Below are 57671 nucleotides of genomic sequence, written 5' to 3' on the forward strand. Positions count from 1 at the left end.
GTAAGTCCATTTGCCGCCTTTTCAGCCGCTCTTGGAGGAACAGTAGGAGCCAATAACATCATTGGCGTTCCTTTAGCGATCTTTTATGGTGGTCCGGGAGCGTTATTTTGGATGTGGATGGTGTCGCTTATTGGCATGGGTACGATTTATACAGAAATTTTATTTGGTCAACAGTTTAAAGAGAAGAACAAGAAAGATGAATGGGTTGGCGGACCTTCTTACTATATGGATAGAGGGCTAAAGTGGCGAAAAATCGCTCGATTTTATTCTGTGATCTTGATGTTTCAAGTGTTAGCAAGTGTCATGGTGCAATCTAATGCGACAGCTTTATCATGGAATCATTACAGCTCGTTTCCCATTTGGATCATCGGTGTTTTGATGGCAGGGATTGTGGGGTTTTCATTATGGGGTGGCATTAATAGAATCACCTCAATTATGAAATACTTTGTACCAACAATGGTTTTTCTTTATGTCATCGGTACGTCTACCGTCATTTTTATCAATTATGATTTACTTATTCCCGTGTTTAAATCGATTTTTCAACACGCTTTCATCCCCTCTTCAGCGATGGGGTTGTTTCCGGGAGCGACTTTATTTGCCACACTTCGCTGGGGACTTGCTAGAGGACTATATTCAAGTGAAGCTGGATTAGGAACAGCGGCGATTGCCCATTCTTCTTCAGATGTTGAAGCCCCTGAAAAACAAGCGTATTGGGGAATCATTGCTGTTTTTTTTGATACGATAGTTATTTGTTCTTTAACAGGATTGGCCGTATTGACAAGCGGCGTTTGGATGAAGCAAGAGGAGAAACAATTAATCCATATGGTTTCAAACGCGTTTGCAACTGTTTTCCCAGAGTCCATTGCCAACATCACATTAGCCTGTTTGTTAACTTTATTCGTTTTCTCAACAGTGACTATTTTAATATTTTATGGGGAAAAACAGGCTGAATACCTAGGGAAAGAAAAGACGATACCTTATTTACGTATTGTCTATCTTGTTAGTATCATCATCGGTTCCATTTTAGCTATTGATTTACTGTGGGTACTATTAGACGTTTGTTTAGCTTTGTTAGTTGTTCCAAATATGTTTGCTTTATTAAGATTGTCCAAAAAAACTAACGTAAATGAATAAACAGTTCCACCATGTCTTTTCCTAATTTGAGGCTGAAAAATAATAGGAAGACACCTGCAGCTAACGTGACCATTTTTAATAATGTTTTATTGATCAAATTTTTAGCAAAATGGACCGTGAAAGCAACATTTAAATTCCATATGAAAATACCTAATATGATGCTTGTACTATAAATAATGAACGGATAAATGGAAGGTGTCTCGCTAGCAATCGTTGTCAAAGAAGAACCATAAATACTGAACCAAAAAATGAGATTGAAAGGGTTAAGCAAGGCAATAAAAAAGCCTGTCCAATAAGAGGACTTGTTGTTTTTATTCTCCATGTTGTAAGGTGACTTCGTAAGTGAATGAAAGATTGTTGATAAGCTCATTTTTAGTAAAAAGACAAACCCAAAAGAAGCGAGTATGAGTTTCACAGCTTCTATTTGTAAAAAAGGATAGACCCCGATAAAGATCAATAAAATAAAAAGGATGTCTGCACTCATTCCACCTAAGCCAATCAGCCATGAGGGCCAAAACCCATGGTTTATTCCACGTTTGATCATTTCTAGTTTAATAGGTCCGATCGGGGCGGCTAAGCCAATTCCGAGAAGACATGGCTCAATGATTAGTTCAAAAAAATTCATTATTATTCCACCTTTATGTGAGTAGCTTGTATTCTAATATATACTCATTGGACACGAGAGTTTGCTAAAAAGTTTTCATAAATCTTGTTTTCTAGTAATAAAAATTATAGAGTCAATCGTTTACTTGCTTAGGAAATATAATAAGAAGGTGTGATGTTGGTGTCAAAATTATTAAAAGCAACGGATATAACAGATGACTCTTATGTTCCGAACTGGGGATTGAACGTTTTTCAATCCTTTTCATCCGACATGTTAGATGAAGAACGCCTTTTTCCATGTTTTCTAGGAGTAGAAGGGTTGAAAAATGATTGGTTACGATTCACTTTTATTGATAGTCTTCAAACGGGAATGGATAAATTGGCGGAAGACTTAAGAACATATTTAAAGAGCTATAAACAAATTGGGCGATACACTTCTTTTGTTGCTTTTTTTAAACCTGAACCATTAAAAACGATAGAAGAATATGAAAAAGATTTTTGGCGTGTTTTGCAAAACCTTCATAAGTTAGATGATAAGCCTTGGCCCCAAGAGATCCCTGTAGACCCAGATAATCATATGTGGGAATTTTCCTTTCATGATCAACCGATGTTTGTAGTTTGTAATACGCCTGCACATAAAAAAAGGAAAAGTCGATATAGTAAAACCTTTATGATGACATTCCAACCAAGGTGGGTTTTTGAAGGGATCGACGAAAACACAGTAAAAGGGAGAAACATACAAAAAATTGTTCGTAATCGCTTAAAGCATTATGATGATGTGGCAGCCCACCCTGAATTAGGGTGGTATGGGAAAGAGAGTAATCTTGAGTGGAAGCAATATTATTTAAAGGATGATAATGAAAAATCAGCAGCGAAATGTCCGTTTCATGCAAGTAAACCATATCAAAGTATGAAGGAGTGACGGTTTATGAATCAAACAAGGTTTGAAAAGCAAGTAGGGGGGGCATTAGATGAGGTTGTTTATGAATTACTCCCAAAAGATAAAACAGGCTATGTAGAAGTTCAGTATGATACGCCTCACCAGGAGCATCCCTACCATACTCATCCAACAGATGAAATTCTACATATAATTGAAGGTGGGCTGTTTTTTACTGTAGATGATGAAACCATATATTGCGAAGAAGGAGATCGAATATACTTGCCTAAATACGTATGGCATGGATCAAAGGCGGGGGAAGAGGGTTGTACGTATATTATTGCGATTTTAAAATAGGAAGGAGTATGTATGGTGGATCGTCCAGTATTAGTAGTTGTTGACGTGCAAAAGGGATTTGATGATCCTAGATGGGGAAAACGGAATGGTTTAGAAGCAGAAGAGAATATGATTTCACTTATGGAGCATTGGCGTTTCGAAAAATTACCAATTATCCATATTCAGCATAGCTCTAAAGATAAGCATTCCCCCCTGTATCACGGGGGATGGGGTTACCCTTTTAAAGACGGATTTGAGCCAAGAGAAGGAGAGTACCATATTATTAAGCGAGTAAACAGCGCATTTATTGAAACCTCGTTAGATCAAGTTTTAAAGGAAAACCACTTAAATACCCTTGTAATCATCGGCTTCACCGTTCCTCACTGTATCTCCACTACGGCAAGAATGGCTGGAAACTTAGGTTATCAAACGTTTATTGTAGAAGATGCAACGGTTTCTTTTGAAAGAAAGGCTATAAATGATGAGTATTTTTCACCAGAACAAGTTCATTTAATGGAGCTGTCCATCCTTCATAATGAATTTGCCAATATTATTTCTACACACAGTGCTCTCATGCTAGGGAAAAGCTACTCTTTTTAATAAATTTTCTCTAGTATGTAACCCCTCTTAATTAAGTACGTCTATATGTATGACGGAAAAGATGGAGGTGAGTTAGATGAAAATTATTCTAAAGCTATTTATCGGATTGTCTATTTTAATGGTTTTTGTGGGTTGTAGTAATGATCAGTCAGAAGTAAGCGATGAAGCTCCTTATACAACCGAAGAAAGTCATAGCAAAGTAGTTGAGCATAAAGATGAGCAACTGACAAATGATCAAGAATTAGCCGAGAACAATGAAACTGTTAGTGAAAAAAAGATTATCTATAACGCATTTTTAGATGTTGAAATGAAAGATTATGAACAAACCATTCAAGAATTAAAAACAGAAGCGACTAACCTAGGTGGCTATGTTCTTAACGTGAATACGATAGAAAATGATAATGAACGAAGGAAAGAAGGAAACGTCACTTTCCGAATCCCTGAAGGGGAATTTCAATCGTTTTTAGAGATTGTCAAGGGGAAGAGTGTGAAAGTCAATCATCAATCAGAAAGTGCAACAGATGTAACGGAGGAATATGTAGACCTAGAGTCAAGACTAAAATCGAAACAAGCAGTCGAAAAACGGTTGAACGATTATTTACAAGAAGCAGAAAATGTTGAAGACTTACTTTCGATTTCGAAGGAGCTTGAACGAGTTCAACAAGAAATTGAACAATTGAAGGGCAGAATTCAATATTTAGAAAATCAAACGAGCTATGCTACGGTTGATCTTCGTGCAGTTGAAACAAAGGCTAATATACCAGGACAAGATGACTTAAATACGTGGGAACGAACAAAACAAACCTTCTTAGAAAGCATGAATAAATTATTAGCGTTCGCTTCAAATGTTGTCGTGTTTTTAGTTGGATATCTTCCAATCATTATTTTAATAACCGTTATCGGTATTGGAGGAGTTTGGATCTCCAAGTGGTGGATAAAAAAATCGAAATCAAGACAAAAGATGGACTAAAAGGGTTAGCAATGTAATCATAGAAGAAAGGAATAGTTGAACAAAAAATCGTTTCCACCTTTTTTTTATGATTACTCCTTCGTTTTCAATGGGTTTCATGAATGGTTTGTCCAATGTTATCTCTCCTTAATAGTAGCAACCTCTCTAAAAATATATACGAAAGGGGTGAGAATATGATTGAAATTGATGTTTTTATTAGTGCATATGTAGCTATGGCATTGTCAGTTTTATTACTAGTACTTATTATTTTACTTATATGGAAGAAGAAGTGGTTATCGTGGAAATCCGTTGGAATGGGTATCCTCATCTTTATTGTGTTTGCATTAGTATTAGAACAATTGTTACATATCTTTCTCATTGATCGAGATAGCGGTTTGTTGAAGTTTTCAAATAATCCTTATTTATTCGTATTGTATGGTTGTTTAGCTGCTGGAATATTTGAAGAGGTCGGCAGATATGTAGGATTTCGCTTTTTATTGAGAAAGAATAGGGAATTTGGAGACGGGCTGTCATATGGATTAGGTCATGGTGGAATAGAAGTAATTGTAGTAACGTTTCTAAGTTTAATTAGTTTAGTTATTATTTCTACCTTTATTAATCAAGGAATGTTTGATGCCCTCTTTAGTGAAAGTTTAACTGCTGATCAGTTAAACGACGTTAAAGACCAGTATCTCAATATGGAATGGTTTATGCCGTTAATCAGTTTTCTAGAAAGAATTCCAGCTCTAGCCCTTCATCTCTCTTTATCGTTACTTGTCCTTTTATCAGTAAAGAGGAAGAAGAAGTCTTTCCTTTTGTTAGCAATCGGCTTTCATGCGATCTTTAACTTTTTCCCAGGTCTTTACCAAGCAGACATTGTTCCACTTTGGTTTACAGAAGTAATTATATGGATATTTGGAATAGGTTGTTTTTGGTTTATTATCAAAAGTAGAAAATTGTTTGATGGTGAGACTGATCATTAACTTGGAAGACCTTTTCATGAAGATGATGAAAAGGTCTTTTAGAAGACAACTATTTTTCCCGCTCTCTTGTCTTTTTTTAAAACGCCCAGTTTCCGTTTCGGAAGATCGGTTCTAAAGTTCCATCTTCAAGTTCACCGTCGATATCCATATCAGCCGTTCCTACCATGAAATCAACGTGAGTTAAACTATCATTGAGACCTTTTTCAGCAAGCTGTTCTTTTGTCATCTTGACCCCATCTTTTAAACAAAATGGAAAGGCAGCACCTAATGCCAAATGGTTTGAGGCATTTTCATCAAATAACGTATTAAAAAATAAGATATTTGAATTAGAAATAGGAGAATCATGAGGCACGAGGGCAATTTCTCCTAAATAATGTGATCCTTCATCGGTATCTACAAGTGATTGTAAGATTTCTTCACCTTGCTTTGCCTTCGCAGCGATCACTCGACCGTTTTTAAATGTTAATTGGAATTCGTCAATAATATTTCCAGCATAGCTTAAAGGCTTTGAACTGCTAACGGTTCCATTTACTCCATACATGGATGGACTTGTGAAGACCTCTTCCGTAGGGATGTTTTTAATAAAACCATGTCCATGTTCATTTTTACTTTCTGCGGTTGTCCAAATGTGATCCTTCGGAAGTTCGATTGATAAATCAGTCCCTTTCGCCTTGTAGTGAAGGGCTTTATAACGCTTTGAATTCAAATATTCTTTCTTTTCTTGTAATGATTTTGAATGGTTTTCCCACGCTTTTACGGGGTCTTCTTCATGTGACCTTGTGGTAGAAAAAATGGCGTCCCATAAGAATGAAAGTCGTTGTTCCTTTGGTTCATTTGAAAACACTTTATTAGCCCAACCTTCAGTAGCCGCTGCCGCAATTGTCCAACTTATCTTTTCATTTTGCATATATTGACGGAAGGTTTCTAATTCTTTTCCTTTCGCTTTTTGAAAGGATGAGATTTTACTAGAATCAATCCCTTTTAAATAGTCAGGGTCAGATGATGTAATATGTAAATAGGCAGCTCCTTCTTTAGCCAGTTCTTCTTTTTCAAGAGCTTTGTAAGAAGGGAATTCGGTAAACGACGATGCTGGCGCTAGTTCAAATTTGATTCGGCTAGCTTGATCATCGTACCAGTCCAGTCGTACTTCTTTTGCCCCTCGCTCATACGCTTTCTTAACGACAAAGCGAACAAATTCGGGTGATTCAACAGGAGCATCGATAAATAGAGTTTGATCTTTTTGAATATTTAAGCCGACTGATACAATCAGCTCAGCATATTTCTCTAACTTTTGTTCAAATGAGGTCATAATAAACAGTCTCCTTTACTTATTTATGAAGGCAACTCTCTTAAAAGAAAGTTGCCCGTAAAATGGGTTTAGTTAAAACGCCCAGTTTCCGTTTCGGAAGACAGGTTCAATTGTACCGTCTTCATGCTCACCGTCAATGTCCATTTGATCGGAACCAATCATAAAATCAACGTGAACTAAGCTATTGTTTAACCCGTGCTCTTCTAATTGTTCTTTCGACATCGTTTTTCCGCCTTCAATACAGAAAGAGTAGGCAGAGCCAATCGCTAAATGATTTGAGGCATTCTCATCAAATAAGGTGTTGTAAAATAATATATTTGATTGGGATATAGGCGATTGATGTGGGACAAGCGCAACCTCCCCTAAAAATTTCGCTCCTTCATCAGCACTAACTAAATCTTTTAAAACATCCTCTCCAACTTCTGCTTTGAAGTCAACAATTTTACCTTCTTTAAAGGTGAGGGTAAAATTATCGATTACATTTCCAGCGTAACTAAGCGGTTTTGTATTCGTGACCGTCCCATTGACTCCATCTTTTTTAGGGACGGTGAACACTTCTTCTGTTGGCATGTTGGCAATAAAGTCAACCCCTTGTTCATTTGTGCTACCAACGCCAATCCAAAGGTGTCCTTTTGGCAATTCAATAGTTAAATCAGTTCCTGGTGCTTTATAGATTAAACGCTTATAGGATTTGTTATTTAAGTAATGTGCTTTTTCTTCCACAAGGTTTTTATGTACATCCCAAGCTTGATTAGGGTCTTCTTCCAGTACGCGAGTGGTTTTGAAAATCTCTTCCCATAAAAGGGCCGCTTGATCTTCTTTTGGTGCGTTTGGAAAGACTTTTTTTTGCCCATCCTTCTGACGCTGCAGCCATCACAAGCCAACTATTTTTGTCCGCTTGAATATTTTGACGATACTTTTCAAGTGCTTTTCCTGCCGCTTTATTGAAGTTGGCAATTTTTTCTGGATTTACTCCTTTGAGTAAGTCAGGGCTTGAAGAGATAATAGAGATGAAGGCAAGCTCCTTTCTCACTTAACTCCTCTTTTTCGACTGCTTTATATTTAGGAAAATGTGTAAACGATTCAACAGGGGCTAAATCATATTTTATTCTTATTGATTGATCATCGTACCAATCGATGTAAACGTGATCTGCTCCTTTTTCATACGCTTTTTTGGCGATAAGTCGAGCAATTTCTGGGCTTTCAACAGGTGCGCTAACAAATAACGTTTGATTTGGTTGCAGGTTCACCCCTTTCTCAACAACTAAATGTGCATATCTTTCTAGTTTTTCTTCAAATGTTGGCATTTTTTCTACTCCTTTAATCTAATGTTGATAGTACGTACCTATTTTATCACTTTGTCTTTTCTTGAGCGAATTTCACGAGTTTTTTCCTTGTAATATAATTATCGCTTTTTGAAATTTCACCTTTATTTTAATAAGGATTGAAATACAAGGTACCAGAAATAAACTCCCGTTTTTTTATTAAGTCTTCTTTATGATTTCATAGGCTTGTTCATCACAAATGACAAATAATTTTGCATTAACAGGAATGCTTTCATCTAATCGATTGACAATTGACAGGTCTTCATGATCTGAAATCAGTAAAGCTCCTTTTGAAGATAGTTCATCTTTCGCTTGTCGGTATGTTTTCCAGCCTTTATTTGGAATAGAATATAGATCATAACCCTTGTGGCTGGTGAGCTGACGTATAATTTCGCTTGAACCATTAAATAGCATCGAGCGAGCAGCTAGGTGTGCCGCCGTATCATTTGGTGTAATAAATTCATCTACATCAACATATTGAAAGGCTTGAAGATGACGAGTGTCTGATATTTCGCAAAGGGTATAAATCGTTTGGTTTTGTTTTCTGGCATATTCCTTTAAAGTAGAAGCAATTAACAATGTTTGACCATCAGCCTCAGATGTGCGTTTGCAATCTTCAGGTGAAAAAATCATCACCGATTTACAATTGACTACATTCGCATGACATAGTGTTTCATGGACAGATGGGTTTCCCTTAACGAATTCGACCCGCTCGTGAAAGATCGGTGTTTTTTCTAAAATTTCATCAATAATGACAATATGGATTGAAGGGAATGTTATTAAAAGCTCTTCTAAAGCAATCTGAGCTTTTTTAGTCCAATTGATTAAGATGATATGATTTTCGGTCGTTATCTTCATTTTGCCTTCCTCCTTCAATCGTTTACGATAGCTAAAAGCATCAATCGTTTTGCCAATAAAAATAGTCATGATCCCAATTCCTACTATGTATAAAAACATCGCAAAAATTTTACCTTCTATCGTCGTTGGTGATACATCTCCATATCCGACTGTCACAACTGTAGTCATCACCCACCAAAGTCCTTCGAAAGGAGTAGGAAAAGTATCAGGTTCAATAAAAGTGATCGCAAAGCTACTAATCATAATTAAGGAAATTGTCGCAAATAAAACCGTCCAATTGCTAGCTTTTATGGCTTTGTACCACATTTTTTTAAAAAAGATAATAAGGAGCCCCCCCTTGTTTAATGTGTCTAGTATGATACCTTGTCTCTGCATTGCTGAAATTTAAATGATAATAGATTCAATTAACACTGTATCATTATATCAATATTTTAAGAGGTTGTTCAAAGAGTGCCACAAACATTAACTCTATGTTAATTTTTAGGATGAGTAAATAAGCTTAAGTGACTGACGACTCATACTTGTGAACCTGATCCAACATTATATATGTTAAGTATATATAAAGTGTTTAATAGAATATAGGAAGAACTCCCGTCTCCATTCTCTTTTACGATCCAATTATTATCTGTAGACAGATTAAGAAAACCAGGGAAAGAGGAAGACAAAACAGTTTCTTGCATGGATCACCCATGGATCGCCAACGTGTACACCCATTCCACCAAACATATGCCCGAAAATAAACTCGACTTCGATGAACTTTCTGATACTAGAGGTAGCCTTTTTAAAGAGGGTATTTTTCGTGCTTCTTTCGATTGATTCACCCCATCAACAACAAGAATAATCATACCGTCTTTCTTTGAAATCGGAGCATTCTGGTGAACAAGTTGGGTCTATGTTTAAATCAGGTCTCCTAATTTCCAAACGTGAGATCTAAAAAAATGCACCATCGCAGTATAAGGTATTTTCCAATATTATTTTTAGTAAATTTTGATAACTTTGTTCCATGTTTTTCAATAAATGATATACTAGGGATAAGGTTGTGGGGTAAAGAATGTTAGAGGTGATGGAATGAACCAATATCGGGGAAGAATGATTGCCAGTTCAACCGTTATTGTGGTTGTCTGTTTATGGAATTTTATCTTTTATGTTATTTTAAAAAACCAGCCATATTGGAAGATCGATTTTCTCTTTACACTGGCAATTGTGATTATCGCATGGTGGCTAGGTATGTACTATGACCGATCGAAGCATTATTTGCAGCGAATCAAATTAAGTGAACAACGATTTCGGAAGTTATCCACCGAAATGAACCATGTCTTAACACATATTCAAGATGTCGTTTTTCAAACAGATTCAACAGGTAAAATATCCTATTTAAATCATGCATGGGAAAAACTTACGGGATACACAGTAAACGAAAGTACTCATAGTATAATTTATCATTTTATTCCTTTTGATAATAAGGAAGAAGTACAGAAAAAAATGAAAGAATGTGTAAAAAATAATGTTGAACATACTCGATTTGAAGTAAGCTATAAGAAAAAAGATGGTGGGAAATTTTGGGGTATGATTCATCTTACGTTTTATTATAATGAATATGGTGTATTTGAAGGGACAGTTGGGACGATAACCGATATTACCGAGCGTGTCTATGCAGAAGAAGAACTAATTGAAATGAATGAACATTTAGCCATCCAATCGCAAAAATTAGCTATTGCGGGTCAGTTAGCTGCAGGAATTGCACATGAAGTTAGAAATCCTCTCACATCAATTAATGGTTTTTTACAACTAATATATAGGGAAGGGAGAGAGGATAGACAATATTTTCAAATAATTTTTGATGAAATAAAAAGAATAGAAGTCGTACTTAGTGAATTACTCATGTTAGCAAAGCCTCAAGCAATATACTTTCAAGAAGTCAATGTAGTTGAGGTGGTCCAACAAGTAGTTACCTTTACACAGTCGAATGCGACTCTTCATAATATCAACATTGAATTTATAAACAAAGGAAATGATATTTATATATTATGTGATGAAAATCAACTTAAACAAGTATTTATTAATCTTATTAAAAATAGCATTGAAGCTATGAACAACGGTGGAAACATTTTGGTAACATCATATAGGAAGAATGGACAGGCTGTCATTACAATAGAAGATGAGGGAATGGGGATGACCGATGAACAAATAGAAAAATTAGGAGAACCTTTCTTTACAACAAAAGAAAAAGGTACAGGGCTAGGAATGACGGTATGTTTACGAATTATTAAAGATCACCAGGGGCAACTACATGTAAAAAGTGTTCCAGGAAAAGGTACGAAAATTTCTATTTCTATTCCTGTAACTGACTCGGTTTTAGTCAATCAGGATCGAATTATTGTTACATAATAAGAATGAGGCAGGTGCTTTGAACTTCCACTACAAGTAAAAGAAGCTTTAAGATGAAAGAGTTTTGTTCTAAAGTGAGAAAGCTACGATTTTATGAAAGGTAACCGCATCTTATGCCTGTCGTGGCTGATTGAGGCTATGACACTTTTCAACTTCTAGTTTTCTCCCTACTTTTTATCATGCACTATTAGTAAAAGGGTGTCTCACGTTACTTGAGTCACCCTTTTTTTAAGGTGGATGAACAAAAGAATATTCTTACAAATAGGAGATGACCTTCTCAAAAGAACATAAAGCTTCATTAATATGTTGGGGATCGTGTGTACTCATGACATTTACTCGCAGCATTTGGTGACCTGGCATTACCGCAGGGCTTATGACTGCATTTGTATAAACGCCAGCTTCTAGTAGTCGTTTCCATAGAGTAAAGGTTTTTTGATCGTCTTTCGTATATATGGGAATGATTGGAGTGGAACCATTAGGTACATCATATCCTAGCTGCTGTAAACCTTTGCGGATTTTTTGACCGTTCTCCTGAAGTTTAACAATTCGTTCTGGCTCATTCTCAATAATCGTTAATGCTTGCAAAGTAGCAGCAAGCGCTGAAGCTGGCATACTAGCACTGAACATGAAAGAAGGAGAATGATGTTTTAAATATTCAATGACATGCTTGGCACCAACAACAAATCCACCAATAGAAGCTAGACTTTTACTGAAAGTACCAGTAATAAGATCGATATGATCTTGGACTCCATAAAAGTGTGAAATTCCTTGTCCTTTCTCTCCGATTACTCCAACCCCATGGGCATCATCGACCATGATTGTGGCTTGATAGGTTTTAGCTAAGGATACAATTTCTTTAATAGAAGCAAGATCTCCTCCCATTGAAAAAACACCATCCGTAATAATGAATTTACCTGCTTTCCTAGGTGCTTGTTTTAAAAGTTTTTCAAGGTGCCGCATATCATTATGCTTATACCTAAAAACCTTTTTTGAGTAATAGATTCCTTTTGATATTAAAACACCTTGGACAATTGAATTATGATTATCTTTGTCCATATAGATATAATCTTCTTTTCCAATTAAAGGGACGATTGTTCCTTGATTAGACATAAAACCTGTGGTGAACAACAAACAAGCCTCTTTCTCGAAAAACTGAGCAAGCCGCCATTCTAATTCCTCGTGTAAGAGCAGATGTCCGTTCATTAATCGCGATCCAGAATTTGTCGTCCCATATTGGGAAATAGCATCTTGAGCTGCTTGCTGGACTCGTGGGTCCGTTGAAAGACCTAAATAATTGTTAGACCCCATCATAATAATTTTTTTGTTTCCCATTTTTACAAGTGGACCATTGTTTTCTTCCACACTTAAAAAATACGGGTACACGGCTTTCTTAACTTCTTCTAGCTCATTTGCAAAGGTTATTGTTTTGTCTAATAACATTTTTACCATCCCTTTCTAATTTAGCATCAACTTTAAACGAATCAGAAGAGAGAACTGAACGATCTTTATAAATTGACAAAATGGAATATCATTTTTCTACAAATAATAGGTTTATTTCATTATTCGACATAAAGGTAGGAAACCTTTTTTTTTCACAAAAAATACAAAAAAACATAATATTTGATTATTATGTAAACGTTTTCTTTATGTTGATTTGACATCTTTTCTTTTTGGATGAAAAATGAGGTGATAGAGCATTCTTAATGTTGCATATTAGGATAATTGGTCTAGCATAAAAAGACCGACAGTTTTCAGTTTCCATTTCTTTAATTGTGATAATTGTCACTGAATGTTCATGTTCAATCATTCACAATAAGTTTTTTTGTATTACAATAATATTAAATAAGGGGTTACGTTTGTAGAAGAATCATAAAATGATAATTTTTAAACTAAACAGAATGACAGAAAAGGAGTAGGTATAATGGCAGAATTGGATAGTGTCTTACTCAGTCGAATGCTGACTACGTTAACTTTAGCATTTCATATTATATTTGCGACAATCGGTGTAGGAGTACCCATTATGATCTCAATAGCTGAATTTATTGGGATAAAGAAAAACGATGAACATTATTTATTATTAGCAAGAAGGTGGGCAAGAGGCTTTGTTGTAACGGTTGCTGTTGGGGTTGTGACTGGAACGGTTATAGGTCTTCAGCTTGCTCTCCTTTGGCCAAGCTTCATGGAGCTGGCAGGACAAGTGATTAGCCTTCCATTGTTTATGGAAACTTTTGCGTTCTTTTTTGAAGCAATCTTCTTAGGAATTTATTTATATACATGGGATCGCTTTAAAAAGCCGATTTACCATTGGCTTATTTCTTTACCAGTTGTCATTGGTTCATCTTTATCAGCCTTTTTTATTACAACCGTAAATGCCTTTATGAATACACCCCAAGGTTTTTCAGTGGAAGATGGGATACTAGTTGGAATTGATCCGTTAGCTGCGATGTTTAATCCAGCAACTCCATCAAAAGTATTTCACGTTTTATCTTCGTCATTTATGACGTGTGCGTTTATTCTCGCCGCTATCTCAGCCTTTGTCTTATTAAAAGGAAGAGGAACGGACTACCATAAAAAAGCATTGAAGCTAACGCTTATCTCAGCCTTTATTTTTTCATTTTTCACTGCTTTAGCGGGGGATTTATCTGCGAAGTTTTTAGCGGAATACCAGCCTGAAAAATTAGCAGCGGCTGAGTGGCATTTTGAAACGGAAGAAGGAGCGGATTTAATTTTCTTTGGAACCTTGAATGAAGAGGGGGAAATTGAAAATGAAATTAGGTTTCCAAAATTACTTAGCTTTCTTGCTTTTAATGACTTCGATGCAGAGGTCATCGGATTAGACCAAATTCCAGATGATGAGGAACCTCCACTTATTGTTCATTATTTGTTTGATGTAATGGTGATGATTGGAATGTACGGGTTAGGTATTTCACTATTGGGATTAGTCTTAATGAAATTTAAACCAAAGTTCCTTTATAATAAAGTGGTTTTATGGTTAATTGTAGCAAGTGGCCCGTTAGCCATGATTGGCATTGAAGCAGGATGGTTCTATGCGGAAATTGGAAGACAACCATGGATTTTAAGAGGATTTATGAAAGTGGCAGAAGGAGCAACTACATCTACTCATTTGCCAATTATTTTTGGATTGTTTTTAGTCTTATATTTAATTTTAGGGGTTATTTGTGTAGTGGTGTTAAGGAAAATATTTAGGAATAATCCAGCCGAGGCAGAGTTAGAACGACGTTTTAAATAGAAGTTCATAGGGGGACGATTATCAAAATGTTCCCCGGATTTTTACACGTAGTGAAGATGAAAGGATGAAAGCAAAATGGATATACCTTTGATTGGAATAACGGTTTTATGGATCTTTTTATACGGGTATTTAATCGTGGCTTCCATTGATTTCGGAGCTGGATTTTTTGCCTTTCATGGAAAAATGACAAAGCAAGATCATATTATTAATGACTTAATTAGCCGATATTTATCTCCTGTTTGGGAAGTAACAAATGTGTTCTTTGTCTTTTTCTTTGTGGGAATTGTTGGCTTTTTCCCAAAAACGGCTTATTATTATGGGACCGCTCTTCTCATACCTGGTAGTGTTGCGCTTATTTTGTTAGTGATTCGGGGATCGTTTTATGCCTTTGGTAATTATGGCTCTAAGGATAACCGAGTTTATTTGTTTTTGTATGGAGCAACTGGTTTATTAATTCCTGCTGCATTATCAACGACTTTAACAATTTCAGAAGGAGGTTTTTTAGAGGAAAGGGATGGCACGATTGTTTTTTTAGCTAAAGAGCTATTTACTAGTACTTATTCATGGAGTGTCGTATTTTTGGCGATCGTGTCTGTCTTGTTCATTAGTGCCTCTTTTTTAACGTACTATGCTGATCGAGCAAATGATCAAAACGCATTATCTCTATTAAGAAAATACGCGTTATTATGGGCACCACCGACAATTGTAGCTAGCCTGCTTGTTTTTATTGGTTTAAAGGGGCATAATTTGCGACATTTTAACAATGCAATGGACATTTGGTATATGTTTGGGTTATCTCTCTTCTTTTTCTTAGCAGCCACATGGTTAATTTATAAGGGGAAAAAATATGGAATAGCGTTTATTTTTGTAATGCTACAATTTTTCTTCGCCTTTTTTGGCTACGGTGCTTCTCATTTGCCGTATATATTGGACCCTTACATCACCATTTATTCGGGTGTAACGAATGAGACGATGGGGATCACATTAATTATTGTATTTATTGCTGGTTTATTATTGCTCATTCCTTCGTTAATTCTTCTATTAAGGCTATTCTTATTTGATGCTGATTATGTAAAAGGAAAAAAATAAATCATCCTAGAGTTTAAAGGATAAATCCATTATAATTTGAACAGTAATTAAAAATAGGGAAGCCATTCATTGTGAGGAGAACAAATATGAAAAAAGAGTTTGCAGTAATTGGACTGGGGCGTTTTGGAGGAAGTATTTGTAAAGCCTTAAGCGAAGAAGGGATGGAAGTATTAGCTATTGACAAGGATGAAGATAAGGTTAATGAATTTGCGAATATCGCTTTTCATCCAGTTGTAGGAGATTCTACAGATGAAATGGTGTTAAAAAGTCTTGGCATCAGAAATTTTGACCATGTCATCGTTGCAATCGGAGACAATATACAAGCAAGTATTTTAACCACGTTAATTTTAAAAGAATTAGGCGTGAAAAAGATTACAGTAAAAGCCCAAAATGATTATCATGAAAAGGTATTATCAAAAATTGGAGCGGATCACATTGTTCATCCTGAACGAGATATGGGTAAAAGAATTGCTCATAACATTATTTCTAACAATGTTCTAGATTACTTAGAGCTTTCTGATGAACATAGTATTGTTGAAATTGTTGCTAGTGACCAACTAGCTGGAAATACATTGATTGAACTTGATATTCGTGCCAATTATGGAATTAATATTGTCGCCATTAAAAGAGGACGTGAAATTATCGTTTCTCCGCAAGCAGAGGACCCCATTCAAAAAGAAGATATTTTAATCGTTATAGGGGCGGATAGTGACATTCATCGATTTGAAAAAAGGGTATTATAAAGTCTATAAACGAAACCTTTAGAACAGGAAAATAAGATCATATGTTCTTGTCCTTTTGTATGCTATAATCATATTGTGAATAATGGGTCCGTTTTAGGAATCGGCTAATCCCCTATGAAAGGGGGGATGCCTTTCGTGTCTGTTTTTGAAAGCTTGACGTTGATGATTTCTTTTGCTACATTGATCATCTTTATTTTGTCTTTTGAACGTAAAAAATAGACCACCCATAGTAACTTGACAGAATGTGGCCTATTTTCTAGCCGATACCCTTTAAGGGAACCGTTATTATTTGCTGCCATAGGTGTTCCTAGCACCTATGGTATTTACTTCCCCCATTATTTTATCACATTGTCAGTGAATAATTCATCGTTTTTTTAGTCCGCTTATAAGAATATGAATGGTTTTTTCCATTTCCAAATCATCATCCCAATCATTATTTGGCAAAACAATAAATCTCGAAATGATAAACCCTATTAAGGTAGTCATTGTCATGCGCAAAACGATTTGAGGTGATACATCAATAATGTCACCTTTTTCTTGAAAGTGTACAATGACATCAAGAAATTTAGGATACACTTCTTCTGTAAAAGTTTCTTTAAATTGGTCTTGTAATTCATCATGATAAAAGACTTCTTGAGCAAAAATTTTTAAAACGGAAAGGTGCTCTTTTACAAAGTCATAACGATTTTGCAGGATTGTTCGAATGAAGCCTTCATAACTTGAATGCTCTTGCTGGAAAACTTCTGCAACAAATGATTTTGTTAAAAAAGGAGCGATATAATTTGTCATAGCAGGCATGACAATTGATAATAAAAGGTTTTTCTTAGTCGAATAGTGACGAAAAATCGTTCCTTCAGCTACCCCTGCTTTTTTTGCAATCTCACTTGTCGATGTTGCAGAAAACCCTTTTTCTGAAAAAATCTCAATTGCTGCATCTACAATTTTCTGTTGTTTTTCACTCATTGGTTTTGTTTGACTAGAATTGTACCATTCTTTAAAATTATTTTCTGACATGTTTTTTACTCCTAACAATCATTATGCGTTCTATCATACAGTTAAAGTGCAAGGAGAGCGCTTTATTTGACGTTTCTAGGAAGAGACTAGAAGAGATACTGACCATAATATTAACAAACACTTAGTTTATACTCAATCTAGATTTTTCGATATCTTTTTAAGGCAAAGATATTTAAACAAGCAAATAAAACAGTAAATCCAACTAAGACATACACTTCAGTTGAAAATGCTTCAAATCCATTGCCTTTAATCATGACCTCTTCAAGCGCACTTGCTCCATACGTTAAAGGCATGATCACACTTAAAGATGCAAGCCAGTCAGCCATTGAATCTAATGGGAAAAGTCCTGAAAAGAAAACTTGTGGTATGACAATAATCGGAATAAACTGCATCATTTGAAGCTCATTATTTGCAAAAGTTGATAGTAAGGTACCTAATGTTAAAGCAGTTAAAGAAAGAAGTAGGGAAATGAATAAGACATATAAAAATGAACCTTCATGCATGACGTCTAAGATGTAAATGGAATACCATGTGATAATGGTCGTTTGGAAGAGGGTGAAAATCCCAAAACCAAAAATATATCCGAAAACCAGTTCATATCGATGAATAGGAGTAGAAAGTAATCGTTCTAATGTACCAGTAGTCCTTTCTCTTAGAAACGAAACACCTGCAATTAAAAATACAAAGAAAAAAATGAAAAAACCAATTAAAACAGGACCAATGGAATCAAATAAATCCATATCTGCTGATCCGTATATATAATTGATTGTAGGCTCGGCATTAGCTTGACCTCCATTATTAACTGAACTCGCTATTAATGAAATAATGGCTTTACTAGTCGTTGGATCGGACCCTTCAAGAGTAATAATAATCTCCTTATCATCTAAGCTTATAAAAGCATCTAGATTATGTTCAATTATTGCTTCTTTTGGCTTAGTTTTATCATAACTTGAAAAGGTAAAGTTATCGTGATCAAGATTTTCTACCGATGTTTCATCAGCATCTTCGTATCCAATTTCATAAGTAGTTTCTCCACTTGTAAAAACAAGATTAATAAGTGTTAGGATAAATATTGGTGCAATGAGCATTAACGCTAACGTTCGTGGGTCTCTAACAAACTGACGAATGATCCTAGAAATTAAAGCTACAATTTTCATCTTTACTTCCCTCCTAATGACAAGAAAGCTTCCTCAATGGAGGACACCTTTTCTTGTTGTTTAATCTGCTCAGGTGTTCCAACAGTAAGCAAGTGTCCATCACGAAGCATTGCAATTTTGGTGCATTTTTCAGCTTCATCCATGACATGGGTGGTGAGAAGAATACATGCACCATTTTTACGCAACTGATTTAGCTCTTCCCAAATCGTTTTTCTCATTAGGGGGTCTATACCTACAGTTGGTTCATCTAAAATTAAAATGTTTGGCTCGTGAAGAAGTGAGATTGCCAAAGAGAGTCTCCGCTTCATACCTCCGGAATAAGCAGAAACCTTTGTATAAATATCATTGAATAATCCGACTAGATCCATAACGATTGAAATTCTTTCTTTGGCATGTTTTCGTTTCATTCCATATAGAGATGCAAAGAACACGAGGTTCTCAAATGCAGTTAAATCTTCATAAAGGGCATCTGATTGAGACATGAAACCAACAGTCTTTGAAATTTTTAAATTAGGGACTGTTAACCCATCAATTTTAATGGTTCCTTGATCTTGTTTTTCCATTCCCATTATGAGTTTGACTAGCGTTGTTTTTCCAGAACCAGAAGGACCGAGAAGACCAAAGATTTCTCCTTGATTGACGGAACAACTAATCTCTTTTAGGACGCTTTTTTTCCCAAATTGTTTAGAAACGTGATCAATATGAATCATGATAGCAAAACACCTCCGGAATATAAAAAGTGAGTAATCACTCATTAATAGTTATAGTATATCATGGGTTTAGTGAGTAATCACTCATTTTTGATCAAATTTTGATAAAAGTTAAAGCCAAGAGTGTTCATATATATGAACACTCTTGGCTTTTTAATTATATATTTTTAGCACGAAGATTGAGTTTCTAAGTATTCGTTGTGAAACCTTAACAAACAGCTTAAGTGAATCTTCCATTTTTAATAACCTTTCTGGTAAACTTAAGGGTAGTTTGCTATTTTAAAATAAAAAGGATTGAAAATATGGTTAAATTTTTTTTAAAACTCTCTTTTTTGTCATGTTTATTCATTAGCCCTTTTTTTATTTCTACTTTCAATCAAAGAGAATGGCTTTTTCTTCTCCTATTTATCATCTGCTTCAGTCTATGTTATTTCCTTTTACCCCTTTTTTCGAACAAGATACCATTGTTAACTTTACTTTTATCGATAGTGGCTTTGTATGCCATTTTTCTTGAGAAAAATGAATACATATCAACCATGTTATTTATTTTTTTATTATTAGAATCTGTGTTTGAATTAAAAAGAAAACAATTTATGACTTTTTTATGGTTCGCAGGAATACAATGGGGTGCTGTGCTCTTACTCAATCCAACTCCTTTATCTTTCCTTTTATACGCGATCATGTTGATGTTTTCCTTTCACTGTAATGAAAGTGTCCAACAATTAGAAGAAAAAGACGAATTATACAAAGGGTTGTTAGGAGAGTATCGATTATTAAAACGAAAGTCCTTTGCCAATGAACAGCTTGTTCGAATAGAAGAACGAGCAAAAGTGACAAGAGATATTCATGACACAGTTGGACATAAATTAACCGCATTACTGATGCAAATTCAAATGTTGATCTTACAGCAACCAACAAAAGAATTAATGAATCTTAAACAATTGGCCGAAGAATCTTTAGAGGAAACGAGAAATGCAGTAAGAACCTTATCAAACCAAGAAATAATTGGACTAGAGTCTGTTTTACAATTAATAAAAAAACTAGAATCTGAGAGTCATATTCAAGTTGACTTTAACATGGGAAGCGGTGTTTTATCTCAAAGATTTTCAAACGAGATTAATGTTACGGTTTATCGAGTTATTCAAGAAGCGATTACGAATGCCTTAAGGCACGGTTTTACACAAAAAGTGGAAGTAAGCTTAAAGAAAACAGCAACGAATGATTTATCTATAAAAGTAACTAATAAACTGCACAATCAGAAACCACTAGTCAAAGGCTTTGGCCTCACGAACATGGATAAGCGGGTGAAAGAATTAGGTGGACGGCTATATGTAAGCCAAGAAAATGAACAATTTTATTTAAATGCTATTATTCCAGTGGGGGGAGAATAACGAAATGAAAAAAATATTACTAGTTGAGGATCAACTTATTGTTAGAGAAGGATTAAAAATGATGATTGAACAAGACTCTTCCTTTCAAGTAGTTGCTGAAGCAGGCAATGGTTTAGAAGCAATTGAAAAAATGTCAGCGTACCATATAGATCTAATTATGATGGACATTCGAATGGAGAAAATGAATGGGATTGATGCGACAAAACAGATTAAACAGCAATGGCCCCATGTCAAAATTCTTATTTTAACGACTTTTAATGATGATGAATATGCCATGCAACTCTTAAAGAAGGAGCAAACGGGTTTATGTTAAAGACTGCGAACCCCACGCAGCTGCTAGAAGCGATGCATAGTTCCTTAAATGGGGGTCTCTCTTTAAATGATGAAGTAGCAGCAAAGGTGATGCCGAAATTGTTACAAACACAAAACAGGATAACTTCTTCAAAAGTCGATGAGCTCACCGATCGAGAAAAATCCATTTGTAAATTAATAGGCGAAGGGAAAACAAATCGAGAAATCGCGGAAGAACTTCATTTATCTGTGGGGACGGTAAAAAATTACTTGACTCATATTTTACATAAGCTTGAATTAAGGGATCGAACACAATTAGCTATTTTTGCGATAAAGAATGACTTAATTTAACACATAGTTTGGAATATGACTTAAGTCATACGAATCTTCTTCACTTAATGACTCGAGGTACTACTCGCTAAAAAAGGAAAAGATTAATATAAAGATAGTTACTTGATAAGGAGGTTTATAGACATGATTATTGAAGCGGTTGAATTAACGAAAGCTTATAAACAAAAAAACGTAGTAGACAAAGTGAATATGGTTCTTGAGAAAGGAGAGACAGTGGGCCTATTAGGTCCGAATGGAGCAGGGAAGTCAACAACCATTTCCATGATTTCAACTTTAATTCATCCTACTGATGGAGATGTGAGATTGAATAATGAAAGCGTTATTGAACACCCACAAATATTAAGAAAAAAATTAGGGATCGTTCCTCAAGAAATCGCCTTGTATAATGAATTGAACGCGAGGGAGAATCTGCTATTCTTTGGAAGAATTCAAGGGTTATCTGGGAAATCTCTTCAAGAAAAAATTGATGAAGTATTAACGTTAATAGGCTTAGACAATCGTCAAAAAGATGTGGTTGAAAAATACTCAGGTGGAATGAAAAGACGTCTAAATATCGGGGTAGCGCTCCTTCATGATCCGGAATTACTGATCATGGATGAACCTACAGTTGGGATTGACCCGCAATCTAGAAACTATATTTTAGAAACAGTCAAACGTCTAAATAGTGAAAAGGGAATTACGGTCTTATATACAAGTCATTACATGGAAGAAGTTGAGTATCTTTGTGACAGAATTTATATTATGGATCAAGGGAAAATCATTGCTTCTGGAACAAAGGAAGAGTTAAAAACGATTATTTCAAATGAGCAAACGATTGAATTGCAAGTTTTAACGGTTAAATCAGAGTTTATTGAACGTTTACAGTCTCTTGAAGCCATTAAAGAAGTAAAGGTTAAAGAACATAAACTATCTTTGCTAGTTCCAATCGAAGAACATATTTTTGCAGAAATTTTTGAAATAGCGAAAGAAGAGGAGATTATCATATCCTCTGTTCAATTAAATTCTCCAACTCTTGAAGATGTATTTCTACATTTAACAGGGCGGAAGCTACGAGATTAACTGGAGGTGATTATGATGCTTGCCCAACTTATTAAGAAACAACTTTTACTTGTTATCAGAAATCGTTCAGAGTTCATTATCTTATTAGCGATGCCTTTCGTACTGATCTTTATTTTAGGATCAGCTTTAGGAGGGCTTCAAGATAATGATTCATCAGAGTTAACAATAGACATAGCCATAGCGGATCACTCAAAAGAAGTGGATGCCGAAGAGTTGACATCATTTTTGATGAAAGAAGGAGGGATGACGCAAGAAGAAGCTGACCAGGTTTTGAGTGTACTTTTGGAAAAAAATCCGATCGCTGTTTTTCAAAACATGATTTCAGAAGATCAACAATTAAATAAAATGATCAATGTAGATCAAATAGACTCAGAAGAGGTTAATGAGGTGAAAGCAGATGACGAGTATTCAGCCATCATTGAAATCCCAGAAGACTTCACCATTTTGTTTGTGAAAAATCAACTACTACAAACGGCAGAACTTCCGCAACTAAGCATTTTATTAAATGAAGGACAATCACTTTATTCCTCAATTATTAATGATATTTTGGAACAATTTCAAACTGAATACTCTTATTACTTAAATCTGCAAGCAGAAGGGATATCTTTCCAAGAAGTAGAAATGGCTTCTCCAACCATTGAATCCCTGTCCACTTCAGGCTCAATTGATTCGAAAAGCTACTACACGGTTGGGATGAGCGTCATGTTTGTACTTTATATTGCATCCTCAATGGGAGCTTATGCTTTCATGGAAAAGGACATTCATATTTATGATCGGATCATGTTATCGGGGGTTTCAAAATGGTTGTATTTTATAAGTATTTTTATATCGTCTATGATTTTATCCTTTGTTCAACTTTCACTTCTTTACGGAGTAACTGCCCTATTATATGATATTTCATGGCCGAATTTTACTTCGTATTTTCTAATTACTCTTTCTCTTTGCTTTGCGGTAGGAGGCGTATCAACTTTATTAAGTGCAATTAACTACTCCTTGAATTCAGTAGCCGTATCCAATTTGTTTAGCTCAACCATTGCAACTGTTTTCGCTTTTTTAGGAGGAAGTTTTTATCCTACAAGTCAAATGCCAGATGTCATTGGCTTTTTAGGGAATTTGACGCCCAATGGAGCGGCTATGACGGCCTACTTAAAAGCGTTACAAGGATTTGAAATGAGCTCTTATGCAAATCAGTTATATGTTCTTCTAGGAACAGGGGTATTGTTATTAGTTGCGACGGTCATGATTGTTCCGGAGAGGAGGAGGCAAGGATGAATGGGATACTAAGAGCTAAACTAGCCATTTTATATCGAAAACCCATTAAGCTTTATATTGTTGACGGCTGTAAGTATCGCGTTTGCTTTTTTAATGGGGGGAGGAAGTCAACAGCTCATTCCTTTACCAGTAGTTTCTGAACTACCGCAAGAAGAGACGAATCATATCATTGAACAATTAAATAAAGAAGATGTGTTTATGATTGAGCTAGTTGAAGAAAAAGAGCTGAAAGAAATGTTAGAAAACAATCAAGCTCAGCAGGGAGTCATACTCAAAGAAAAAGAATACACGATACAACAAATAGTAGAAACAGATAAGCAACCAATCATTATTCAATACTTAAACCATATATACTTAGAAATGGAGCAGATCGAGCAGCTCACCGAAACAATGCCAGAGAAGGATGAAGATAGTATTCAGGTGCTTTATGATCAATTAACATCACAGGAAAGCTTTGATATTGAGAAAACAAGCTTTCAAGGCGAAGATGGTATTATTTATGATGCTAACCTTCAAGCCATTTTTGGCTTCTCCTTATTCTTTGTTATGTATACCATTTCTTATAGCGTGGTAGATATATTAAGAGAAAAAGAACTTGGAATTTGGGATCGTTTAATTTTATCAAAAACGTCTAAATGGAAGATTTACGTTTCAACGTTTTTGTATAGTTTCTTTGTTGGCTATCTTCAAGTATTAATAATATTTAGTGTCTTTCAATATGTATTGGATATCGATTTTTACGGTACATTTTACTCTACCTTGTTGCTCATTATACCGTATTTATTATCCATTATTGCTCTATCCATGTTGATTAGTGGTCTTGTTAAAAATATGAGGCAATTCAACGTTGTGATTCCGTTAGTATCCGTTAGTATGGCAATGATAAGTGGGGCATATTGGCCGATTGAAATTGTTGAAAATAAGGCTTTGTTATTTGTTGCCGATTTATTGCCATTAACCTATGGGATGGAAATGTTAAAGGGTGCAACTCTTTATCAATATGGATGGATGGATTTACTGGAGCCTACCACTATATTAATTTTAATGACGGTTGTGATGATGGGAATTGGGATTAATTTAGTAGAGAAAAGGCATTAGTTTTCAATAGCCATTAACTGCTTTTTGTTATTCTGAACGTTTAGTAAATAGGTGATATTTTTCTTGGAGAATTGAATAACATCCGCTTGTACACCTTGTTTTTTTAGGTTTTCAACGATGCTTTTTAAAGAAGGAGTCATAAGTCACACTGCCTTTCTGAATAGATGAATTGACTGACTAGTCAGTTAGAATAATTGTATACCTTGAAATGGTAAAAAGCAATAGAAGAGACTTGATTATTTCTTCAAATCGCTTCTGAATGTGTCGGTTTAATGGCAAAGGAAAAGCGACCCAATTGAGTCGCTTTTCCTTATTGCTTATATTTCCATTATAATTGGCAAGATCATTGGACGTCTTTTCGTTTTTTCATACAAGAATGGTGCTAACGTGTCGGTAATTTCGTTTTTAATTTCTGACCATTGAGACGTTCGTCTTTCCATCACTTTGTTTAAATGTTTCGTAATCAGGTCCTGTGCATCGTTAATTAAGTCTCCCGACTCTCTCATGTAAACGAAGCCTCTTGAGATAATGTCAGGTCCTGAGGCAATATGAAACTCCTTCATATTAATGCTTACCACTACTACAACGAGCCCTTCTTCAGATAAAATTCTTCTGTCTCTTAAAACAATATTTCCGATATCTCCAATTCCACTTCCATCAATATAGACTGAACCCGATGGAATTTTTCCGGCAACTGAAGCATTATTTTGACCTATGGCTAGAACTTCACCGTTATCCATAATAAAACAGTTTTCATCTCGTACACCACAATCTACGGCTAATTTGGCATGCATTTTTTGCATACGATATTCACCGTGAATAGGCATGAAATATTTAGGTTTAATTAGCCTAAGCATTAATTTTTGTTCCTCTTGACCCCCGTGACCAGAAGTATGAATATCGTTCAATGATCCATGAATTACCTCAGCCCCTGCTCTAAAAAGCTGGTTAATTGTCCGGCTGACACTAATCGTGTTTCCTGGAATCGGAGAAGAAGAAAAGACAACCGTATCGCCAGGGATAATTTGAATCTGCCTATGTGTACCATTGGCAATCCTTGATAAGGCGGCCATAGGTTCTCCTTGACTACCGGTACAAAGGATGGTTACTTTGTGAGAGCTGGTAGACGGTTGATATCATTTGCTTCTATGAAGGTATCTTTAGGGCAACGAATGTAACCTAAATTATGTCCAATTTCAATGGAAGCTTCCATACTTCTACCAAAAACAGCAACTTTTCTACCGTGCTCGACAGCAGCCTCAACTACTTGTTGAAGCCTGTGGATGTTTGAAGCAAACGTAGCAAAAATAATCCTTCCGTTGTGTTTACGGAATATTTCTTGAATGCTTTCGCCAACTCTTCGTTCAGACATCGTAAATTCAGGGATTTCACTGTTTGTACTATCCGATAATAAGCATAGTACTCCTTCTTTACCGATCTCAGCCATTTTCGTTAAATTTGCTGGTTCGCCGACTGGCGTGAAATCAAATTTAAAGTCTCCTGTGTGAACAATGTTTCCAGGAGGAGTTTTCACCACAATGCCATATGAATCTGGAATGCTATGAGTTGTTCTGAAAAAAGTAACAGCGGTCTTTCTAAATTTAATAACATCATCTTCAGAAATGACATTTAATTTTGCTCTTCTCAATAAGCCATGTTCATCTAGTTTGTTACGAATTAAGCCAATGGCTAATTTCCCACCATAAATAGGAATATTTATTTCTCGTAGCAAGTAAGGTATTCCACCGATATGATCTTCATGTCCGTGCGTAATAAAAAGACCTTTAATTTTATCTTGATTATTAATTAAATAGGAATAATCAGGAATAACATAATCGATTCCTAATAATTCATCTTCTGGAAATTTAATTCCGGCATCGATTAAAATAATTTCATCTTGAAATTGAACACCGTACGTGTTTTTTCCGATTTCTCCTAGTCCTCCTAGGGCAAATGTTGCTACTTGATCGTTCTTAACAAATTTCATTCCATCAAATCTCCAATACTTTAAAGTTTTCATTATTTTTTTCGTAATCTAAATAGTTCCCGGTTACACGTTCAATGTGTTCAATATTATAATTTTTATCTTTTAATTTGATTCTTACCTCACGGTCAGACTCCGCTTCAACATAAATCGTGTTTGTTCTTTCACGTACAGGTACTTCCTTTGCAGGGTATTGATAGTAAACTTTAAAAATCATTTCCAATTCTCTCCTTAGCTACCGTATGTTACTCGCTTTAACTATTATATTAGAAATGTGCAATAAAGAAAAGGATGACATGACAAAACTTGAGAAACCATGAAAAAATCTCGTGTTAATGGTGATAAACACTTAAAAAATTAACTATTGAAAGGGATCCCCCAATTATTGGGGGATATAAGGTGAACAACTATTTAAGCAATTGTTTTACGATTCAAAATATTTTTCCACTGCTTTCTTATTCTTTTACGTAATTTCTTTAGCACGTTTAATCACCTCAATTATAAGAGTTCGTCCTATTGATTTTGATTATATTCCTTATTTCTAGTATATGCGAATATGCCAATGGATTTCATGGGGAATAATGGAATGAGCATTTTACTTTGTCAACTATTCATTCTCTTTATTGTTATGCTATCATGAATGGGTATTAGTTTGAGTTGTCCGTACAAATGACAATTAAATGATAGGAGAATGTTTATGAGTGAAAAAGTGATATTTTTTGATATAGATGGAACACTTCTTGACCATGAAAAAAAAATACCTAATAGTACAAAATATGCGATAGACAAACTAAAAGAAAACGGACATTATGTAGCAATCTCTACAGGTAGGGCTCCTTTTATGTTTAAAGATATACGTTCAGAACTTGGTATCGATTCTTTTGTGAGCTTTAACGGACAATTTGTCGTTTTTGAAGGAAATATCGCCTATGAAAACCCTCTTTCTGAAAGGAAACTGGAAAGTTTGCGATTATATTCAGAAGAAAGAAATCATCCTTTAGTCTTTATGAGTCATGAGGATATGAAAGCAACTGTTTATGATCATAAGTATATCCATGAAAGCATGGGTTCTTTACTTTTTAATCATCCAGAACATCTTCCTCATTATCATCAATCAAGTTCCATTTATCAAACGTTACTTTTTTGTCAAGATGGTGAGGAATTAGAATACAGACGAGATTATCAAGACTTTCATATTATTCGTTGGCACGAATATGCAACTGATATATTACCTATAGGTGGTTCAAAGGCAGAGGGAATTAAACATCTATTAGAGAGGCTGAAAATCCCTAAAGAAGATGTTTATGCTTTTGGTGATGGACTAAACGACCTTGAAATGATCGAATTTGTTGGAAATGGTGTGGCGATGGGAAATGCTGTTCTGGAGCTTAAAAATGTTGCTGATATGGTAACAAAACCTGTCGATGAACATGGAATTGAGTACGGATTAAAGAAGTTAGGGTTAATTGAATAACGTTTTTAAAAGAGTAAATGAACTTGTTAAAAGGGATGACAAATGATTGGTTGGCTCTTTTTATTTTTTTTTTTTTTTGAAAGGTTCAACTCTTTCGGAAAATGTTAAAAGTCTGAGTTCAATATTTAAAGGAACATATAGCGTTTTGTTAACGATTAAATTGAAAAGGTGTCCTATAGGGGGACACCTTTTCTATGTTGTTTCTGAATTTTTCATTTTAAGGTAAAAAATAAGTAGATGATAGTTTATTCAATTGCGTTCGCATTTTCTGGCTCGTGAAATGGATTTTCTTGATTAATATGATCGTAAAACATCACACCGTTTAAATGGTCTATTTCATGTTGCACAACAATGGCTATGTACCCTTTTAGACGAATATCGATAGGCTCTCCTTGTAGAGAAGTTGCTTTTACACGGATGCGCGCATAACGTGGAACATAGCCAGGGACTGTTCTGTTAACAGATAAGCAGCCTTCGCCCCCTTTTAAATAGGCTTTTTCCACAGAGTGGCTGATTATTTTCGGATTAATCATGGCATATTCATGCTCGTTTCCTTTTTCATCTGATGCTAAAACAGCAATCATTCTTTTAGGGATGTTGATTTGTGGTGCAGCAATTCCAACACCAGGTCTGAGGTTGTATTTTTGAGCGAGTTCATCGTCTTGGCTCATTTTTAAAAATTCCATCATCTTGGTTAATGTTTTTTTATCTTCATCAGAAGCAGGAAGAGGAATCTCTTTTGCTATTTCTCTTAAAGTTGGATGCCCTTCTTCAATAATGTCTTCCATTGTAATCATTTGACCACTCCTTTACTTACGTATAACTATTCCATTATATCGGCAATATGATTAAAACAGCAACTTACAATTATCTAAAAGGGATAGAGAGGGTCTCACTATCCCCATTTGAATATCATTAAGATAGGATGGTGAACCCGATGATCACCAATAAAATAAATAAGACAACAATTAATACAAATGTTTTTCCGTATCTTTCACTTATAGAATATGCGTAAGGATACTCGTAATGCCCATATGGATTATACATTAAACGATCACTGCTTCCTTTTGACTTGTGAGAACGTCTACTATAATGTATGGGATAGGGGCAAATGTGTATAGACATTCGTCTATATAAAGAAGGTAACAAAACATTGATGCTAAAAGGTAAGGGGATTTGTGAATATGAAAAAACGAATATATGTAGTTTTATTATTGTGTACTACCATGCTAATGAGTTGTGCAAACGATGATCCAGCAAAAGAAATTTACGATATTTTTGAACAAGTTGTTGCTATTGAAAAAGGATTTCAAGAGGAGCAAGAACCAAGGGTTGAATTAGAGAAGAAAGAAAACGAAATTTATAATAATCTTGTCGAACTTGGAAATGACCAACAAGAACAAATAGAGGAATTGTCTGATAAAGCCTTGACTAATATAAGTAAACGCGAGGAGATCTTACAATCAGAAATAGATAGTATTGAAGAGTCGAAAGAAGAGTTTTCTAAGGTTGAGGATAAAATTGATGAAATAGAAGAGGAGGACCAAACAGACCAATTACAAAAAACAATCGATATCATGAATCAACGTTATGAAGTTCATGACTCCCTAGCTACTCACTATCGAGAGGTCCTTAAACTTGAAGAAGAGCTTTACAACTTATTTAAACAAGAAGATGCTGCAATAGAAGAGATCGATGATGTCTTACAAAAAATAAATGGAAAGTATAAAGAGATCATTGAAGACAATCAACTTTTCAACGATTACACTCAACAGTATAATGAGGCAAAAATGAATTTCTATGAAATGATAGATTTACAGGTAATAGAAGAAGAATAAATAAACATAACTATAGTATAACAGAATCTTTTTGTGTACTAATACAGAAATTAAAAATAATTATATATATAAGATACAAATCATTTGACGCAGGGTTTTTGTATGATGTAAACTAAACAATGAGTTGATAGTTGTATTATTTTTTTTCTTTTTATTATTAGTACAGATCAACAAAATAAATAAGGTATTCAAACATTTTAGGTTGCTCTTGTGTCATATTATTGATTTTCGGGTAACCTATTGCTGTGAATAAGGGACTTTAGTTCAATTTATTGAACATTAAATGAATAAACGAAAGGATGAGATGGAACAGATGGCTGCTAAAACAAAAAAAGCGTTATTTGATAGCGAAAAGCAATTTAAAGATATTAGCAAGCAATTTGAAATGCTTCAAGTACTAAATGAAGCTGGTGAAATTGTCAATGAAGCGGCAATGCCGAATTTGACTGATGAGCAATTAACAAAATTAATGAAGAGAATGGTTTATACACGAGTATTAGACCAACGTTCGATTTCTTTAAATAGACAAGGGCGTTTAGGATTCTATGCACCAACAGCAGGACAAGAAGCTTCACAAATTGCTTCTCAATTTGCATTGGAAAAAGAAGACTTCATTTTACCTGGATATCGTGATGTACCACAATTAATTTGGCACGGACTTCCTTTATACCAAGCCTTTTTATTCTCACGCGGACATTATCAAGGGAACCAAATGCCTGAGGACTTAAATGCTCTTTCTCCACAAATCATTATAGGTGCTCAATATGTTCAAACCGCTGGAGTGGCACTTGGGCTGAAGAAGAGAGGAAAGAAAGCAGTAGCGATTACTTACACAGGTGATGGAGGAGTTCACAAGGTGATTTCTACGAAGGAATTAACTTCGCTGGTGCCTTTAAAGCCCCAGCAATCTTTGTTGTACAAAACAACCGTTTTGCAATTTCAACTCCAGTTGAAAAGCAATCTGCTGCTGAAACCATTGCCCAAAAAGCGGTTGCAGCCAGGAATCTATGGAATTCAAGTGGATGGTATGGATCCGTTAGCTGTTTATGCGGCTGTTTCAGATGCGAGAGAGCGTGCGATAAATGGTGAAGGACCGACCTTGATAGAAATGCTTACATATCGTTACGGACCTCATACAATGGCTGGAGATGATCCTACTCGTTATCGTACGAAAGACTTGGATAATGAATGGGAAGCCAAGGACCCAATTGTAAGACTAAGAACTTATTTAGAATCAAAAGGTCTTTGGACAGAGGAACAAGAAAACGAAGTGATCGAACAAGCAAAAGAAGAAATAAAAGAAGCGATCAAAAAGGCAGATGGGGCACCTAAACAGAAGGTAACCGATTTAATGAATATTATGTATGAAGAAATGCCAGCTTCTTTAAAAGAACAATTTGAAAAATATACAGAAAAGGAGTCGAAGTAAGCGATGGCGCAAATGACAATGATTCAAGCAATCACTGATGCGTTACGAACGGAGCTTAAAAACGATCCTAACGTATTAGTGTTTGGTGAAGATGTGGGAGTAAACGGTGGAGTTTTTCGCGCAACAGAAGGTTTGCAAAAAGAATTTGGAGAAGACAGAGTATTTGATACGCCCCTAGCGGAGTCAGGTATCGGTGGCTTAGCGATAGGTTTAGCTCTTCAAGATTACAGACCAGTACCAGAAATCCAGTTTTTTGGCTTCGTTTTTGAAGTAATGGACTCCATTTCAGGGCAAATGGCAAGAATGCGTTATCGCTCAGGTGGACGTTGGACTTCCCCAGTTACGATTCGTTCTCCATTTGGTGGTGGGGTTCATACACCAGAGCTTCATGCGGATAGTTTAGAAGGATTAATGGCTCAGCAACCTGGATTAAAAGTGGTTATTCCATCAACTCCGTATGATGCAAAAGGATTATTAATTTCATCTATTCGTGATAATGACCCAGTTATCTTTTTAGAGCATATGAAACTTTATCGTTCCTTTAGAGAAGAAGTTCCTGAAGAAGAATATACGTTACCACTTGGAAAAGCGGACGTGAAACGTGAAGGAACTGACTTAACGATTGTTTCCTATGGTGCCATGGTTCATGAATCATTAAAAGCAGCAGAAAAATTACAAGAAGAAGGATATTCTGTCGAAGTAATTGATTTACGTACAGTTTGTCCACTTGATATCGAAACGATTATCAAGTCTGTTGAAAAAACAAATCGTGCGATTGTTGTTCAAGAAGCACAAAAACAAGCTGGAATTGCAGCAAATGTTGTTGCTGAAATAAATGACCGCGCCATTTTAAGTTTAGAAGCTCCAGTTTTAAGAGTGACGGCTCCAGATACAGTCTATCCGTTTTCATCTGCTGAAGGTGTATGGTTACCTAATCACAAGGATGTACTTGAGACTGCGAAGAAAGTTCTTAATTTTTAACAATAATGATTTAGATATAAGGGTGTCTTAAATATGATCTACTCAAAGATCACATTTTTAGATACCCTCCTATCCAACTAATAGGAGGTCGAAAAGAGTGTCATTTGAATTTAAATTACCAGACATTGGTGAGGGAATTCACGAAGGTGAAATCGTTAAATGGTTTATTCAGCCAGGTCAAGAAATTGATGAAGATGATGTGCTAGCGGAAGTGCAAAATGATAAAGCAGTGGTAGAAATTCCTTCTCCTGTGAAAGGAAAAGTATTAGAATTAAAAGTGAGCGAAGGTGAAGTTGCAACTGTCGGTCAAGTTATCGTATCTTTTGATGCACCTGGTTACGAAGATTTACAATTTAAAGGTGGAGAAGAGGAAGAAGAGACTAAGCAGGAACCAGAAGGGGAAAAACAAGTAGAATCAACTCCTGAAGAGGAAAGCAAAGAAGAAGATTCCTCTCGTAGAGTGATTGCGATGCCTTCTGTACGAAAATATGCTCGCGATCATGGTGTGAATATCCAGAAAGTAACGGGATCTGGTGAAAATGGACGAGTATTAAAGGATGACATTGATACTTATTTATCTGGAGAATCTCATGATGTAACGAAAGAAACTCCAGAAAAAGAAGTAGAGATAGAAACTCCTAAAACAGAAGAAAAAGAAGCAGAACCTGTAAGTGCGCCAAAACTTGAAGGTGATTTCCCTGAAACACGTGAAAAGCTAAGTGGAATGAGAAAAGCTATCGCTAAAGCAATGGTGAACTCTAAACATACGGCTCCTCACGTTACATTAATGGATGAAGTAGATGTAACAAATCTTGTGGCGCATCGCAAAGCCTTTAAACAAGTAGCTGCTGATCAAGGAGTTAAACTTACTTATTTACCTTACGTTGTAAAAGCGTTAACATCTGCATTGAAAAAATATCCTATGTTAAATACTTCTCTTGATGACAACACAGATGAAGTTGTTCAAAAACATTATTATAATATCGGGATTGCTGCTGATACAGATAAAGGATTATTAGTACCTGTTGTAAAGCATGCAGATAGTAAAGCAATTTTTGAAATCTCAGGCGAAATAAATGAACTTGCGACAAAAGCTCGAGATGGCAAGCTTCAATCTGCAGAGATGAAAGGTGCATCCTGTACGATCACCAATATTGGTTCAGCTGGTGGACAATGGTTTACTCCTGTAATTAATCATCCTGAAGTCGCAATTTTAGGTATTGGACGCATTGCAGAGAAACCAGTTGTTAATGACGGTGAGATTGTTGTAGCTCCAGTATTAGCTTTATCATTAAGCTTTGACCACCGTATGATTGATGGTGCGACAGCACAAAATGCGCTAAATCATATTAAACGTTTGCTTAATGATCCACAATTAATTTTAATGGAGGCATAATAAATGGTTGTAGGAGATTTTCCGATTGAAACAGATACGCTCGTTGTTGGCGCAGGTCCAGGGGGATATGTAGCGGCTATTCGTGCTGCACAATTAGGTCAAAAAGTGACAATTGTAGAAAAAGGAGAACTAGGTGGAGTATGTCTTAACGTAGGTTGTATTCCTTCTAAAGCTTTAATTTCTGCAGGTCATCGCTATGCACATGCAAAACACTCTGAAGACATAGGGATTACTGCTGAAAATGTAAAAGTAGATTTCACAAAGGTTCAAGAATGGAAAATGAGTGTTGTAAATAAGTTAACGGGTGGAGTAGATGGTCTTTTAAAAGGAAATAAAGTTGATATCGTGAAAGGTGAAGCTTATTTCGTAGATGAGAACACAGTACGTGTGATGGATGAAAACTCTGCTCAAACATATAAGTTTAAGAATGCAATTATAGCAACTGGTTCACGCCCAATTGAAATTCCTAACTTTAAGTTTTCGAAGCGCGTAATTGATTCTACAGGTGCATTAAACTTAAAGGAAATTCCGAAGAAGCTAGTTGTCATTGGTGGCGGATATATCGGAACCGAACTTGGTACAGCATATGCTAATTTTGATACAGAAGTTGTTATATTAGAAGCTGCTGATGATATATTATCAGGTTTTGAAAAACAAATGAGTTCAATAGTGAAGCGTAACCTGAAGAAAAAAGGGAACGTCGAAATCTTTACGAAAGCCATGGCTAAAGGTGTTCAAGAGTCAGAAGATGGCGTAGTTATAACATATGAAGTGAATGGAAAAGAAGAAACAGTTGAAGCGGATTATGTTCTCGTTACGGTTGGAAGAAAAGCGAATACGGATGAACTTGGATTAGATCAAGTCGGTGTTGAAATGTCTGAAAGAGGAATTGTAAACATTGATAAACAATGTCGTACGAGTGTTTCAAGCATTTATGCTATTGGAGATATTGTTGAAGGACCACCTCTAGCTCATAAAGCATCTTATGAAGGGAAAATTGCGGCAGAAGCGATTGCTGGAGAAGCTTCCGAAATCGACTATCATGGAATACCTGCAGTTGTGTTTTCTGAGCCGGAATTAGCTTCAGTTGGGTATACAGAAAGAGAAGCACAAGATTTAGGTTTAGATGTAGCTACTTCTAAGTTCCCGTTTGCAGCTAACGGCCGTGCGCTTTCTTTAAATTCAACAGATGGATTCTTAAAGCTTGTAACTCGTAAAGAAGATGGGCTTTTAATTGGTGCGCAAATTGCGGGACCTAACGCATCTGACATGATTGCGGAATTAGGATTAGCGATTGAAGCTGGTATGACAGCAGAAGATATTGCTCTAACCATTCATGCTCATCCTACTCTTGGTGAAATCACCATGGAAGCAGCAGAGGTTGCTATTGGGAACCCTGTTCATATTATAAAATAATCACAAAAAAGGCAGAAACTTAAGTTTCTGCCTTTTTTGTCATATAGTCAAACGTAGCTCGTATAAAGTTATACGAATTCTCATTTATTACTTTCTATTTGTGATTCTTTTTCTGGGACAAGTATTTGCTGCACTTTTTCAATAATTTCTTTTTCTTCTTTTATCTCACCTCTTATTTTTACAAGGACTTCTTCATTTTTTACAACGTATAAAGAAGGAAAGGTCTTTACATGGTAAGGGTCTTCTTCTAATTGATTTTCATAAAAAATTTCAATACTTACTTCTTTAGGGTATTGATCTTTTATGTCAATTAGAGCTTCGTCATAAACTATATTATCGTGACTATCTGAACGATAATAAACAATTTCATGAGTGTCGTTCGTTTTAGCAAGTTTTTGATCGTTGCAGCCTGATAAAATAATAGCTATGGCAATCAAAGGGATAAAAAAACGGTCCATGCGTGATTCACCTCATTTAATCTATCCAATCATCCTAGTATATGTATATCGAAGCATGTTATCTTAAAGAAAACAAAAATTTATATAATAATATGGAATAGTGATAAACGTAAAAAATAAAAAGCTTTTTGCTTATTAATACGTTCCTATTTGGATGCTTGTAATCCAATTTTACCATGTTTTCTACAAAATCCTTTTTTTGTAACCTATTTGTTACAAAAATGATAAGATTTTATCGTTTTTTGAATAGTGAAAGATATAACAATATCACATGTAATCACGAATGGTCCTCCCATTAAATAAAACGATTTTGCCTTTTAATTTTTTCCCAATAATCTTAATAAGCTCATTTGCTTTTCCTTTATCTGCAAAAGTAGACTCTTCCGTTAATGTAAATTGAATCATATGGCCAGTTTGATTTCTTTTAGGAGAAAGTTCTATGAAGATTTTTTTATATGGAAGGGATGTAGCTTCTAGAATAATTTGATCAGTATGACTTATTTTAATGGTGTATGGAAACGCACGAGGTTCATATTCCCAGTTTAACTGTTTACTTAGTTTATTTGTTATTTCTTTGTAGTGGTGTAGTAATTCTGTAATCTTATTAATTGTTACAGTTTCATTATGATCACAAAGCATAATGTAGGATTGCTGCATAGGTTGACACCTACTCTCATTTTAATAGTTTCATTGTAATACAATGGAAATTATTATTCAATTAATACAGCCTGTAAACTTTACTGTTCCATTTATTATAATGAGGTTTCACTTGTATTTTATCGATAAACGTGCGCTTCCGCTTTTCCTTTAATGTGTTATACAATTTGGGCTTGACGAAGTAAATGTGATACATTATTATATAGTTAAAGTTAAATAGTGTTGTAGGTCAGTCGTTTGAGAGGAAAAATAGTAATCTAAAAAGTGGTAAAGGGGTAGATGGAATGGGAACGATTGTTTGTCAACATTGTAATAGCACGGTTAGTCATTTTGAAGATGAAAAAGTAACGGTTCTTTATGGGAAATGTGAAGACAGTCATGACCAATGTGTCGAAACTCACGTTGACGAGTTATAAAGCAAAAAATTTTCAGGGTCAAACAAAGGGAAGAGAAGCATTCAGCCACTAAAAGTTGAATGCTTCTTATTTTTTAATAGATCCTAGTTGTCCTCGTTAGACGCGCGCTTGCGCCTTTCTTATTTTATTGCTCTATGTTCTTTGATCACTTTTAAATGATTTAACGAGGGGTCTTCGGGACCTTGAACAGGTAGTCCCGCTTGAATGTTTTCTTTTATATAGTTTAAGTTATCCTCTGTAATGATTTCTCCTGGAATAAAAATTGGGATTCCAGGCGGATAAACCATTATAAACTCAGCAATAATTCTTCCAGCTGATTGTTCAAAAGGAATACTCTCAGTTTCTGCATAAAAAGCATCTCTAGGTGTTAAAGAGAGAACGGGAATATCAGGGGGAGCAACACCTTTGTTTTTCTCTGTTCCATTGAGGGCTGAATATTTTCCTTAGAAAGTTTAGCTAAGGCTTCAACTAATACCTCTGTGTCCTCTTTACGGTCTCCTGGAGTGATAATACATAAAATATTGTAAAGGTCAGATAGCTCTACCTCGATATTATATTTTTCTCGCAACCATATCTCGACATCATAACCTGTTATGCCAAGCTCTTTCACAGATATAATGAGCTTAGTAGGATCATAATCATGAGCTGCTCTCTTCTGAAGAATCTCTTCTCCAATACAATTAATTAAAGGGATTTGATTAATTTTCGTTCTCGTATTATTTGCTAAAGAGATTGTTTGATCGAGTAATTCTTTTCCTTCAATTGCAAGTCTTCGTCTTGCTACATCTAAAGATGCTAAAAGTAAATACGATGTTGAAGTTGTTGTTAACATACTTAAAATGGCTTGAACACGTTCGGGAGTGACAAACCCTTCTTTAATATTCAATACTGAACTTTGTGTCATAGATCCACCGAGTTTGTGAACACTCGTGGCAGCCATATCGGCTCCTGCTTGCATGGCTGATAAGGGCAATTGATCATGAAAATGAATATGAACTCCATGTGCTTCATCAACAAGTACCGGGATATTATATTCATGAGCAAGCTCAACAATTCTTTTTAAATTGGCAGATACACCAAAATAGGTTGGATTAATTACTAATAAGCCTTTTGCATCAGGGTTTTGCTTAAGAGATTTTTCAACGGCATCTATCGTAATTCCATGTGAGATGCCTAATTCATCATCAATTTCTGGATGTATGAAGATAGGGATTGCCCCTGAAAAAACAATAGCGGACATGACCGATTTGTGGACATTTCTTGGAACGATGATTTTGTCCCCAGGTCCGCAAACCGTCATGACCATCGTCATAATCGCGCCGCTTGTTCCTTGTACAGAAAAAAAATGAGTAGTCTGCACCAAATGCTTCCGCAGCTAGCGTTTGAGCTTCCTTGATCATCCCATGTGGTGCATGAAGATCATCTAAAGGACCAATATTTATTAAATCCATTGCAAGAGCATTTTCCCCGATAAATTCTGTAAATTGAGGGTCCATCCCTGCACCTTTTTTATGTCCAGGAATATGGAACTGAATCGGATTTTTGTTTATATGTTGTAAAAGCCCTGTAAATAAGGGTGTTTCGTATTGTGACAATTATTTTCCCACCTTCTAATAGTAAAAACATTTCTTGATCTTATTGTTGATAAATAACTTTAAACAATGCATCAATTAAAAGCAAAAGAATTATAGCATTTTCACCTATCAATTGAAAAGAAGAAAAAATAAAAAAGCCCTGGTTATTGGGCAAAGAGGTGATATTTAAAAGAATAATTATTTCATTTCATACAATTTTGTTAATAATTCTTCATGAACTCCTTGCTTAACTAAAGACATGGATAAATGTCTATAATCAAATGTGTTTTCTGTGAAAATTTTCTTTAATTGATTTTCAAAATCATAAAGGCATATATCCGCTTGTTTTAACTCTTCAAATGATAAAAGAGAATCTTCAATTATTTTCTTGTCTTCTTCAGAAAACTTCTGATCTTTTGAATCCTTAGTCAAATATTTGTGTTCAAAAATTGTCAGGACAGACAATAATACATTCACTTGTTCCTCCGTGATATTATGAGTTAAGACAAAAGTATAGAAGGGGAAGGATTTATTTTTATTCATCATGTGTAGCAACCTGATTTGATATCTTAAAAGTTTTATTTCTTCTTGTATATTCATTAAACCACCCTTTTTAGGTACATTCTTCATTAGAGTTTAAAATAGTACTCTACTTGTACTTATTTTATGAAGTATATTTGGATATATGACTTTTTGACCGACAAAGGAAATAGAATAATATGTGAAGAAGATTAATTGGAGAGGTGATTTATGAATGTGGAATACAAGAATTACCAAATTACTAAATATTAAATATCCGATTGTTCAAGAGGGCCTTGCCTATTTAGCCTATTCAGAATTAGCTTCAGCCGTTAGTAAAGCAGGTGGACTTGGGCAAATAACAGCCATGTCTTTAGGATCGCCTGACTTATTAAGAAAAGAAATTAATAGAGTAAGAGAGAAAACAAACAATCCATTTGGCGTTAACTTTGCAATTGGACAACATGGTCGACCTTATCAACATTTACTGGAGGCAGCGATTAATGAGGAAGTACCAGTAATTAGTATGACTGGTGGAAACCCAGCTTCTATTTTAAAAGAATTAGAGAAAACAACCATAAAGAAACTCGTCTTAGTTTCATCAAAAAAGACAAGCACAGAAAGCAGAGCAACTAGGAGCGGACGCTGTAATGGTTGTTGGTCAAGAGGGAGGAGGACATTTAGGAAGAGATGATACTGGGACGTTTGTACTCATTCCTCAAGTAGTCGATGCCGTTTCAATTCCGGTGATTGCTTCGGGAGGGATTGGAGATGGTAGGGGTCTCCTTGCAGCGTTTGCTCTTGGGGCTGAAGGAATAGAGATGGGTACAAGATTTATTGCAACAAAAGAATGTATTCATGCGCATCAATTATATAAAGAGACACTAGTGAATGGGGATGAGAGAGATACCGTCGTGATTAAAAGATCTTTAGGAACACCGGCACGAGCCATTAAAAATCAATGGACGGAAAAAATTATTGACTTTGAAACTAAAAACTCTAGTTATGAAGAAATAAAAGAGTACATTAGTGGAGAACGTAATAAAACCTACATATATGATGGTAAAATAGAGGAAGGCTTCGCATGGGCAGGACAAGTATTGGGTCTTATCCACGATATTCCCACTGTTCATACACTTATTGAAACAATGATCAAAAAAGCGGAGTCGATAAAAGACGAATGGAAGTGAAATAAATGAAAAAAGATTATTCCTATCCGATTGATTTTGAATGGACGACAGATGAGGTGATTGATGTGGTCACATTTTTCGAAGCGATTGAAAAGGCGTATGAAACAGGGATACAACGGGAAAAGTTAATGAATCTCTATAAAAAATTTAAAAAAATCGTTCCAAGTAAAGCAGAGGAAAAAAAGATTACGAACCAATTTGAAGAGGAAAGTGGTTTTTCTACTTATCGTGTAGTAGAAAAGGCAAGAAAAATGAATGATGGAGAACTGATTTCCATGTGATTCAAGATTAAGAAACAACATCAAAACTCAAGGTAGAGAATTAACCATAATTTTATTATGTTAACTTATTTGAACTACTTGAACATAAAAAATAACTTGTCAGACTTGCTTTCTTGTTGTAAGATTAACCATAAAATAATTACATACATTCATTCATTGATAAAGAGAGTAGTTAATGGAAAAGGAAGTTATAGCGAATTAGGGGTGGTGAGAGCCTAATGCTTCCTCATTAATGAAGCGCACTTTGGAGAAGTATCCTTGAAATGTGTAGAGGATGCCGGGTCATACTCGTTACGTATTTGAAGCTGGTTCACATGGAACAACTAGAGTGGTACCGCGGGAGCAAACTCTCGTCTCTTAATTAAATTTAAGAGGCGGGGGTTTTTTTAATTTAAAGGAGGATTATGATGGAACAGTTTAAACTAGAATTGGCAAAAATCATTCACAGTAAGATAGAGAATCACGTTACTCCTAATGAAGTTTTATCACTTATTGAAAGACCTAAAAATTCACAACATGGAGATTTAGCTTTTCCTTGTTTTTCTTTATCTAAAAAATTTAAAAAAGCACCTTCCGTCATCGCAGAGGAATTAAAGGAAAGTATTGCTTCCCCATTATTTAATGAACTCGAAGTGGTAGGTCCTTATTTAAATGTATTTTTGAACAAGAAATTAGTAGCTGAGCAAACGCTAAATGAAATCCGATACAAAAAATCGAGCTACGGTAATCAAAATTTCGGGGAAAATCAAACGATTACGATCGATATGTCCTCTCCGAATATTGCGAAGCCTTTTTCAATGGGGCACTTACGTTCTACTGTTATAGGTAATTCTATTTCTTTAATCCTAGAGAAATGTGGCTTTAAACCCTTTAAAATTAATTATATAGGGGATTGGGGAACACAATTCGGAAAGTTGATGTATGCATATCGAAAGTGGGGAACAGAAGAAGAGGTCAAAAAGAATCCGATTCAAGAACTATTCAATTTGTATGTGAAATTTCATGATGAAGCGGAAAAAAATGAGGGGTTAGCTTGTGAGGGGAGAAGCTGGTTTAAAAAACTAGAAGAGGGGGATTATGAGGCGGTTGAGTTATGGAAATGGTTTAGAGAAGAGTCATTAAAAGAATTTGAAAAAATATACAAACTATTGAATGTTCATTTTGACTCTTGTGCTGGTGAATCCTTTTACAATGATAAAATGGAACGTATTGTTCGTTTACTGGATGAAAAGGGGTTATTAGAAGAATCTGACTCAGCTATGGTAGTAAAACTTGAAGAAGAAGACCTCCCCCCCATGTTTAATTAAAAAGTCAGATGGTGCGACTCTCTATGCGACTCGAGACATTGCAGCAGCTCTATATAGAAAAGAACAGTATCAATTTTATCAGTCAATATATGTAGTGGGACATGAACAGAGCTTACATTTTAAGCAAATAGAGGTAGTTTTAAATAAGATGGGATACCGTTGGTCAGAGGATCTCATTCATATTCCTTTCGGTTTAATTTTAAAAAACGGAAAAAAGATGTCGACTCGTAAAGGTAAAGTTGTTTTGTTTGAAGAAGTGTTAAATCAATCAATTAATATGACCTTAAAAAATATTGAAGAAAAAAATCCGCAACTGGAAAATAAAGAAGAGGTTGCAAAAATGGTTGGAGTAGGGGCCATTGTTTTTCATGATCTAAAAAATTTCCGCTTAAATGATGTAGAGTTTTCTTTAGAAGATATGGTTCGATTTGATGGAGAAACAGGACCATATGTACAATATACATACGCTCGAGGTTGTTCTATTTTACGAAAAGCCCATTGGCATCTAGAAACATTCACTATAGAGAGTATGAATGGTTGGAACGATGAATGGCCTATCATTACTTTATTAACCGAGTTTCCTAGTGTTGTTCACAAGGCTTATGAGATCTATGACCCTTCCCGAATTGCGAAGTATATCATTGATCTTTCACAAGCGTTCAACAAATATTATGGAAAAGTGAACATTTTACATTCGGAAAACAAACAGACGAAGTTACTAGTTGTATATGCAGTGACAGTGGTCCTGAAAGAAGGGCTAAGATTATTAGGAATTCAAGCACCTGAAAAAATGTAGAGGTGTAATATGAAAAGCAAAGGGTGCACAACAGTTGCACCCTTTGCTTGTAAGTTTTAATGTTGCTTATTCCATAATTTCGCAAATGTTATTTGTGAAGGAAACAGGATCTTCCAATGGTAACCCTTCAATTAAAAGCGCTTGATTATATAAAATGTTTGTATAAAGCTCGAATTTTTGCTTGTCGTTTTTAAAAGTATCTTTTAGCGCACCAAATACTTTATGATTCAAGTTTATTTCAAGAACCTTATCGGCTTTCATATTCGGATTATCAGGCATGGATTGCATAATTTTTTCCATTTCAATCGAGATTTGTCCTTCTGTTGATAAACAAACAGGGTGGCTCTTTAGTCGTTTTGAAGCTTTTACCTCTTTTACTTTAGTAGATAGAACGGATTTCATCTCACTGAACAATTCTTCATTTTGATCTTTTTCTTCTTCATCCTCAACGATTTCATCCGCTTCAATTCCTAAATCACCGCTTGAAACAGATTTGAATTCTTTCTCTTTATATCTTCCTAAAACGTTGATGGCAAACTCGTCGACGTCATCAATGAAGTATAAAATTTCAAATCCTTTATCTTTTACAAGTTCTGTTTGGGGCAATTTATCAATTCGTTCATATGTTTCACCAGAGGCGAAATAAATGTACTTTTGTTCTTCTGGCATTCTTGAAACATATTCATCTAGTGTTACTAGTTCTTTTTCTTTAGAAGAATAAAACATGATTAAATCTTGGAGATCATCTTTATTCGCTCCAAAATCACTGTAAATCCCATATTTCAACTGTCTTCCGAACGATTCAAAGAAATCAAGGTAGCTGTCTCTCTCATCTTTTTGCAAAGAAAGGAGTTGGCTTTTAATTTTCTTTTTAATGTTTTTAGCAATCAATTTTAACTGGCGATCATGTTGCAAAATTTCTCTTGAAATATTGAGAGATAGGTCTTCAGAATCCACCATTCCTTTTACGAAACTAAAGTAATCTGGAAGAAGATCAGGACATTTCTCCATAATTAACACGCCATTAGAGTAAAGTTCTAATCCTTTTTCAAACTCTTTTGTGTAATAGTTATAAGGTGTTTCTTTCGGAATGTATAAAATAGATTGGTAACGAACCGCACCATCAACGCTAATGTGAACATGTTTTAAAGGTTTATCAAAACCATAATGTTTTTCAGAATAGAAATTTTCATAATCTTCATCTGTTAATTCGCTTTTGTTTTTTCTCCAAATCGGGACCATGCTATTGACGGTTTGTTCTTCTTGCACCTTCTCATACTCATCTTCGCTACCTTCTTTTAGTTTGCTTTCTGTAACTTCCATCTTAATTGGGTAACGAATAAAATCAGAATATTTTTTAACAATAGATTTAATTCGGTATTCCTCTAAGTAGTCATCAAATTCTTCCTCTTCACTATTTTCTTTAATTTTCAAAGTGATTTCAGTACCAACATCCACTTTTTCACAGCCTTCTATGGTATAACCATCGATTCCATGAGAATGCCATTTGTACGCTTGCTCACTACCTAAAGCCTTTGTTATGACCGTAACCTCGTCAGCAACCATAAAGGAGGAATAAAACCCAACGCCAAATTGACCGATAATGTCGTAGCCGTCTTTTATCTCATTTTCGTTTTTAAATGAGAAGGTACCACTTTTTGCAATGACCCCAAGGTTATTTTGAAGCTCCTCTTCAGTCATTCCAATACCTGTATCTGTAATGGTTAACAGTCTGTTTTCTTTATCAATCGTAAGTTTTATGTAGTAATCATCTTTTTTAAATTCGATCGTGTCATCTGTTAACGCCTTGTAGTAGATCTTGTCAATCGCATCACTAGCGTTTGAGATTAATTCTCTAAGAAAAATTTCTCGATGTGAATAAATTGAATTAATCATCAATTCTAAAAGTCTTTTTGATTCAGCCTCAAATTGTTTAATTGCCATTGTCATTCTCCCTTCGTTTTTAGCAATGATCGACATTATTAGCACTCACGCTTTTTGAGTGCTAATAATCTTCCACTTAATTAATTAACATGAAATCAAAAAAAAATCAATAGATTAATGATAATTTGTAGATTGGTAATAAGGTGTGAAAGGTCTCCTTTGCAATGTTTATAAGAGCTTTGCCATCTTCCAAAATTGGATCTCCTGCTTGAATTTGTCTTCCAACTAAAAATTCTCCTTTTTTCACTTCATAAAATCGAGTTAATGTTTGTTTTAAGTTTTCTTCGGTCATAGTTAAGGCTTGGTTTTTTGTATGGTCTTTTGAAATTTTATAATCAGTTGGAATGGTTTCAAGAAGAAGAGAAAAATCATCAAGAAACGTTTTACCTATTTGTTGTTTATTCGGAGCTTCATAAATATATGCTAACCATATAAATAAGTGATCGTCCCAAAGCCCAATTTGGAAATGAGGATGCTGTTTATACCCTCGTTTGTTCTCGCAAATAGCTAACCACGTGTCTTTCGGTGGATTCTTTGTTCTTCTCGCATGTTTGGCAATATGTAAGTACATTTCATTTCCAAGAGCTGCTGAAAGATCTTCGCATAATTCCTCTCCAATAAGTGAAAACTTTGGTTGGATTCGGTCCTTTATTAATTGCATTCGTTCATCCAGTCCATCTACGGTAAACGTATCAAAATCTTCTTTTGTAAAACCTTCAAATTTCATTTTATATGCCTTCTTTCTTCTTGTATGATTTATTAGTTTAGAGAAGGTACTCTTCTTTTTAGTATAGTCTATAGTATGTCCAAAGTAGTAACGATTTTAGAAAGGATCCAACTCATCGGTATTTAAAAAAATGAAACAGAATTTTTTGTTTATTTTGAATTTATGATATAATAAAAAGAAAGGGGCGTTAAAGGATGGAAAAAGTTAAGAATGGAAACTATAAGCAGCCAAATGGTGATCAAATAGGAATCATAAGGCTTGAAATTGATTATGAGCTTGCCACATTATTCGAAGCAATGCAAGAAAATGATACCGATAAAAAGCAAACGACCCTTGATAAACTGGAAGCGTTACGAGAAAAATGGCTTATGGTGAAAGAATAAGTTTAATTAGTATATAATAAGTGTCTAATATGAAATGGCAGGCCAATCCTATTACTGAAAGGAAGGGCCTGCTTTGTTGATTTTTGTTTTAACTGTTATTAAGACTTTGACCGAAATGTTTATATTATAGTAAGGATGTTATAATCTTTTTAGTATAAGGAAATGAGGGTTTACATAAATGACGAATTGGGAAGAAGTTTATCAAATCGCTCGTAATTGGGTAAAAGAAGCAGGTGATCGAATAAAAGAGTCTTTCTCTGAATCATTAACCATTGAAACAAAATCAAATGTTAATGATCTAGTGACTAATATGGATAAAGAAACAGAAACGTTTTTTATTAGACGAATAGAGGAAAAGTTCCCAACTCATAAAATATTAGGAGAAGAAGTTTGTGGACATGAATTATGCTCATTAGACGGGATTGTTTGGATTATTGACCCAATTGATGGGACGATGAATTTTGTCCATCAACAACGAAATTTTGCCATTTCTATTGGTATTTATGAAGATGGAGTGGGTAAGATCGGGATTATTTATGATGTTGTCCGAGATGAAATGTTTCATGTCCTTAAAGGGAACGGAGCTTTTTTAAATGATCGTAAATTACCAAATTTACAAGAAACTAAATTACATGAATCCATTTTATCGTTGAATGCTACATGGATTACAAAGAATAGGAGAATTGATCCTACTGTATTACTCCTTTAGTCACCGATGTCCGTGGTACTCGTTCTTATGGATCTGCAGCTATCGAATTTGCGAGTATAGCCGCTGGGATCTTAGATGGTTACATTACAATGAGACTCGCACCTTGGGATATTGCTGCGGGATTGGTATTGATTGAAGAAGTGGGAGGGAAAGTGACCACATTAGATGGAAAGCCTCTTAACATGTTAGGAACGAATAGCGTATTTGGAGCAAATTCCTCGATACATGGTGAGATTGTGGAGAAATATATAAAGGGAAAGTATAAGAGTGAGTAAGAACAATATATAATAAAAACTTGCTAGCATCCTTTAAGGGTGCTTTTATTTTTTGAGAATTTTGTCACCTATCTAAGGATTACTCGTCTAAAGGATTAGTTGGCTTAAGGAGGTGGAAAGAATTGAATGATCACATTGATGAAAAATTCTTACGGGAAGTGATGACAGATCATGGAACGTCATTATTAAAATTAGTCTATTCATATGTGAAAAATTGGACTTCAGCAGAAGATATTGTTCAAGAAACGTTTATTACTTTTTCGCAAAAATATCATCAGTTTAAGGGGAATTCTTCATTAAAAACGTGGCTTTATCAGATTGCTATTAATAAAGCTAAAGATTATCTTCGTAGTCCTAAAAATAGACTACTATGGTAAGAAAAAAGTGTGAGGGGCAATTGAATCACACTTTTTTCTCCACCTGACTTTAGAATTAGCGTAAATATTAATAATAACGATTGAAGAAACCTCACAACCTCCCTTGTTCTCTAAGTTTTTTCTTGTATGTAAATCCACTTCCAAATACAACGATTATTCCAATAATGGAGGCAATAACCCCTAAAACACTACCTTCACCAACGGCGATTCCAGTAGCAACCATAAATGTTGCTCCTAAAAATGCTAAAAATAATAATAATCCATTGATTTTTTTCATACTAATGACCCCTTTTGCGTCAAATAAAATGTTATTTATTTGTATAGACGAATGAAAAAGATTTTTATTTCTTCTATCTATGATATAATACTGTACGGTTAATGAATAGTATTGGAGATGAAAAAGTGAAGTTAAGAGAAGATATTAAAAATATTGCGATTATAGCTCACGTTGACCATGGAAAAACGACGTTAGTGGATCAATTGCTTCATCAATCAGGAACGTTTAGAGATAACGAACAAGTAGCTGAACGAGCAATGGATTCAAATGATTTAGAGCGTGAACGTGGGATTACGATATTAGCGAAAAATACCGCTGTGCAATACAAAGACACGCGCATCAATATATTAGACACACCAGGACACGCTGATTTCGGCGGTGAAGTGGAACGTATTATGAAAATGGTCGATGGTGTTTTATTAGTTGTCGATGCTTATGAAGGCTGTATGCCACAAACGCGTTTTGTATTGAAAAAAGCGTTAGAGCAACAATTAACACCGATTGTTGTAGTGAATAAGATTGATAAACCATCTGCACGTCCAGAAGAAGTCATTGATGAAGTGTTAGAGCTTTTCATTGAACTTGATGCAAATGAAGATCAGCTTGAGTTCCCAGTTGTCTATGCATCCGCAATTAATGGGACAGCAAGTATTGATGCTGACAAGCAAGATGAGAATATGGAAGCTTTATTTAAATCGATCGTTGAAAACATGCCATCTCCAGTTGATAATCGTGAAGAGCCACTTCAATTCCAAGTAGCTTTACTTGATTATAACGACTACGTAGGTAGAATTGGGATTGGCCGTGTATTTAGAGGAACAATGAAAGTAGGACAGCAAGTTTCCTTAATGAAGTTGGATGGAACAGCAAAAAATTTCCGTGTAACCAAAATGTTTGGTTTTCAAGGACTGAAAAAAGTAGAAATTAATGAAGCACATGCGGGAGACTTAATTGCTGTATCTGGTATGGAAGATATTAATGTAGGAGAAACGGTCTGTCCTGTAGAGCATCAAGAAGCACTTCCAGTACTTCGCATTGATGAGCCAACATTACAAATGACGTTCGTTGTTAATAACAGTCCATTTGCCGGAAGAGAAGGAAAATTCGTAACTGCTCGCAAAATTGAAGAGCGTCTTCAGCAGCAATTGCAAACAGATGTTAGTTTGCGTGTAGACCCTACTGATTCACCAGACGCTTGGATTGTATCAGGTCGCGGTGAATTACATTTATCAATCCTTATTGAAAATATGCGTCGTGAAGGATTTGAATTGCAAGTATCAAAACCTGAAGTCATCATTCGTGAAGTGGACGGAGTTAAATGTGAACCATTTGAGCGAGTGCAAATAGATGTTCCAGAAGAAAATGTAGGATCTGTCATCGAGTCTTTAGGATCACGAAAAGGTGAAATGTTAGATATGATTAATAATGGGAACGGTCAAGTGCGCTTAATTTTTAGTGTACCATCTCGAGGACTTATTGGTTATTCCACTGAGTTTATGTCTATTACAAGAGGATATGGAATCATTAATCATACATTTGACAGTTATCAACCTCTTCAGCAAGGTCAAATTGGAGGAAGAAGACAAGGGGTTCTTGTTTCAATGGAAAATGGAAAATCATCTGCCTATGGTATTCAAGCAGTTGAAGATCGCGGAACGATTTTTGTTGAACCAGGTACAGAAGTGTATGCAGGGATGATTGTTGGAGAGCATACTCGGGAAAATGATCTTGTCGTTAATATTGTTAAAACAAAACAACAAACAAATATTCGTTCAGCTACTAAGGATCAAACAGTGGGCATTAAACGTCCAAGAATTATGTCTTTAGAAGAAGCACTAGAATATTTGAATGATGATGAATATTGCGAAGTAACACCAGAGTCGATTCGTTTAAGAAAGAAAATTTTAGATAAAAACGAGCGTGAAAAACAAGCGAAGAAGAAAAAACTAGCTGGAATGTAATTAAAGGGTTGTCTTAATGATGATTTCTATCATTGAGATAGCCTTTCTTTTTCTTTTTTATTGGCTTGAATTTCAAATAGAGATATACTGAAATTAAACCTCTACGAATAAAAATAAAGGAGGATTATTGTGAGTACAAATGTTTCTCAAAGGTTATCATTTTTTTCTAGTTTGTATAGAGTTGATGAACAACCTGAATTGGGTATGTGGTATTTATACTTTACCATATTGGTTTTATCGATTATCGTTTTTAAACTAGGATTTGCAAAAAGGTTACCTATATTAAAAGCGGCCGTTATTTATCTTTTTCTTGCGTTAGGATGCACGGTTTTAACCTTTTTAGGGATCTTTTTACCAGTTGCAGAAGGATTAGTAGTGGCAGCGTTAATACTTATTATTTATAAAATTCGTCTTTATTTATCAAAGAGAGGGGACCAAGAGAGCGGGGCATGAACTCTTTACAAGATGTTTTTTACAATTGGTTGTCCATTAAATTAGTCACGGATCAGTGGCCACATGATCAAGCGGCTGTCGATACAGAACGATTATTTGCTGAAATGCTAAAAGAACAGTTTGCTGTTTCGAATATTTCTATCAATCGTGGTGTTGAGCGTTATGATATATCTTTTCAAAAAGAAAATGAAGATAGAAGCTATTCATTTCCAATAGAGTTAGTTGAAGCAACGATCAACCAAATGAAAAAGCATCCAGATAAATTTATAGATGAATGACGATAGAAGAAACGTGTAGAGTAGATTTCTAGACGTTTCTTCTATGGATTATTTAACCAGTTTATTGGTTTTTGTAACCAAATGAGAAAAAGTAATAATTTTATAGTTGAGATTGTGTATACTTGATTAGTGGAAATTTGTTAGGAGTTGAAGGAATGAAAAAAAAGAACGTTTTTATGTTAGTTTTAGCAATCTGTGTTAGCTTAGTAGCTTGTGATTCAGGAGAAGAAGCTTCATCTGATGGTTCGAGTGAAAAAAAAGAAACAAGCCAAACGAAAAAAAATGGAATGACAAAAGAAGAATTAGTAGATGAAATTACACAAGTGGAATTAGCGAGTGTAAAGTCGATTGTTGAAGGGAAAACCACTATTAAAGCGAATAGTCAAGACTTCTCCACCTCTTTTAATATGGAGGTAGATGTTACAGCAGAACCAAATGTTATGCATATGGATATGTCAACTGTTGATGGTGATATGGAAATTTATCTAGGTGAGGATTTAGGGTACATTTTAGTTCCAGGAGAAGGTCGATGGATTTCGGGACCGAGAGAAGAAGTGTATGATACATCCGAGGGTGATGTAATGGAATCCTATAAACTATATAATCAAGTTTTAAATGACCATATTGATTTATTCAACATGGAAGAAGAAAGTGGGACATACACGTTAACACTAGATAATAGTGACTTAAATGACAAAAGAATCTTTGACTTTTTAGAGCAAACATATGCAGCAAATGGTATGTCTATGGAATTCGATACGTTAAGTGAGATAGAGTATAAACTTGAATATAATGAGCATTTTCATTTAACTAATCTAAAGACAAACGTCATTTCTGAAATAACGGATGAAAATGGAGAAAGCTCATCTCTAAAAATATATTTAAAAGCAGATTATGAAGTAAATAATATCGATAAGCTAGAAATTCCAGCAGAAATTGTAGAAAATGCAATAAACTATGAAGATCTAGAAACTGAGTAAAAAAGCAATCCAACATGTGATTATTATAGACATAGTAAACTTGAGAGACTTCTCTTCTTTGAGGGGTTCCTTTTCACTTTACTATTACAAAAAATATTTAGGGATTAGCACATTTTTTGAAAGGATAAACTAAGAAAATATGAATCTAATAATCAGATTGATTTGAGGGGTATGTGTAAATCTTGCATTATTATAGGGATAGATTTTTTAGGAGATGAAAAAATGAAGAATCTTAGAGGATTAATTATAGTATTTGCATTATTGTTAACTGTTTCAGCATGTGGCTTAGGGAATTCTTCAGATACTGGTTCAACAAATGAGAAGAAAGAAAATCAAGAAGAATTAACGAAACAAGAAGTAATAGATAATATTATGCAAACAGAAGTAACAGATATTTCTTCAGTAGTAGAAGGTGAAACAACTATTGAATCCAATGGTCAAAATATGACAACATCTATTGATATTAAAATGGACATGACCAACGATCCTTACGCTATTCATATGAATATGGGATCTATAGATGGGGAAATAGAATTGTATATGGATAAAAATTATAGTTATGTCTTAATACCTGGTGAGGAAGAGTGGGTTTCAGGGCATACAGATGCTGTAATAGATCCTTCTGAATTACAAATAGCTGAGTCTTTCAAGCAATATAATCAATTATTAAAGGATTATTCTGATTTATTTGATATGAGCTATGAAAATGGAATGTACAGGTTAACTTTAAATAATTCAAATCTTAATGATGAAAGGTTAGTACAATTTTTTGAAAAATCTTCAGAAATGAACAATATGTCGATAAGTGTAAGTAAGATCAATTCTATAGACTATTCGCTATACTATGATGACCAGTTTTTCTTAACGAAAGTGACATCTAATATTAATTCTGACCAAATTGTTGAAGATGGTTCTAATATGACGATGAATGCAAAACTTGAAATTAAATCTAAGGTAAATAAAGGTACAAAAATCACGATCCCAACTGAGGTTGTTGAAAACGCAATTCCTGTCGAATAGATTTTCATATTTCTGCTTGACTAAATAAGTAAGATGATTGAAAATAGTAAAGTAAATCATTAAGAATTCAACCTATCGCTTAGTAAAAATTTGGTCAAGTGGTTTCTTTGCCTTTTTTTGGAAAGGATGAAGGGGTGAGGAATATGTTAAATATAAAGAAACTATTTTTAGTCGCAAGTTTAATTACTTTTTTTATTGCCGTTTACTTCGGAAGTATTGCTTATATGGAATTTATGAAAGAAGATATGGATGAAGTTTATTTAAACGTATCTTATTGTGCTCTTTTTCTAAGCTTTGGATTTATATCCTTGCAAATCAAAGAGAACCGAGAAAAGTATCATAGAGAAAGATAGTAGAGAAAACCACTTTTTTAGAAAAGTGGTTTTCTTACATTAATTAAGGAGAATGGATTATTCTTCTTCTTCTTCTTCTTCAGTTTCCTCATCAGTTTCTTCTGACTCTTCTGTGCCAGTTTCTTGATCATCATTTGTGTCAGTGTCATTTCCACAACCAGTTACAAGAAAAATGGCTAAAAATGATGCACCAAGTTTAAGTAATAATTTCTTGTTTTTCATTTTCATTTTCTTTCCTCCTAATAAAATATGATTACAGTATACAGTTAGTATACAATCCATATTATAAAGCCCATAGGGGCTTAAAAGGTAATATTTACTATTTTTATACATATGTTTCACATTTTAAAGGTGGAAAAATAAAACGTTTACAATTTTAATAATGCAACTCATATGATATTAGTTCTAGTTGCGTCTATTTTCAGCTGTTTTAACAAATGTCATTTCATCTTCTATTAATCCACAAACGCCACATTGTACTCGAATGTTTGGTCCTTTGTATGGTACATGAAAAGGATCTAGCTGTTCTTGCGTTACTTCTTCAACTACGTTTCCTGTATTCGGGTCTTTTTTAATATAATGTGCTTCTTGATCAATAATATTAAAGCGAGTTCGATTCGTTTTACAGGCAGGGCAACAATAAGGTATGTTCACTTTCTTCCCTCCATATTTTAATATATCTTCTAGAGGTTGTTCAAAAAGTCATGAAAAATTGCTGTCGAATAACTTTGTTGTCTCGCTATTCCAAGCTCCGACGCCAGGATTGGCTAGCACGAGCGTTGTCCCTAGGATGGGGACGTATTTAGCTCGTGTTCCTTCCTTGAACGTACACTGTGGTGCTTCGATGTCCAGGACGGGCTAGCGCAGGCGTTGCTCTCGCGACGTGGCTGAACTTAGCCTGTGATCCTTTAAGCAGTCGCCTCGTTCTTCTCGGCACTTTTCCCCCTACTTATTGAACACGCACTTCTATTAACTATTTGTTATTTTTCTGTTTTTATTCATGAGTGAAGCATAAAATTATTATCTTTAATTGAAATACCCTATAATGGGAAAATAAAAGGAGTGATAAGCATGACAAATAATAAACAATTGGCCACATTTGCAGGTGGATGCTTTTGGTGTATGGTCCAACCGTTTGACGAACTACCTGGTATTGATAAAGTTATTTCAGGCTATACAGGAGGGCGCACGAAAAACCCTACATATGAAGAAGTTTGTAGTGAAACGACAGGCCACGTAGAAGCTATACAAATACCCTTTAATGAAGAACTTTTTTCATATGAAAAGCTGTTAGATCTTTTTTGGCAACAAATTGATCCAACCGATGCTGGAGGTCAATTTTTTGATCGGGGTCATTCTTATCAAACTGCAATCTTTTATCACAACAAGGAGCAAAAAGAATTAGCAGAAAGATCAAAAAATAAATTAGAAAAAAGTGGTAAATTTTCGAATCCGATAGTAACGAAAATTTTACCTGCTCAGCCTTTTTATGAAGCAGAGGAAAAGCATCAACATTACTATAAAAAGAATCCTTTTCATTATAATCAATATAAAGAAGGATCTGGACGTAAAGCATTTATAAAAAAACATTGGGGTTCATTTAATAAAGAAGAGTTAAAAAACAAGTTAACGGAAATGCAATATTACGTAACACAAGAAAATGGAACGGAACCTCCTTTTCAAAATGAGTTTTATAACAATAATGAAGAAGGAATTTACGTCGATATTGTCTCAGGAAAACCATTATTTAGCTCTCTTGATCAATATGATGCGGGATGTGGGTGGCCAAGTTTTACAAAACCGATAAGCTTAAAAGAAGTTGAAGAAAAGCTAGATGTTTCTCATGGAATGAGAAGAACGGAAGTAAGAAGTAAGTCTGCAGATTCTCATCTAGGTCATGTCTTTCCAGATGGACCAAAGGACAAAGGTGGATTGAGGTACTGTATTAATTCGGCTGCATTGAGGTTTATTCCAAAAGAAAGATTAGAGGAAGAAGGGTATGAAGAATACATGGTGTTATTCAAATAGTGTTGGTTTCAAAAGAGAGGAGAAAAAGAAATGTTAACGTTAAGTGTTTTAGACCAATCTCCTATATCATCAGGGACTACGCCTGAGCAAGCTTTAGCTGAGTCTGTAAAACTGCTCAGCATGTAGAGAAATTGGGTTATCATCGATATTGGGTTTCTGAACATCATTTAGGGAATTTAGCAAGCTCTGCCCCGGAAATATTGTTAAGTTACGTTTCAGCTAGAACGTCTACCATTCGTATTGGATCAGGTGGGGTGATGCTTCCTCACTACAGTCCATATAAAGTAGCTGAAACGTTTAAGATGTTAGAGGGGCTTTCTCCTGGAAGGGTAGATTTAGGTGTGGGTAGAGCTCCTGGTGGGGTTCCTATTGCTACGAGGGCTTTACAGGAAGGAAAAAAAAGGAGGAGTTGATCAGTTTCCACAACAGATAAATGATTTAATTCACTATCTTTATGAAACGAACGATCCTTCTTTTCGATTTGGAGATTTAAAGGCCTATCCTGATATTCAAACGACTCCAAACCTATGGGTGCTTGGTTCGAGTCCATCAAGTGCTCATTTAGCTGCTCAAATAGGAACGCCTTATACATTCGCCCATTTCATCAATGGAAATGGTGGAGACGAAGCTGTTAAGAGGTATATTGAAACGTTTTCTCCTTCAGTTATATCAAAGAGACCCAAACCTATGGTTGCTGTTTTTGTTATAGCAGGAGAGACTGAAAAAGAAGCACATGATCTTGCGTCAAGTTTAAATTTAACTTTTGTGTTATTAGAAAGAGGGAAACGGAATTTATTTAATGGTGTACCTTCAGTCGAGGATGCGAAAAACTATCCATATGATCGAATGGATAAAGAAATTGTAAAAAGAAATCAAAGTCGGTTAATAGTCGGCGATCCAATCTCTGTTCGTCAACAGTTACAAGATTTAGCCGATCGCTATAAAGCAAATGAAGTGATGGTTGTTTCTATTACACATAGTTATGAAGCGAAACAAAGATCTTATCAGCTCATTGCTGACCAGTTTAACCTTAGGTAGAATCAATGCTGGTATCCTAAAATATTAATCCAATTACCGTAATTTTAAAAGCCAAGAATGCATCAGCATTTTTGGCTTTTAGTTTTTCATGTTTTTCTCACTAGTTTGATAAGATTACGAATTGCTTTTTGTATATGTCAGATAATTTTCAATGAAAAAACACTGTTCTATTAAAATAAGAGATAATGAGAGAATAATAGAGAAAATCAATGGAAAATTAAAATGGTTTCGTTTTCATAGTAGTTGCTCTTTTTTATTCCTATGGTATGATACTCGATGTTGTGAAAAAAATTCACATATTGCTCGGAAATAATGAAAGAGAAGAGGGGTATTTTGTTAACGACAATAAAACAAAATTGGCTTTCAAATATTCGAGGGGATGTTTTGGCTGGAATGACGGTTGCGCTAGCCTTAATTCCAGAGGCCATTGCATTTGCAATCATTGCAGGTGTCGATCCAATGGTCGGAATATACGCCTCGTTTACTATGGCTGTCGTCATCGCATTTGCAGGAGGAAGGCCGGGAATGATTTCTGCAGCGACTGGGGCGATGGCATTATTAATGGTGACACTTGTCGCTAATCACGGTGTTGAATATTTATTTGCAGCTACAGTTTTAACTGGAATTATCCAAATTTTAATGGGTGTATTTAAACTTGGGCGGTTTATTTCCTTCTTACCACAAGCAGTGATTGTTGGTTTTGTTAATGCATTAGCCATTTTAATTTTCATGGCTCAATTACCTCATTTTGTTGGGGCAGGATGGATGATGTATGCAATGGTAATAGGAACTTTAGCCATCATTTATTTGTTGCCTATTGTTACAAAAATTATTCCGTCAGCTTTGGCAGCCATAATATTAATGACAACTGTCACGATTTTCTTCGGTTTCGATAGTTTAAAAACTGTTGGAGATATGGGTGAAATAACAAGATCGTTTCCATTATTCCATATTCCAAATATCGAATTCACACTTGAAACATTATGGATTATTCTACCTTATTCCTTTACCTTAGCATTGGTAGGTCAATTGGAGTCCTTGTTAACGGCGACAATTGTTGATGAAATGACAGATACAAAAAGTGATAAAAATGTTGAAATGCGTGGTCAAGGTATTGCAAACTTTGTTACTGGTTTCTTTGGAGGAATGGCGGGTTGTGCCATGATTGGACAATCTGTTATTAATGTGAAATCAGGCGGAAGAGGACGTCTTTCTGCTTTAGTAGCTGGATTATTTTTATTGTTTTTAATTTTAGTTTTAGGAGATATTGTTACACAAATTCCAATGGCAGCCTTAGTTGGTGTTATGATCATGGTTTCGATTGGAACGTTTGATTGGCAGTCTTTACGAGAGTTGCGTAAAGTCCCTATTGCAGATACAACTGTAATGGTTATTACTGTCGCAATTGTCGTATATACGCATGACTTGTCAAAAGGAGTAATTGCAGGGGTCGTCTTAAGTGCTCTAATATTCGGTTGGAGAATGGCACATATTCATGCAACAACGGCTCTTGAAAATAATAAAAAGGTATACACTATCTCAGGTCAAATGTTTTTCGGAACGATGTCACATTTTGTTGACCTTTTTGACTTTAATGATGACCCAAAGCACATTGTGATCGATTTCTCCCATAGTCATGTTTGGGATCATTCAGCTGTAACAGGTATTGCCAAAGTCGTTTTAAAGTATGAAAAATTAGGGAAAACGGTTCAAATTGTAGGATTAAATGAACAAAGTGAAATGTTAGTGAATAAAGTAGGCCTGAATTCATCAGGACATTAAGAAAGGCGCAAGCGCCCGTCTAGCGACACACAACAATTGGAACGTCAACTTAGAACAGCCACGACGCGCGAACTAACGTTGACGCTAGCACTTCGTGTGCATCGCCGCATGAGATAAAGGAAACACGAAAAGCCCGAAAGCGGAGGATCTACTAAGTTCAGCCACGTCCTGTGGCAACGTGGATCCACCTCCCTCCTGGAGGCGTCTCCGTTGACTTATCGTAGAGACATTGGAACATCAACTAAAGACGCCCACGTCCTGTGGGCAACGTTGATGCTAGCACTTCCTGTGCGTCGAAAGCGCTACCCGTCGCTGGGCGCTGGAGCTAGACAAAAATAAAAGCACCATCCAAATAAGGACCTATTTATATACTTTCTTACTCTATTAAAAAAAGGCTCAATAATGAGCCTTTTTATTTTATAAGTAGTACTGGACAAGAAGAGTCATGTAATATTTTATGGCTCACACTCCCAAGTAGAACTTCGTTCAACGCATTTAATCCCCTTGAACCCATTATAATACAATCAGATTTTATGGAATCAGCGTATGAAAGAATTTCTTTGGCTGGGTCACCTAATGCAAC

At 35.2% G+C, this 57671-nt stretch carries 52 protein-coding genes, 9 pseudogenes and 1 other annotated feature (2 of these 62 running past the window's edge); of the genes and pseudogenes, 38 read left to right on the forward strand and 23 right to left on the reverse strand.

Annotation, left to right across the window (positions count from 1 at the left end; genetic code table 11):
• Window positions 1-1134: the 3' portion of an alanine/glycine:cation symporter family protein gene (locus tag LC087_RS03470; protein WP_306020024.1), read on the forward strand. 168 nt of this gene lie to the left of the window's left edge; 1134 of the gene's 1302 nt are visible here — the last part of the coding sequence; its start codon lies off the left edge, out of view; the stop codon is at window positions 1132-1134.
• Here LC087_RS03470 and LC087_RS03475 read toward each other — a convergent pair.
• Window positions 1118-1759, reverse strand: a complete 642-nt coding sequence (locus tag LC087_RS03475; protein WP_226539744.1) for a LysE family transporter — start codon at window positions 1757-1759, stop codon at window positions 1118-1120. The genes LC087_RS03470 and LC087_RS03475 overlap by 17 nt on opposite strands.
• Before the next feature lie 153 nt (window positions 1760-1912).
• On the opposite strand from LC087_RS03475, the gene LC087_RS03480 reads away from it, so the two are divergent.
• The 5 genes from LC087_RS03480 to LC087_RS03500 all read left to right on the forward strand — a co-directional run bounded on the left by LC087_RS03480 (window position 1913) and on the right by LC087_RS03500 (window position 5482).
• Window positions 1913-2659, forward strand: coding sequence for a YqcI/YcgG family protein (locus LC087_RS03480; RefSeq protein WP_226539743.1), 747 nt, complete (start codon window positions 1913-1915; stop codon window positions 2657-2659).
• Window positions 2660-2665: 6 nt separating this feature from the next.
• Window positions 2666-2971, forward strand: coding sequence for a cupin domain-containing protein (locus tag LC087_RS03485; protein ID WP_226539742.1), 306 nt, complete (start codon window positions 2666-2668; stop codon window positions 2969-2971).
• A 12-nt stretch (window positions 2972-2983) separates the two neighbouring features.
• Complete coding sequence (locus tag LC087_RS03490; protein WP_226539740.1) at window positions 2984-3550, forward strand: cysteine hydrolase family protein; 567 nt, start codon at window positions 2984-2986, stop codon at window positions 3548-3550.
• 76 nt (window positions 3551-3626) lie between these two features.
• Window positions 3627-4520, forward strand: a complete 894-nt coding sequence (locus tag LC087_RS03495) for a DUF4349 domain-containing protein (RefSeq protein ID WP_226539738.1) — start codon at window positions 3627-3629, stop codon at window positions 4518-4520.
• A gap of 173 nt (window positions 4521-4693) precedes the next feature.
• Window positions 4694-5482: a YhfC family intramembrane metalloprotease gene (locus tag LC087_RS03500; RefSeq protein WP_226539737.1), complete on the forward strand. Its 789-nt coding sequence runs from the start codon at window positions 4694-4696 to the stop codon at window positions 5480-5482.
• Window positions 5483-5558: 76 nt separating this feature from the next.
• Here LC087_RS03500 and LC087_RS03505 read toward each other — a convergent pair whose 3' ends face one another.
• From LC087_RS03505 to LC087_RS03515, 3 genes and pseudogenes are all read right to left on the reverse strand, one after another.
• Window positions 5559-6791 carry an aminopeptidase gene (locus LC087_RS03505; RefSeq protein ID WP_226539736.1) on the reverse strand — a complete coding sequence of 411 codons (1233 nt, stop codon included), beginning with the start codon at window positions 6789-6791 and terminating at the stop codon, window positions 5559-5561.
• A gap of 72 nt (window positions 6792-6863) precedes the next feature.
• A pseudogene (locus LC087_RS03510) lies at window positions 6864-8098 on the reverse strand (aminopeptidase).
• Window positions 8099-8275: 177 nt separating this feature from the next.
• Window positions 8276-9349 carry a potassium channel family protein gene (locus LC087_RS03515; protein ID WP_226539734.1) on the reverse strand — a complete coding sequence of 358 codons (1074 nt, stop codon included), beginning with the start codon at window positions 9347-9349 and terminating at the stop codon, window positions 8276-8278.
• Window positions 9350-10042: 693 nt separating this feature from the next.
• Here LC087_RS03515 and LC087_RS03520 point away from each other — a divergent pair.
• A complete protein-coding gene (locus LC087_RS03520) occupies window positions 10043-11362 on the forward strand; it encodes an ATP-binding protein (protein ID WP_226539733.1) in 1320 nt (439 codons plus the stop codon).
• A 255-nt stretch (window positions 11363-11617) separates the two neighbouring features.
• Here the strand turns inward: LC087_RS03520 and LC087_RS03525 are convergent, their stop codons facing one another.
• On the reverse strand, window positions 11618-12802 hold the full coding sequence (locus LC087_RS03525) for an aminotransferase class I/II-fold pyridoxal phosphate-dependent enzyme (RefSeq protein ID WP_306020030.1): 1185 nt from the start codon (window positions 12800-12802) through the stop codon (window positions 11618-11620).
• 481 nt (window positions 12803-13283) lie between these two features.
• Between LC087_RS03525 and LC087_RS03530 the strand changes: the two genes are divergently transcribed.
• The 4 genes from LC087_RS03530 (at window position 13284) to LC087_RS19570 (ending at window position 16663) form a co-directional block, all read left to right on the forward strand.
• On the forward strand, window positions 13284-14612 hold the full coding sequence (locus LC087_RS03530) for a cytochrome ubiquinol oxidase subunit I (protein WP_226539731.1): 1329 nt from the start codon (window positions 13284-13286) through the stop codon (window positions 14610-14612).
• A gap of 75 nt (window positions 14613-14687) precedes the next feature.
• A complete protein-coding gene (locus LC087_RS03535; RefSeq protein WP_226539730.1) occupies window positions 14688-15701 on the forward strand; it encodes a cytochrome d ubiquinol oxidase subunit II in 1014 nt (337 codons plus the stop codon).
• Between the two features lie 86 nt (window positions 15702-15787).
• A complete protein-coding gene (locus LC087_RS03540; RefSeq protein WP_226539729.1) occupies window positions 15788-16444 on the forward strand; it encodes a potassium channel family protein in 657 nt (218 codons plus the stop codon).
• A 126-nt stretch (window positions 16445-16570) separates the two neighbouring features.
• A complete protein-coding gene (locus tag LC087_RS19570) occupies window positions 16571-16663 on the forward strand; it encodes a putative holin-like toxin (RefSeq protein WP_226539728.1) in 93 nt (30 codons plus the stop codon).
• Between the two features lie 144 nt (window positions 16664-16807).
• On the opposite strand, the gene LC087_RS03545 is transcribed toward LC087_RS19570, so the two are convergent.
• The 3 genes from LC087_RS03545 to LC087_RS03555 form a co-directional block, all read right to left on the reverse strand.
• Window positions 16808-17458, reverse strand: coding sequence for a TetR/AcrR family transcriptional regulator (locus LC087_RS03545; RefSeq protein WP_226539727.1), 651 nt, complete (start codon window positions 17456-17458; stop codon window positions 16808-16810).
• A 137-nt stretch (window positions 17459-17595) separates the two neighbouring features.
• Entirely contained in the window at window positions 17596-18615 is a 1020-nt protein-coding gene (locus LC087_RS03550) for an ABC transporter permease (protein ID WP_226539726.1), read from the reverse strand.
• 2 nt (window positions 18616-18617) lie between these two features.
• On the reverse strand, window positions 18618-19325 hold the full coding sequence (locus LC087_RS03555) for an ABC transporter ATP-binding protein (RefSeq protein WP_226539724.1): 708 nt from the start codon (window positions 19323-19325) through the stop codon (window positions 18618-18620).
• Between the two features lie 464 nt (window positions 19326-19789).
• Here LC087_RS03555 and LC087_RS03560 point away from each other — a divergent pair, with 464 nt between their 5' ends.
• From LC087_RS03560 to LC087_RS03580, 5 genes and pseudogenes are all read left to right on the forward strand, one after another.
• A complete protein-coding gene (locus LC087_RS03560; protein WP_226539722.1) occupies window positions 19790-20716 on the forward strand; it encodes a sensor histidine kinase in 927 nt (308 codons plus the stop codon).
• Window positions 20717-20720: 4 nt separating this feature from the next.
• Window positions 20721-21358 (forward strand): annotated as a pseudogene (locus LC087_RS03565) (response regulator transcription factor).
• 123 nt (window positions 21359-21481) lie between these two features.
• The gene (locus tag LC087_RS03570) at window positions 21482-22417 is read left to right on the forward strand and encodes an ABC transporter ATP-binding protein (RefSeq protein WP_264189853.1); all 936 of its coding nucleotides are present in this window, start codon (window positions 21482-21484) and stop codon (window positions 22415-22417) included.
• Between the two features lie 15 nt (window positions 22418-22432).
• Window positions 22433-23689, forward strand: a complete 1257-nt coding sequence (locus tag LC087_RS03575) for an ABC transporter permease (RefSeq protein ID WP_226539719.1) — start codon at window positions 22433-22435, stop codon at window positions 23687-23689.
• Window positions 23690-23749: 60 nt separating this feature from the next.
• A complete protein-coding gene (locus LC087_RS03580) occupies window positions 23750-24787 on the forward strand; it encodes an ABC transporter permease (RefSeq protein ID WP_306020037.1) in 1038 nt (345 codons plus the stop codon).
• On the opposite strand, the gene LC087_RS03585 is transcribed toward LC087_RS03580, so the two are convergent.
• The 3 genes and pseudogenes from LC087_RS03585 to LC087_RS03595 all read right to left on the reverse strand — a co-directional run bounded on the left by LC087_RS03585 (window position 24784) and on the right by LC087_RS03595 (window position 26988).
• Window positions 24784-24927, reverse strand: coding sequence for a hypothetical protein (locus LC087_RS03585; RefSeq protein WP_226539715.1), 144 nt, complete (start codon window positions 24925-24927; stop codon window positions 24784-24786). The genes LC087_RS03580 and LC087_RS03585 overlap by 4 nt on opposite strands.
• 177 nt (window positions 24928-25104) lie before the next feature.
• Window positions 25105-26774: pseudogene (gene rnjA / locus LC087_RS03590) on the reverse strand (ribonuclease J1).
• A gap of 4 nt (window positions 26775-26778) precedes the next feature.
• Entirely contained in the window at window positions 26779-26988 is a 210-nt protein-coding gene (locus tag LC087_RS03595) for a DNA-dependent RNA polymerase subunit epsilon (RefSeq protein WP_226539711.1), read from the reverse strand.
• Between the two features lie 480 nt (window positions 26989-27468).
• On the opposite strand from LC087_RS03595, the gene LC087_RS03600 reads away from it, so the two are divergent.
• Window positions 27469-28245 (forward strand): Cof-type HAD-IIB family hydrolase, encoded by a 777-nt coding sequence (locus LC087_RS03600; RefSeq protein ID WP_226539709.1) that lies wholly within the window; start codon window positions 27469-27471, stop codon window positions 28243-28245.
• A gap of 245 nt (window positions 28246-28490) precedes the next feature.
• Here LC087_RS03600 and def read toward each other — a convergent pair whose 3' ends face one another.
• Both def and LC087_RS19575 read right to left on the reverse strand, forming a co-directional pair.
• Window positions 28491-29042: a peptide deformylase gene (def, locus tag LC087_RS03605; RefSeq protein ID WP_226539707.1), complete on the reverse strand. Its 552-nt coding sequence runs from the start codon at window positions 29040-29042 to the stop codon at window positions 28491-28493.
• 118 nt (window positions 29043-29160) lie between these two features.
• Window positions 29161-29370, reverse strand: a complete 210-nt coding sequence (locus tag LC087_RS19575) for a YjcZ family sporulation protein (protein WP_371932648.1) — start codon at window positions 29368-29370, stop codon at window positions 29161-29163.
• A 59-nt stretch (window positions 29371-29429) separates the two neighbouring features.
• Between LC087_RS19575 and LC087_RS03610 the strand changes: the two genes are divergently transcribed.
• The 5 genes and pseudogenes from LC087_RS03610 (at window position 29430) to lpdA (ending at window position 35305) form a co-directional block, all read left to right on the forward strand.
• Window positions 29430-30083: a YkyA family protein gene (locus tag LC087_RS03610; RefSeq protein WP_226539703.1), complete on the forward strand. Its 654-nt coding sequence runs from the start codon at window positions 29430-29432 to the stop codon at window positions 30081-30083.
• Window positions 30084-30396: 313 nt separating this feature from the next.
• Window positions 30397-31512, forward strand: a pseudogene (pdhA, locus tag LC087_RS03615) (pyruvate dehydrogenase (acetyl-transferring) E1 component subunit alpha).
• 3 nt (window positions 31513-31515) lie between these two features.
• Window positions 31516-32493: an alpha-ketoacid dehydrogenase subunit beta gene (locus LC087_RS03620; RefSeq protein WP_226539701.1), complete on the forward strand. Its 978-nt coding sequence runs from the start codon at window positions 31516-31518 to the stop codon at window positions 32491-32493.
• A 97-nt stretch (window positions 32494-32590) separates the two neighbouring features.
• Window positions 32591-33889, forward strand: coding sequence for a dihydrolipoamide acetyltransferase family protein (locus LC087_RS03625; protein ID WP_226539699.1), 1299 nt, complete (start codon window positions 32591-32593; stop codon window positions 33887-33889).
• A gap of 3 nt (window positions 33890-33892) precedes the next feature.
• On the forward strand, window positions 33893-35305 hold the full coding sequence (gene lpdA, locus LC087_RS03630) for a dihydrolipoyl dehydrogenase (RefSeq protein ID WP_226539697.1): 1413 nt from the start codon (window positions 33893-33895) through the stop codon (window positions 35303-35305).
• Window positions 35306-35385: 80 nt separating this feature from the next.
• Here the strand turns inward: lpdA and LC087_RS03635 are convergent, their stop codons facing one another.
• Both LC087_RS03635 and LC087_RS03640 read right to left on the reverse strand, forming a co-directional pair.
• A complete protein-coding gene (locus tag LC087_RS03635; protein WP_226539695.1) occupies window positions 35386-35763 on the reverse strand; it encodes a hypothetical protein in 378 nt (125 codons plus the stop codon).
• A 267-nt stretch (window positions 35764-36030) separates the two neighbouring features.
• Window positions 36031-36420: a DUF1885 family protein gene (locus LC087_RS03640; protein WP_226539694.1), complete on the reverse strand. Its 390-nt coding sequence runs from the start codon at window positions 36418-36420 to the stop codon at window positions 36031-36033.
• Window positions 36421-36704: 284 nt separating this feature from the next.
• On the opposite strand from LC087_RS03640, the gene LC087_RS03645 reads away from it, so the two are divergent.
• Entirely contained in the window at window positions 36705-36836 is a 132-nt protein-coding gene (locus tag LC087_RS03645) for a GapA-binding peptide SR1P (RefSeq protein WP_226539693.1), read from the forward strand.
• A 119-nt stretch (window positions 36837-36955) separates the two neighbouring features.
• On the opposite strand, the pseudogene LC087_RS03650 reads toward LC087_RS03645, so the two are convergent.
• Window positions 36956-38431 (reverse strand): annotated as a pseudogene (locus LC087_RS03650) (aminotransferase class I/II-fold pyridoxal phosphate-dependent enzyme).
• A gap of 177 nt (window positions 38432-38608) precedes the next feature.
• Entirely contained in the window at window positions 38609-38887 is a 279-nt protein-coding gene (locus tag LC087_RS03655; protein ID WP_226539691.1) for a hypothetical protein, read from the reverse strand.
• A 277-nt stretch (window positions 38888-39164) separates the two neighbouring features.
• On the opposite strand from LC087_RS03655, the pseudogene LC087_RS03660 reads away from it, so the two are divergent.
• The 3 genes and pseudogenes from LC087_RS03660 to argS all read left to right on the forward strand — a co-directional run bounded on the left by LC087_RS03660 (window position 39165) and on the right by argS (window position 42503).
• Window positions 39165-40119: pseudogene (locus tag LC087_RS03660) on the forward strand (NAD(P)H-dependent flavin oxidoreductase).
• A 5-nt stretch (window positions 40120-40124) separates the two neighbouring features.
• Complete coding sequence (locus LC087_RS03665; protein ID WP_226539689.1) at window positions 40125-40400, forward strand: UPF0223 family protein; 276 nt, start codon at window positions 40125-40127, stop codon at window positions 40398-40400.
• A gap of 147 nt (window positions 40401-40547) precedes the next feature.
• Window positions 40548-40761: a binding site (T-box leader), on the forward strand.
• A gap of 46 nt (window positions 40762-40807) precedes the next feature.
• A pseudogene (gene argS, locus LC087_RS03670) lies at window positions 40808-42503 on the forward strand (arginine--tRNA ligase).
• Window positions 42504-42569: 66 nt separating this feature from the next.
• Here the strand turns inward: argS and htpG are convergent.
• Both htpG and LC087_RS03680 read right to left on the reverse strand, forming a co-directional pair.
• Window positions 42570-44447, reverse strand: coding sequence for a molecular chaperone HtpG (gene htpG / locus LC087_RS03675; RefSeq protein WP_226539686.1), 1878 nt, complete (start codon window positions 44445-44447; stop codon window positions 42570-42572).
• A gap of 106 nt (window positions 44448-44553) precedes the next feature.
• Window positions 44554-45174, reverse strand: a complete 621-nt coding sequence (locus tag LC087_RS03680) for a DUF1054 domain-containing protein (protein ID WP_226539684.1) — start codon at window positions 45172-45174, stop codon at window positions 44554-44556.
• A gap of 194 nt (window positions 45175-45368) precedes the next feature.
• Here LC087_RS03680 and LC087_RS03685 point away from each other — a divergent pair, with 194 nt between their 5' ends.
• The 3 genes and pseudogenes from LC087_RS03685 (at window position 45369) to LC087_RS03695 (ending at window position 46918) form a co-directional block, all read left to right on the forward strand.
• Window positions 45369-45557, forward strand: a complete 189-nt coding sequence (locus LC087_RS03685; RefSeq protein ID WP_226539682.1) for a hypothetical protein — start codon at window positions 45369-45371, stop codon at window positions 45555-45557.
• 178 nt (window positions 45558-45735) lie between these two features.
• Window positions 45736-46541, forward strand: a pseudogene (locus tag LC087_RS03690) (inositol monophosphatase family protein).
• Window positions 46542-46663: 122 nt separating this feature from the next.
• Window positions 46664-46918 (forward strand): sigma-70 family RNA polymerase sigma factor, encoded by a 255-nt coding sequence (locus LC087_RS03695; protein ID WP_226539678.1) that lies wholly within the window; start codon window positions 46664-46666, stop codon window positions 46916-46918.
• 91 nt (window positions 46919-47009) lie between these two features.
• On the opposite strand, the gene LC087_RS03700 is transcribed toward LC087_RS03695, so the two are convergent.
• Complete coding sequence (locus LC087_RS03700; RefSeq protein WP_226539675.1) at window positions 47010-47195, reverse strand: DUF5325 family protein; 186 nt, start codon at window positions 47193-47195, stop codon at window positions 47010-47012.
• A 125-nt stretch (window positions 47196-47320) separates the two neighbouring features.
• Here LC087_RS03700 and typA point away from each other — a divergent pair, with 125 nt between their 5' ends.
• The 6 genes from typA to ypmT all read left to right on the forward strand — a co-directional run bounded on the left by typA (window position 47321) and on the right by ypmT (window position 52240).
• Window positions 47321-49156, forward strand: coding sequence for a translational GTPase TypA (gene typA, locus LC087_RS03705; RefSeq protein ID WP_226539673.1), 1836 nt, complete (start codon window positions 47321-47323; stop codon window positions 49154-49156).
• A 129-nt stretch (window positions 49157-49285) separates the two neighbouring features.
• Complete coding sequence (locus LC087_RS03710) at window positions 49286-49609, forward strand: YlaH-like family protein (protein WP_226539671.1); 324 nt, start codon at window positions 49286-49288, stop codon at window positions 49607-49609.
• A complete protein-coding gene (locus tag LC087_RS03715; protein ID WP_226539669.1) occupies window positions 49606-49887 on the forward strand; it encodes a hypothetical protein in 282 nt (93 codons plus the stop codon). The genes LC087_RS03710 and LC087_RS03715 overlap by 4 nt, the downstream gene beginning before the upstream one ends.
• Window positions 49888-50042: 155 nt before the next feature.
• Window positions 50043-50867, forward strand: coding sequence for a DUF6612 family protein (locus LC087_RS03720; protein WP_226539667.1), 825 nt, complete (start codon window positions 50043-50045; stop codon window positions 50865-50867).
• 222 nt (window positions 50868-51089) lie between these two features.
• Window positions 51090-51887 (forward strand): DUF6612 family protein, encoded by a 798-nt coding sequence (locus tag LC087_RS03725; protein WP_226539665.1) that lies wholly within the window; start codon window positions 51090-51092, stop codon window positions 51885-51887.
• Window positions 51888-52030: 143 nt separating this feature from the next.
• Window positions 52031-52240: a protein YpmT gene (ypmT, locus tag LC087_RS03730; protein WP_226539664.1), complete on the forward strand. Its 210-nt coding sequence runs from the start codon at window positions 52031-52033 to the stop codon at window positions 52238-52240.
• A 57-nt stretch (window positions 52241-52297) separates the two neighbouring features.
• On the opposite strand, the gene LC087_RS03735 is transcribed toward ypmT, so the two are convergent.
• Window positions 52298-52468, reverse strand: coding sequence for a hypothetical protein (locus LC087_RS03735; RefSeq protein WP_226539663.1), 171 nt, complete (start codon window positions 52466-52468; stop codon window positions 52298-52300).
• 177 nt (window positions 52469-52645) lie between these two features.
• A complete protein-coding gene (locus LC087_RS03740) occupies window positions 52646-52894 on the reverse strand; it encodes a DNA alkylation repair protein (protein WP_226539662.1) in 249 nt (82 codons plus the stop codon).
• A 417-nt stretch (window positions 52895-53311) separates the two neighbouring features.
• Here LC087_RS03740 and msrA point away from each other — a divergent pair, with 417 nt between their 5' ends.
• The 3 genes and pseudogenes from msrA to LC087_RS03755 all read left to right on the forward strand — a co-directional run bounded on the left by msrA (window position 53312) and on the right by LC087_RS03755 (window position 57088).
• Window positions 53312-54268, forward strand: a complete 957-nt coding sequence (gene msrA / locus LC087_RS03745) for a peptide-methionine (S)-S-oxide reductase MsrA (protein ID WP_226539661.1) — start codon at window positions 53312-53314, stop codon at window positions 54266-54268.
• Between the two features lie 30 nt (window positions 54269-54298).
• Window positions 54299-55306, forward strand: a pseudogene (locus LC087_RS03750) (LLM class flavin-dependent oxidoreductase).
• A gap of 333 nt (window positions 55307-55639) precedes the next feature.
• Window positions 55640-57088 (forward strand): SulP family inorganic anion transporter, encoded by a 1449-nt coding sequence (locus LC087_RS03755; RefSeq protein WP_226539659.1) that lies wholly within the window; start codon window positions 55640-55642, stop codon window positions 57086-57088.
• A gap of 412 nt (window positions 57089-57500) precedes the next feature.
• Here LC087_RS03755 and LC087_RS03760 read toward each other — a convergent pair whose 3' ends face one another.
• On the reverse strand, window positions 57501-57671 hold the 3' end of the coding sequence (locus LC087_RS03760; protein WP_226539658.1) for a universal stress protein. It continues 255 nt past the right edge of the window; the window shows 171 of its 426 coding nt (coding positions 256-426); its start codon lies beyond the right edge, outside the window — the gene reads right to left on this strand; the stop codon is at window positions 57501-57503.

The sequence above is a fragment of the Bacillus carboniphilus genome (genome assembly GCF_020524035.2).
GTDB lineage: Bacteria > Bacillota > Bacilli > Bacillales > JAIVKR01 > Bacillus_CC.

Bases quoted from the DNA above. Each gene is read 5' to 3' on its own strand.
- LC087_RS03545 (WP_226539727.1), bottom strand. From the start codon at position 17,458: ATGTCAGAAAATAATTTTAAAGAATGGTACAATTCTAGTCAAACAAAA.
- LC087_RS03475 (WP_226539744.1), bottom strand. From the start codon at position 1,759: ATGAATTTTTTTGAACTAATCATTGAGCCATGTCTTCTCGGAATTGGC.
- LC087_RS03665 (WP_226539689.1), top strand. From the start codon at position 40,125: ATGAAAAAAGATTATTCCTATCCGATTGATTTTGAATGGACGACAGAT.
- ypmT (WP_226539664.1), top strand. From the start codon at position 52,031: ATGTTAAATATAAAGAAACTATTTTTAGTCGCAAGTTTAATTACTTTT.
- LC087_RS03505 (WP_226539736.1), bottom strand. From the start codon at position 6,791: ATGACCTCATTTGAACAAAAGTTAGAGAAATATGCTGAGCTGATTGTA.
- LC087_RS03530 (WP_226539731.1), top strand. From the start codon at position 13,284: ATGGCAGAATTGGATAGTGTCTTACTCAGTCGAATGCTGACTACGTTA.
- LC087_RS03520 (WP_226539733.1), top strand. From the start codon at position 10,043: ATGAACCAATATCGGGGAAGAATGATTGCCAGTTCAACCGTTATTGTG.
- LC087_RS03715 (WP_226539669.1), top strand. From the start codon at position 49,606: ATGAACTCTTTACAAGATGTTTTTTACAATTGGTTGTCCATTAAATTA.
- LC087_RS03500 (WP_226539737.1), top strand. From the start codon at position 4,694: ATGATTGAAATTGATGTTTTTATTAGTGCATATGTAGCTATGGCATTG.
- msrA (WP_226539661.1), top strand. From the start codon at position 53,312: ATGACAAATAATAAACAATTGGCCACATTTGCAGGTGGATGCTTTTGG.
- LC087_RS03570 (WP_264189853.1), top strand. From the start codon at position 21,482: ATGATTATTGAAGCGGTTGAATTAACGAAAGCTTATAAACAAAAAAAC.
- htpG (WP_226539686.1), bottom strand. From the start codon at position 44,447: ATGGCAATTAAACAATTTGAGGCTGAATCAAAAAGACTTTTAGAATTG.
- LC087_RS03735 (WP_226539663.1), bottom strand. From the start codon at position 52,468: ATGAAAATGAAAAACAAGAAATTATTACTTAAACTTGGTGCATCATTT.
- LC087_RS03720 (WP_226539667.1), top strand. From the start codon at position 50,043: ATGAAAAAAAAGAACGTTTTTATGTTAGTTTTAGCAATCTGTGTTAGC.
- LC087_RS03480 (WP_226539743.1), top strand. From the start codon at position 1,913: ATGTTGGTGTCAAAATTATTAAAAGCAACGGATATAACAGATGACTCT.
- LC087_RS03535 (WP_226539730.1), top strand. From the start codon at position 14,688: ATGGATATACCTTTGATTGGAATAACGGTTTTATGGATCTTTTTATAC.
- LC087_RS03610 (WP_226539703.1), top strand. From the start codon at position 29,430: ATGAAAAAACGAATATATGTAGTTTTATTATTGTGTACTACCATGCTA.
- lpdA (WP_226539697.1), top strand. From the start codon at position 33,893: ATGGTTGTAGGAGATTTTCCGATTGAAACAGATACGCTCGTTGTTGGC.
- LC087_RS03525 (WP_306020030.1), bottom strand. From the start codon at position 12,802: ATGTTATTAGACAAAACAATAACCTTTGCAAATGAGCTAGAAGAAGTT.
- LC087_RS03685 (WP_226539682.1), top strand. From the start codon at position 45,369: ATGGAAAAAGTTAAGAATGGAAACTATAAGCAGCCAAATGGTGATCAA.
- LC087_RS03585 (WP_226539715.1), bottom strand. From the start codon at position 24,927: ATGACTCCTTCTTTAAAAAGCATCGTTGAAAACCTAAAAAAACAAGGT.
- LC087_RS03645 (WP_226539693.1), top strand. From the start codon at position 36,705: ATGGGAACGATTGTTTGTCAACATTGTAATAGCACGGTTAGTCATTTT.
- LC087_RS03725 (WP_226539665.1), top strand. From the start codon at position 51,090: ATGAAGAATCTTAGAGGATTAATTATAGTATTTGCATTATTGTTAACT.
- def (WP_226539707.1), bottom strand. From the start codon at position 29,042: ATGATTACAATGGAAGACATTATTGAAGAAGGGCATCCAACTTTAAGA.
- LC087_RS03595 (WP_226539711.1), bottom strand. From the start codon at position 26,988: ATGATTTTTAAAGTTTACTATCAATACCCTGCAAAGGAAGTACCTGTA.
- LC087_RS03540 (WP_226539729.1), top strand. From the start codon at position 15,788: ATGAAAAAAGAGTTTGCAGTAATTGGACTGGGGCGTTTTGGAGGAAGT.
- LC087_RS03495 (WP_226539738.1), top strand. From the start codon at position 3,627: ATGAAAATTATTCTAAAGCTATTTATCGGATTGTCTATTTTAATGGTT.
- LC087_RS03640 (WP_226539694.1), bottom strand. From the start codon at position 36,420: ATGCAGCAATCCTACATTATGCTTTGTGATCATAATGAAACTGTAACA.
- LC087_RS03620 (WP_226539701.1), top strand. From the start codon at position 31,516: ATGGCGCAAATGACAATGATTCAAGCAATCACTGATGCGTTACGAACG.
- LC087_RS03490 (WP_226539740.1), top strand. From the start codon at position 2,984: ATGGTGGATCGTCCAGTATTAGTAGTTGTTGACGTGCAAAAGGGATTT.
- LC087_RS03555 (WP_226539724.1), bottom strand. From the start codon at position 19,325: ATGATTCATATTGATCACGTTTCTAAACAATTTGGGAAAAAAAGCGTC.
- LC087_RS03575 (WP_226539719.1), top strand. From the start codon at position 22,433: ATGCTTGCCCAACTTATTAAGAAACAACTTTTACTTGTTATCAGAAAT.
- LC087_RS19570 (WP_226539728.1), top strand. From the start codon at position 16,571: ATGCCTTTCGTGTCTGTTTTTGAAAGCTTGACGTTGATGATTTCTTTT.
- LC087_RS03680 (WP_226539684.1), bottom strand. From the start codon at position 45,174: ATGAAATTTGAAGGTTTTACAAAAGAAGATTTTGATACGTTTACCGTA.
- LC087_RS03635 (WP_226539695.1), bottom strand. From the start codon at position 35,763: ATGGACCGTTTTTTTATCCCTTTGATTGCCATAGCTATTATTTTATCA.
- LC087_RS03700 (WP_226539675.1), bottom strand. From the start codon at position 47,195: ATGAAAAAAATCAATGGATTATTATTATTTTTAGCATTTTTAGGAGCA.
- LC087_RS03515 (WP_226539734.1), bottom strand. From the start codon at position 9,349: ATGCAGAGACAAGGTATCATACTAGACACATTAAACAAGGGGGGGCTC.
- LC087_RS03550 (WP_226539726.1), bottom strand. From the start codon at position 18,615: ATGAAAATTGTAGCTTTAATTTCTAGGATCATTCGTCAGTTTGTTAGA.
- LC087_RS03600 (WP_226539709.1), top strand. From the start codon at position 27,469: ATGAGTGAAAAAGTGATATTTTTTGATATAGATGGAACACTTCTTGAC.
- LC087_RS03485 (WP_226539742.1), top strand. From the start codon at position 2,666: ATGAATCAAACAAGGTTTGAAAAGCAAGTAGGGGGGGCATTAGATGAG.
- LC087_RS19575 (WP_371932648.1), bottom strand. From the start codon at position 29,370: ATGTCTATACACATTTGCCCCTATCCCATACATTATAGTAGACGTTCT.